General features: G+C 39.7%; 53 protein-coding genes, 3 tRNA genes and 1 pseudogene (2 of these 57 only partly in view). 29 read left to right on the forward strand and 28 right to left on the reverse strand.

Annotation, left to right across the window (positions count from 1 at the left end; genetic code table 11):
• Both LEP1GSC195_RS07195 and LEP1GSC195_RS07200 read right to left on the reverse strand, forming a co-directional pair.
• Positions 1–374, reverse strand: the 5' portion of a protein-coding gene (locus tag LEP1GSC195_RS07195; RefSeq protein ID WP_015680549.1) for a hypothetical protein. Its footprint begins 55 nt before the window's first position; only the first 374 of its 429 coding nucleotides appear in the window; it begins with the start codon at positions 372–374; its stop codon lies beyond the left edge, outside the window.
• A 261-nt stretch (positions 375–635) separates the two neighbouring features.
• On the reverse strand, positions 636–1,829 hold the full coding sequence (locus LEP1GSC195_RS07200) for an aminotransferase-like domain-containing protein (protein WP_015682032.1): 1,194 nt from the start codon (positions 1,827–1,829) through the stop codon (positions 636–638).
• A 73-nt stretch (positions 1,830–1,902) separates the two neighbouring features.
• Between LEP1GSC195_RS07200 and LEP1GSC195_RS07205 the strand changes: the two genes are divergently transcribed.
• Positions 1,903–3,309, forward strand: a complete 1,407-nt coding sequence (locus tag LEP1GSC195_RS07205; protein WP_015681367.1) for an aminotransferase-like domain-containing protein — start codon at positions 1,903–1,905, stop codon at positions 3,307–3,309.
• Between the two features lie 51 nt (positions 3,310–3,360).
• A complete protein-coding gene (locus LEP1GSC195_RS07210; protein ID WP_039937811.1) occupies positions 3,361–3,618 on the forward strand; it encodes a hypothetical protein in 258 nt (85 codons plus the stop codon).
• A 7-nt stretch (positions 3,619–3,625) separates the two neighbouring features.
• On the opposite strand, the gene LEP1GSC195_RS07215 is transcribed toward LEP1GSC195_RS07210, so the two are convergent.
• Positions 3,626–3,698, reverse strand: a tRNA-Phe gene (locus tag LEP1GSC195_RS07215).
• A gap of 70 nt (positions 3,699–3,768) precedes the next feature.
• On the opposite strand from LEP1GSC195_RS07215, the gene LEP1GSC195_RS07220 reads away from it, so the two are divergent.
• The 5 genes from LEP1GSC195_RS07220 to LEP1GSC195_RS07240 all read left to right on the forward strand — a co-directional run bounded on the left by LEP1GSC195_RS07220 (position 3,769) and on the right by LEP1GSC195_RS07240 (position 8,442).
• Positions 3,769–4,707: an alpha/beta fold hydrolase gene (locus tag LEP1GSC195_RS07220; RefSeq protein WP_015682403.1), complete on the forward strand. Its 939-nt coding sequence runs from the start codon at positions 3,769–3,771 to the stop codon at positions 4,705–4,707.
• A gap of 83 nt (positions 4,708–4,790) precedes the next feature.
• Complete coding sequence (gene coaE, locus LEP1GSC195_RS07225; protein WP_040506534.1) at positions 4,791–5,411, forward strand: dephospho-CoA kinase; 621 nt, start codon at positions 4,791–4,793, stop codon at positions 5,409–5,411.
• Positions 5,408–6,193, forward strand: a complete 786-nt coding sequence (locus tag LEP1GSC195_RS07230) for an SPOR domain-containing protein (RefSeq protein ID WP_015680641.1) — start codon at positions 5,408–5,410, stop codon at positions 6,191–6,193. Before coaE ends, LEP1GSC195_RS07230 begins: the two co-directional genes overlap by 4 nt.
• A gap of 88 nt (positions 6,194–6,281) precedes the next feature.
• Positions 6,282–6,992 carry a VanW family protein gene (locus LEP1GSC195_RS07235; RefSeq protein WP_015682291.1) on the forward strand — a complete coding sequence of 237 codons (711 nt, stop codon included), beginning with the start codon at positions 6,282–6,284 and terminating at the stop codon, positions 6,990–6,992.
• Positions 6,949–8,442, forward strand: a complete 1,494-nt coding sequence (locus tag LEP1GSC195_RS07240) for a hypothetical protein (protein WP_015681066.1) — start codon at positions 6,949–6,951, stop codon at positions 8,440–8,442. The genes LEP1GSC195_RS07235 and LEP1GSC195_RS07240 overlap by 44 nt, the downstream gene beginning before the upstream one ends.
• On the opposite strand, the gene LEP1GSC195_RS07245 is transcribed toward LEP1GSC195_RS07240, so the two are convergent.
• Both LEP1GSC195_RS07245 and LEP1GSC195_RS07250 read right to left on the reverse strand, forming a co-directional pair.
• Positions 8,417–9,175: an SH3 domain-containing protein gene (locus LEP1GSC195_RS07245; protein ID WP_015681532.1), complete on the reverse strand. Its 759-nt coding sequence runs from the start codon at positions 9,173–9,175 to the stop codon at positions 8,417–8,419. The genes LEP1GSC195_RS07240 and LEP1GSC195_RS07245 overlap by 26 nt on opposite strands.
• Before the next feature lie 102 nt (positions 9,176–9,277).
• Complete coding sequence (locus LEP1GSC195_RS07250; RefSeq protein WP_040506535.1) at positions 9,278–9,679, reverse strand: YidB family protein; 402 nt, start codon at positions 9,677–9,679, stop codon at positions 9,278–9,280.
• Positions 9,680–9,881: 202 nt separating this feature from the next.
• On the opposite strand from LEP1GSC195_RS07250, the gene LEP1GSC195_RS07255 reads away from it, so the two are divergent.
• The 3 genes from LEP1GSC195_RS07255 to len all read left to right on the forward strand — a co-directional run bounded on the left by LEP1GSC195_RS07255 (position 9,882) and on the right by len (position 14,267).
• Complete coding sequence (locus tag LEP1GSC195_RS07255; protein ID WP_015682018.1) at positions 9,882–10,439, forward strand: dihydrofolate reductase family protein; 558 nt, start codon at positions 9,882–9,884, stop codon at positions 10,437–10,439.
• Positions 10,440–10,668: 229 nt separating this feature from the next.
• A complete protein-coding gene (locus LEP1GSC195_RS07260; protein WP_015681805.1) occupies positions 10,669–12,582 on the forward strand; it encodes an FG-GAP-like repeat-containing protein in 1,914 nt (637 codons plus the stop codon).
• Between the two features lie 1,007 nt (positions 12,583–13,589).
• Positions 13,590–14,267, forward strand: coding sequence for a Len family endostatin-like outer membrane lipoprotein (gene len, locus LEP1GSC195_RS07265; RefSeq protein WP_051122376.1), 678 nt, complete (start codon positions 13,590–13,592; stop codon positions 14,265–14,267).
• Positions 14,268–14,467: 200 nt separating this feature from the next.
• Here len and LEP1GSC195_RS19700 read toward each other — a convergent pair whose 3' ends face one another.
• The 10 genes from LEP1GSC195_RS19700 to LEP1GSC195_RS07320 all read right to left on the reverse strand — a co-directional run bounded on the left by LEP1GSC195_RS19700 (position 14,468) and on the right by LEP1GSC195_RS07320 (position 21,031).
• Positions 14,468–14,677 (reverse strand): hypothetical protein, encoded by a 210-nt coding sequence (locus tag LEP1GSC195_RS19700; protein ID WP_015682356.1) that lies wholly within the window; start codon positions 14,675–14,677, stop codon positions 14,468–14,470.
• 268 nt (positions 14,678–14,945) lie between these two features.
• Positions 14,946–15,686 carry a hypothetical protein gene (locus LEP1GSC195_RS07275; RefSeq protein WP_015682100.1) on the reverse strand — a complete coding sequence of 247 codons (741 nt, stop codon included), beginning with the start codon at positions 15,684–15,686 and terminating at the stop codon, positions 14,946–14,948.
• 282 nt (positions 15,687–15,968) lie between these two features.
• Entirely contained in the window at positions 15,969–16,739 is a 771-nt protein-coding gene (locus LEP1GSC195_RS07280) for a hypothetical protein (protein WP_015681561.1), read from the reverse strand.
• Positions 16,729–17,034 carry a hypothetical protein gene (locus LEP1GSC195_RS07285; RefSeq protein WP_015680642.1) on the reverse strand — a complete coding sequence of 102 codons (306 nt, stop codon included), beginning with the start codon at positions 17,032–17,034 and terminating at the stop codon, positions 16,729–16,731. Before LEP1GSC195_RS07285 ends, LEP1GSC195_RS07280 begins: the two co-directional genes overlap by 11 nt.
• A 151-nt stretch (positions 17,035–17,185) precedes the next feature.
• Positions 17,186–17,689, reverse strand: a complete 504-nt coding sequence (locus LEP1GSC195_RS07290; RefSeq protein ID WP_015682483.1) for a hypothetical protein — start codon at positions 17,687–17,689, stop codon at positions 17,186–17,188.
• A 16-nt stretch (positions 17,690–17,705) separates the two neighbouring features.
• On the reverse strand, positions 17,706–17,984 hold the full coding sequence (locus LEP1GSC195_RS07295) for a hypothetical protein (protein ID WP_015682484.1): 279 nt from the start codon (positions 17,982–17,984) through the stop codon (positions 17,706–17,708).
• Positions 17,981–18,505, reverse strand: coding sequence for a hypothetical protein (locus tag LEP1GSC195_RS07300; RefSeq protein WP_015681788.1), 525 nt, complete (start codon positions 18,503–18,505; stop codon positions 17,981–17,983). Before LEP1GSC195_RS07300 ends, LEP1GSC195_RS07295 begins: the two co-directional genes overlap by 4 nt.
• Before the next feature lie 710 nt (positions 18,506–19,215).
• Entirely contained in the window at positions 19,216–19,854 is a 639-nt protein-coding gene (locus LEP1GSC195_RS07305) for an SH3 domain-containing protein (protein WP_015682587.1), read from the reverse strand.
• Between the two features lie 356 nt (positions 19,855–20,210).
• Entirely contained in the window at positions 20,211–20,513 is a 303-nt protein-coding gene (locus LEP1GSC195_RS07315; protein WP_015680548.1) for a nucleotidyltransferase family protein, read from the reverse strand.
• Between the two features lie 436 nt (positions 20,514–20,949).
• Positions 20,950–21,031, reverse strand: a tRNA-Leu gene (locus tag LEP1GSC195_RS07320).
• Between the two features lie 118 nt (positions 21,032–21,149).
• Between LEP1GSC195_RS07320 and LEP1GSC195_RS07325 the strand changes: the two genes are divergently transcribed.
• From LEP1GSC195_RS07325 to LEP1GSC195_RS07335, 3 genes are all read left to right on the forward strand, one after another.
• Entirely contained in the window at positions 21,150–21,572 is a 423-nt protein-coding gene (locus LEP1GSC195_RS07325; protein ID WP_015682767.1) for a cyclic nucleotide-binding domain-containing protein, read from the forward strand.
• Positions 21,569–22,084, forward strand: coding sequence for a Crp/Fnr family transcriptional regulator (locus tag LEP1GSC195_RS07330; RefSeq protein ID WP_015682062.1), 516 nt, complete (start codon positions 21,569–21,571; stop codon positions 22,082–22,084). The genes LEP1GSC195_RS07325 and LEP1GSC195_RS07330 overlap by 4 nt, the downstream gene beginning before the upstream one ends.
• Before the next feature lie 78 nt (positions 22,085–22,162).
• On the forward strand, positions 22,163–23,257 hold the full coding sequence (locus LEP1GSC195_RS07335) for a PilZ domain-containing protein (protein ID WP_040507002.1): 1,095 nt from the start codon (positions 22,163–22,165) through the stop codon (positions 23,255–23,257).
• On the opposite strand, the gene LEP1GSC195_RS07340 is transcribed toward LEP1GSC195_RS07335, so the two are convergent.
• On the reverse strand, positions 23,240–23,944 hold the full coding sequence (locus LEP1GSC195_RS07340; RefSeq protein ID WP_040506541.1) for an IspD/TarI family cytidylyltransferase: 705 nt from the start codon (positions 23,942–23,944) through the stop codon (positions 23,240–23,242). The two genes, LEP1GSC195_RS07335 and LEP1GSC195_RS07340, sit on opposite strands and share 18 nt — an antisense overlap.
• 4 nt (positions 23,945–23,948) lie before the next feature.
• A complete protein-coding gene (locus LEP1GSC195_RS07345; RefSeq protein ID WP_040506542.1) occupies positions 23,949–25,217 on the reverse strand; it encodes a diaminopimelate decarboxylase in 1,269 nt (422 codons plus the stop codon).
• A 57-nt stretch (positions 25,218–25,274) separates the two neighbouring features.
• Here LEP1GSC195_RS07345 and LEP1GSC195_RS07350 point away from each other — a divergent pair, with 57 nt between their 5' ends.
• The 5 genes and pseudogenes from LEP1GSC195_RS07350 to LEP1GSC195_RS07370 all read left to right on the forward strand — a co-directional run bounded on the left by LEP1GSC195_RS07350 (position 25,275) and on the right by LEP1GSC195_RS07370 (position 31,650).
• Entirely contained in the window at positions 25,275–26,345 is a 1,071-nt protein-coding gene (locus tag LEP1GSC195_RS07350; protein ID WP_015682148.1) for a zinc dependent phospholipase C family protein, read from the forward strand.
• Positions 26,346–26,371: 26 nt separating this feature from the next.
• Positions 26,372–28,923: pseudogene (locus LEP1GSC195_RS07355) on the forward strand (penicillin-binding protein 1A).
• Positions 28,924–28,982: 59 nt separating this feature from the next.
• Entirely contained in the window at positions 28,983–29,387 is a 405-nt protein-coding gene (locus tag LEP1GSC195_RS07360) for a bactofilin family protein (RefSeq protein WP_015682465.1), read from the forward strand.
• Between the two features lie 17 nt (positions 29,388–29,404).
• Positions 29,405–30,529, forward strand: a complete 1,125-nt coding sequence (locus tag LEP1GSC195_RS07365) for a M23 family metallopeptidase (protein ID WP_040506543.1) — start codon at positions 29,405–29,407, stop codon at positions 30,527–30,529.
• A 17-nt stretch (positions 30,530–30,546) separates the two neighbouring features.
• Positions 30,547–31,650 (forward strand): alpha/beta hydrolase, encoded by a 1,104-nt coding sequence (locus LEP1GSC195_RS07370; RefSeq protein WP_015682688.1) that lies wholly within the window; start codon positions 30,547–30,549, stop codon positions 31,648–31,650.
• Here the strand turns inward: LEP1GSC195_RS07370 and LEP1GSC195_RS07375 are convergent, their stop codons facing one another.
• Positions 31,651–33,411, reverse strand: a complete 1,761-nt coding sequence (locus tag LEP1GSC195_RS07375; RefSeq protein WP_015680911.1) for a transglutaminase-like domain-containing protein — start codon at positions 33,409–33,411, stop codon at positions 31,651–31,653.
• A 49-nt stretch (positions 33,412–33,460) separates the two neighbouring features.
• On the opposite strand from LEP1GSC195_RS07375, the gene LEP1GSC195_RS07380 reads away from it, so the two are divergent.
• Positions 33,461–34,234: a helix-turn-helix transcriptional regulator gene (locus LEP1GSC195_RS07380; protein ID WP_015680499.1), complete on the forward strand. Its 774-nt coding sequence runs from the start codon at positions 33,461–33,463 to the stop codon at positions 34,232–34,234.
• Positions 34,235–34,325: 91 nt separating this feature from the next.
• Here LEP1GSC195_RS07380 and LEP1GSC195_RS07385 read toward each other — a convergent pair whose 3' ends face one another.
• From LEP1GSC195_RS07385 to LEP1GSC195_RS07395, 3 genes are all read right to left on the reverse strand, one after another.
• Positions 34,326–34,865, reverse strand: a complete 540-nt coding sequence (locus LEP1GSC195_RS07385; RefSeq protein ID WP_015681118.1) for an Mpo1 family 2-hydroxy fatty acid dioxygenase — start codon at positions 34,863–34,865, stop codon at positions 34,326–34,328.
• Positions 34,866–34,946: 81 nt separating this feature from the next.
• Positions 34,947–36,671: a 4-alpha-glucanotransferase gene (locus LEP1GSC195_RS07390; protein WP_015681937.1), complete on the reverse strand. Its 1,725-nt coding sequence runs from the start codon at positions 36,669–36,671 to the stop codon at positions 34,947–34,949.
• Between the two features lie 5 nt (positions 36,672–36,676).
• On the reverse strand, positions 36,677–37,741 hold the full coding sequence (locus LEP1GSC195_RS07395; RefSeq protein ID WP_002981248.1) for a class I fructose-bisphosphate aldolase: 1,065 nt from the start codon (positions 37,739–37,741) through the stop codon (positions 36,677–36,679).
• A 128-nt stretch (positions 37,742–37,869) separates the two neighbouring features.
• On the opposite strand from LEP1GSC195_RS07395, the gene LEP1GSC195_RS07400 reads away from it, so the two are divergent.
• Genes LEP1GSC195_RS07400 through LEP1GSC195_RS07410 form a run of 3 tightly spaced genes read left to right on the forward strand, consistent with a single transcriptional unit; the run spans position 37,870 to position 40,190 of the window.
• Positions 37,870–38,733, forward strand: coding sequence for a sensor histidine kinase (locus LEP1GSC195_RS07400; RefSeq protein ID WP_015680859.1), 864 nt, complete (start codon positions 37,870–37,872; stop codon positions 38,731–38,733).
• On the forward strand, positions 38,730–39,413 hold the full coding sequence (locus LEP1GSC195_RS07405; protein ID WP_015681370.1) for a response regulator transcription factor: 684 nt from the start codon (positions 38,730–38,732) through the stop codon (positions 39,411–39,413). Before LEP1GSC195_RS07400 ends, LEP1GSC195_RS07405 begins: the two co-directional genes overlap by 4 nt.
• A 45-nt stretch (positions 39,414–39,458) precedes the next feature.
• Positions 39,459–40,190, forward strand: a complete 732-nt coding sequence (locus LEP1GSC195_RS07410; RefSeq protein ID WP_015681362.1) for a hypothetical protein — start codon at positions 39,459–39,461, stop codon at positions 40,188–40,190.
• Here LEP1GSC195_RS07410 and LEP1GSC195_RS07415 read toward each other — a convergent pair.
• Positions 40,187–41,926 (reverse strand): PP2C family protein-serine/threonine phosphatase, encoded by a 1,740-nt coding sequence (locus LEP1GSC195_RS07415; RefSeq protein ID WP_015680971.1) that lies wholly within the window; start codon positions 41,924–41,926, stop codon positions 40,187–40,189. The two genes, LEP1GSC195_RS07410 and LEP1GSC195_RS07415, sit on opposite strands and share 4 nt — an antisense overlap.
• Positions 41,927–42,287: 361 nt before the next feature.
• Between LEP1GSC195_RS07415 and glnA the strand changes: the two genes are divergently transcribed.
• The 3 genes from glnA to LEP1GSC195_RS07430 all read left to right on the forward strand — a co-directional run bounded on the left by glnA (position 42,288) and on the right by LEP1GSC195_RS07430 (position 44,248).
• The gene (gene glnA, locus LEP1GSC195_RS07420; protein ID WP_015681695.1) at positions 42,288–43,748 is read left to right on the forward strand and encodes a type I glutamate--ammonia ligase; all 1,461 of its coding nucleotides are present in this window, start codon (positions 42,288–42,290) and stop codon (positions 43,746–43,748) included.
• A gap of 113 nt (positions 43,749–43,861) precedes the next feature.
• A tRNA-Met gene (locus LEP1GSC195_RS07425) sits at positions 43,862–43,938 on the forward strand.
• Between the two features lie 19 nt (positions 43,939–43,957).
• A complete protein-coding gene (locus tag LEP1GSC195_RS07430) occupies positions 43,958–44,248 on the forward strand; it encodes a Cys-rich protein (protein ID WP_015682463.1) in 291 nt (96 codons plus the stop codon).
• A 90-nt stretch (positions 44,249–44,338) separates the two neighbouring features.
• On the opposite strand, the gene LEP1GSC195_RS07435 is transcribed toward LEP1GSC195_RS07430, so the two are convergent.
• Positions 44,339–47,122 (reverse strand): chromosome segregation SMC family protein, encoded by a 2,784-nt coding sequence (locus LEP1GSC195_RS07435; RefSeq protein ID WP_015682103.1) that lies wholly within the window; start codon positions 47,120–47,122, stop codon positions 44,339–44,341.
• A 78-nt stretch (positions 47,123–47,200) separates the two neighbouring features.
• Between LEP1GSC195_RS07435 and LEP1GSC195_RS07440 the strand changes: the two genes are divergently transcribed.
• The gene (locus LEP1GSC195_RS07440) at positions 47,201–49,132 is read left to right on the forward strand and encodes a motility associated factor glycosyltransferase family protein (protein ID WP_015681629.1); all 1,932 of its coding nucleotides are present in this window, start codon (positions 47,201–47,203) and stop codon (positions 49,130–49,132) included.
• On the opposite strand, the gene LEP1GSC195_RS07445 is transcribed toward LEP1GSC195_RS07440, so the two are convergent.
• From LEP1GSC195_RS07445 to LEP1GSC195_RS07465, 5 genes are read right to left on the reverse strand one after another with little or no spacing between them, the layout of a single operon-like run.
• Positions 49,096–49,725: a hypothetical protein gene (locus LEP1GSC195_RS07445; protein ID WP_015681152.1), complete on the reverse strand. Its 630-nt coding sequence runs from the start codon at positions 49,723–49,725 to the stop codon at positions 49,096–49,098. The two genes, LEP1GSC195_RS07440 and LEP1GSC195_RS07445, sit on opposite strands and share 37 nt — an antisense overlap.
• Positions 49,715–50,335, reverse strand: coding sequence for a glycerol-3-phosphate 1-O-acyltransferase PlsY (gene plsY / locus LEP1GSC195_RS07450; protein ID WP_015680933.1), 621 nt, complete (start codon positions 50,333–50,335; stop codon positions 49,715–49,717). Before plsY ends, LEP1GSC195_RS07445 begins: the two co-directional genes overlap by 11 nt.
• Positions 50,332–51,684: a ribosome biogenesis GTPase Der gene (der, locus tag LEP1GSC195_RS07455; RefSeq protein ID WP_002981196.1), complete on the reverse strand. Its 1,353-nt coding sequence runs from the start codon at positions 51,682–51,684 to the stop codon at positions 50,332–50,334. The genes plsY and der overlap by 4 nt, the downstream gene beginning before the upstream one ends.
• On the reverse strand, positions 51,681–52,169 hold the full coding sequence (smpB, locus tag LEP1GSC195_RS07460) for an SsrA-binding protein SmpB (protein ID WP_002981625.1): 489 nt from the start codon (positions 52,167–52,169) through the stop codon (positions 51,681–51,683). Before smpB ends, der begins: the two co-directional genes overlap by 4 nt.
• 5 nt (positions 52,170–52,174) lie before the next feature.
• Complete coding sequence (locus LEP1GSC195_RS07465) at positions 52,175–55,192, reverse strand: AAA family ATPase (protein WP_015682295.1); 3,018 nt, start codon at positions 55,190–55,192, stop codon at positions 52,175–52,177.
• An 81-nt stretch (positions 55,193–55,273) separates the two neighbouring features.
• On the opposite strand from LEP1GSC195_RS07465, the gene LEP1GSC195_RS07470 reads away from it, so the two are divergent.
• The 3 genes in view from LEP1GSC195_RS07470 to pdxH are tightly spaced (at most 40 nt apart) and all read left to right on the forward strand, a layout consistent with a single transcriptional unit that may run on beyond the window.
• Complete coding sequence (locus LEP1GSC195_RS07470; RefSeq protein ID WP_198012791.1) at positions 55,274–56,371, forward strand: pyridoxal phosphate-dependent aminotransferase; 1,098 nt, start codon at positions 55,274–55,276, stop codon at positions 56,369–56,371.
• Positions 56,372–56,411: 40 nt separating this feature from the next.
• Positions 56,412–57,260 (forward strand): prepilin peptidase, encoded by an 849-nt coding sequence (locus LEP1GSC195_RS07475; protein WP_015681938.1) that lies wholly within the window; start codon positions 56,412–56,414, stop codon positions 57,258–57,260.
• Positions 57,253–57,671: the 5' portion of a pyridoxamine 5'-phosphate oxidase gene (pdxH, locus tag LEP1GSC195_RS07480; protein WP_198012792.1), read on the forward strand. 220 nt of this gene lie beyond the right edge of the window; the window shows 419 of its 639 coding nt (coding positions 1–419); it begins with the start codon at positions 57,253–57,255; the stop codon falls past the right edge of the window. Before LEP1GSC195_RS07475 ends, pdxH begins: the two co-directional genes overlap by 8 nt.

The following is a 57,671-nucleotide window of genomic DNA, read 5'->3' on the forward strand; positions in this document are numbered from 1 at the left end:
TTTTCTGCTTCCTTGGCGACTTTGTTTTCATAATCTTCAGGAGCCAGTGCTTCTAAATCTTTCGCAGACATTTTTTGTTCTAAATCTCTTTGAGCCAGTTCTGTAGAAAGATCTGTCCAGAAGATATCATCGTTGTAAGGTTCGATATAGGATTCGAATACTTCTTGGAAGTATTCTTCCGAAATGGTAAAAAGTCCATTTTCAGAAGTGATCGGTCCTTTTTCAGCGCCGGCAGAAAGTTTTTTAAGAAGAGATTGGATGAATTCGTCCACAGAAGGATCTGTTTCTTCGTGTGGAGAATTACTCACCCATTCGAACACGGCAAGTGCGTTCAAAAGGTGTTTTGTTTCTTGGGGATTAAGATCTAAATTCATGATTACCTACTTTGTTTCCATGGAAGCAAGAATCCTTCGCATAGGCAAATCAAAGAATGACGGTGGACCGGTTTTCCTTATAGTTTTGGTACATCTGATCGACGAGAAGGCGAAAGCCCGGATCTTCTTTCAGAATTTCTAATTTTTCTTCCAGACTCACAATAGAAAACTTAACGCACAAAGCTTTGGTGACTGTAGGCTTCATACCTAATAAGTAAACAAACAAGTAGTATTGTCAAACAAAAAAATACTAAACGTATGTCACGTATTTATGTCTCGATAGACTTTTGCGATTCGTCTCACTCCCTCTTCCATTTCTTCTTTTCCAAGAAAACTAAAGTTCATCCGAAAGTTTGCGGAGAACTTGCTCTCAGGAGAAAATTCACTACCCGGAACCATGGCAACACCATTGGTTAGACAACCCGCCATCAATTCTTTTTGTGAAACTTTGGGATATTCCACCCAGAGAAACATCCCACCTTCTGGAAGAGAAAACTTTGCTTCAGGAATATATTCCTTCAGTAAAGAAACCAAGATTTTTTGTTTCTCTGAATAGAAGGTTTGGATGGAACGAAGGTGTTCCTTCCAGTCGATTCTTTCCAAAAGTTTCGAGACAACCACTTGAGAGAATTGATTGGAATTCAAATCATTTCCTTGTTTGATGGCAGTGAACAAAGAGCGATAAACTTCTGGAACTACGACCCAACCCAATCTAAATCCAGGAGATAGAATTTTCGAAAAACTTCCCAAAACAAACGTTAGATCAATCCTCTTACGAAATGAACTGACTGATGGATATACTTTTCCATCAAAGTCCAAATATCGATAGGCCTCATCTTCAATGAGAATCACTTCTTTTTCATCCAAAATTGAGGCGATCCGTTTTCTCTTTTCCAAAGACCAAGTATAAGTTGATGGATTTTGGTAAGAAGGGTTTGCATAAAAAATATGGATTTTGTTTTGTGATAAGATTTCTTCCAGCAAGTAAAAATTGGGACCGTCTGGTTCCATTGGTACACTAAAAAAATTGGGTTGGTAGGGAGAAAATGCCTGTAATGCGCCGAGATATACTGGGTCTTCCAATAAAACATTAGTATCCGAATCCATAAACATCTTTCCTAAAATGTCCAAGCCTTGTTGGGATCCATGGGTAACTGAAATAGAATCAGGAGATATCCAATAAACATCAGTTAGTTTTTCTGCAATTTGAGTTCGGAGTGCCTGGTATCCGGAAGAATCCCCATACTGGAGGGCAGTAGCAGAATGGTCTTTTACCACAGACTCCATAACGGAACTTAAAATATCTTTCGGAAGTAGATGCGGATTTGGAAGACCTCCTGCAAAGGAAAGCATATCCGAATTTTCTACCGTTAACTTCAAAATTTCACGAATAACAGAAGTCCGAACAAAAGAAGTTCGTTTAGCTGAAAAAATAGTTGGCATTTCCGTTTTCATTATCATAGAATATCAGAAAAACAATCAACTGTCCATATACAGTTGATTCAGTCTATTCATATACAGTTATACTATGACAAAATACAAACAACTTGCCGCAGACTTAAAAAATGAAATCCAGTTGGGATATTATTCAGAAAAAGAAAGAATTCCCTCTCTTCGAGAAATTCAAAATTTAAAATCATGTAGTCTCACCACAGCCAAGGAAGCCTATCGGATATTAGAAGAAGAAGGGTATATTTTTGTTGTACCTCAATCGGGATACTTTGTCCACCCAAACATAAGCTCAGTCATTTCTGGACCTCAAAATGAATTTTATCCCGCAGTGGAGGCAGATGACAGAATCCAACAAATTATGCGGACAGTGATGGATCCAAAACTTATCTCTTTCGGTGCGGCCATTCCTTCTGATTTTTACCTTCCCTTAGGGGGCCTTGTATCCTCTTTTAAAAAAGCTCTTAAACACAAAGAAATATTTTCTTACGGAGACTTACAAGGAAACTCAGAACTTCGTGAATGGATTAGCAAACGCACATCCATCCAAGGATACAGAGTGAACGCGGAACAATTACAAATCACAAACGGATGTACGGAAGCCATCACATTTTCCTTACTTTCGACAACAGAACCAGGTGATACAGTGATGGTTCCCTCACCTATCTATGTTGGGTTATTTCAAATTTTAGAAACACTCAAACTAAAAGTCGTAGAAATTCCATACAGAAAGGATGTAGGCATATCATCCGATGAATATGAAAAACTGATCAAACGCCATAAACCAAAAGTATTTTTATTTTCAGCTAACTTTAATAATCCGAACGGAATTTTGATGAGTGAAACGTCCAAACAAAGTTTAGCAAAAATTTCTCATAAATATGGAATTCATTTAGTAGAAGATGATATTTATGGGGATTTGTATTTTACTGGAGTAAGGCCAAAACCTCTAGTGAGTTATTTTTCAGAAGAACCAACAGGCCCTAAATCTTTTCTATGTTCTTCGTTTTCCAAAACCATTGCCCCAGGACTTCGCATCGGTTGGGTGGCCTCGAAAAATGGAATCCGAGACTTAAGCAAAAGAACAAGAGCTTATAAAATATCCGAAAACAACCCGACACAGTTGGCGGTGATTCAATTTCTAAAACTACAAACCTATGAAAGACATCTCAAATTCCTACGTATAGAATACAAAAAACTCACCGAGGAGTATACAAAACTTCTTTCTTTTTATAGTGAAGGAATTCTGAAAATTCAAAAGCCGGATGGAGGATTTGTTTTATGGATCAAATCACCGTTAGATGGTGATAAATTACTAAATGAATCCAAAAAAATAGGAATGGCCATAGCTCCGGGCTCTCTTTTTGGTCTTTCCAAACATTGGGATAGTTATTTCAGGCTGAATGTATCGGTTGGATTTTCACCGAAAATCAGAGAGAAACTTTTACAGTTCTCCAAGTTGTTCTTAAAAAAAAGGAAAACCTAATTTTTAAGTTTTTGGTTGCAAACAGAGGAACGAGAACCAACGTTTATGAATATGTCAGAAAACACACGCAAGTATCTGGAAACATCTCAAATCATCCCCTCCAAAGGGATGTCTTACACTATGTATGAAATTGAAGGCCAAGATACAATTTTACGGATGCTCACCTTTATTCCAGACAATGATGAAATTCACATCTATCCCAAACCACCGGTAAAAAAACTTTATAAGCCGGAACTTTGTAAAAAGGTAGAAGAGAATGAATTTTTAGGTCTTTGGACTATGGGAGAAGAAAGGAAGGCAGGAAATTAGGCAACCGTGGCCCCGGACAGAATCGAACTGCCGACACGAGGATTTTCAGTCCTCTGCTCTACCGACTGAGCTACAGGGCCTTCGGTTACAACCAAAGTATTTTTTCACATCCCTCTGTCAACGAACCTTTATAAATTTTGTGAGGACACTATGAAGACCCATCTGAAACCGTTCACCGCCGCCATTCTATCAGCACTCCTCTTCGTCCATTGTGCCTCAACACTCCACAAAACAGGGATTAGTCTGGAGAGATACAGGTCCGACTTAGAAACCAAATCCATTTTGGTAGAAAACTTAAACTGGAAGTATACGGAAAAAACCGGTGAAAAAGAAACTCTCGTCGTGGTACATGGATTTGGTGGAGATAAGGACCACTGGACGCGATTTTCAAGATACCTCCCGGAAGGAATCCGAGTCATCGCCCCCGATTTGCCTGGTTTTGGAGAATCAGACAAACCAGAAGGAATTGTCTACACCCAAGAAGCCCAGGCGGATCGGCTCTACCAATTCACTGAAAAATTGGGGCTTACCCAATTTCACTTAGCTGGGAACTCCATGGGTGGTGGAATCGCAGGAATTTTTGCGGCTAAATATCCAGAGAAAGTAAAATCTCTAATTCTCTTTGACAATGCAGGCGTCAAAAGCCCCACACCAAGTGAAATGCAAAAAATCGAGATGTCAGGGAAAGAAAGCCCCCTCTTACTCTCAAGTCCCGAAGACTTTGATAGACTCATCGCATTTACCTTTGTGAAGCCACCCTATCTTCCTGGTTTTTTAAAAACTTATTTTGCAAAAAAATCCTTTGCCAATAGAGACTGGAACGCCTCCATCCTAAAACAAATCCGTAGCGAAGGTTATTTTCTAGAAGCCAAATTAGAAAAAATTAAGTCTCCCACCCTTGTGATTTGGGGAAAAGAAGACAAAGTCATTCATTATACAGTGATGGACGTTTTAAAAAAGAAAATGAAAAGAACACCAGATACAGTCCTTTTGGAAAATATGGGACATGCTCCGATGATTGAAGACCCTCCCTTGTCCGCCAAACTAGTACAAGACTGGATTTTCAACCTACAAACGCCCAAAAAATAATTCAAAAATACTTTAGTATTTTTTTTCTAATTTAGGATAAAAAAATACTTGTACTTTCATGGGTTTTTTATGTTATAAACCCAGTGCGCCTAAAACATAACAACAAAACATTGATAGGAATTACTGGATCCATTGGGTCTGGGAAGTCCACTGTACTTGCTATGTTTGGCGAGTTGGGTGCTAAAACCATAAGCTCCGATACTATTGCTCGCAGTTTCACAGAGCCTAATAGCCCGGTCATAAAAGAATTAGTTTCTATATTCGGCGAAGCCATCATAGATGCAAACGGAGCTCCCTTCAGGGCTAAAATTGCAGAATTAGCCTTCTCCGACAAAGCAAAGCTAAACGCACTAAACGAACTCCTCCACCCATTAGTCCGCAAATCCTTCTTGGAATTTTTAAACTCACAAAACGAAGGAAGTATTATCGCTTGGGAAGTCCCCCTTCTCTTTGAAACAGATGCGCACACTCTATGCGACTTTACAGTCACAGTTTCGGTTAAACCCGAAGTGGCCTGGGAGCGAGTGATGGGACGTGGTGGGATGGATCAGGAAGATTTTAAAAAAAGGAATCTCTCCCAAATGGACTTAGAGAAAAAAAAGTCTCTCTCCGATTTTATCGTAACGAACGATAATCAAAGGGAAGAGTTAAAAGAACAAATCGCTATCATCTATTCAGAAATCAAAAAAAGGATTCAAAAATGAAAGAAAGAGTATTTTACGTAATCAACTTAGATAAACAAAGAATTGGAGTTTTGTCCCTCTTTCTTTTTGCACTTTTCTTTTCGATTTTCTTTCTAGGAGTGTCCGTAGGAAAGGGAAAACAAGAAGAGATGGCCACTCGAGAAAAATTACTGGAACAAACACCCAAATCTCCCGAGTCAACAGACAGTTCTATTCCTTCTCCAACGGCCACAAATGTAGCAGAGGCAGCTGCGGGAACGAATGCCGCTTCTTCTCTCATCCAAGGAACCAAAGTCAAAGACCAAACGAACCTCGGCGGGGAAATTCCAATGGCGGATGTCGGAAACCACCCTTACTTTGTGGAAACCTCTACTGCCAAAGATGAGGAAGAGGAAAAGAAACAACAGATTGTTGACCTAACTAAACGTTCAGAAAAACGAGTTTCTTCGAACAAACAGGAAGAACGATTTAGAAACCTGGCTCCGACTTCAAAACATTCGAAGTCGCAAAAAAACTCTTCACAAATGGGGAGTGCTCCGAAATCAGAAGGGAAACAATTTACCATTCAGTTGGCAGCTTTAACAAGTAGACAATCGGCTGAGACATTTTTATCACAACTGAAAGCAGATAACCATGGTAAGTTGGCAGCAAAATCCTTCATCGTAGTTAAAAATGGTTTCTTTGTGGTGCAAATGGGAAAATCAAAAGATAAATCTTCCCTTACCAAAGTCCTATCCAAAACTTCCATGCCTAAAGAAATAAAATCCAAAGCCATGGTCGTGAGTTACCAACCGCTTTCCTAAAAAAAGATCGTCAAAAAAACCTTGGCCTTCGGCTTTCCTAAATTATTTTAGGAGAGCCTTTTTCTACCTAAAGGAATAACACCTAACTTTGATTCCAATCCTGAAACTAAAAATCAAAGTCGCCAAAAGATGGTTTGGCGCAATCCTCAAAGGAGATTATTTTCGGTTTGGGTTGAAACAGCCAAACAAAATAGATTGGAATTGGCAGGAAGAAACGACAATTAGCCTCCCCATTTTTGACTCTCCTCTGAAAGAAGGAAAACTCCATAACCTTAGTATTGCCATCGAGAAGATTAATGGTAGAGTTTTAGATCCAGGTAAGATCTTTTCTTTTTGGTATGAAATTGGTGACCCCACAATCAAGAAAGGCTACAAAGAAGGAAGAGTCATTCGGAATGGATTGGTTGGATCGGAAATTGCCGGTGGCCTTTGCCAATTGTCAGGAATCATTTATTACCTCTCTTTAGAGCTTGGCCTCCGTATCCGAGAGCGATTCCCCCACTCTCGTGATTTGTATACAGAAGAAACTAGATTTACCCCGCTAGGTACTGATGCCTCTGTTGTTTATCCTACAAAGGATTTACGAATCCAAAATACATTTCCCTTTCCATTACTTTTACATTGGAAACTTACCGATTCAACACTTACATTCTCTATCCGTTCCAAAGAACCACTAAAAAGAAGGAAATTGTATTTCCAACAGACCCCAAAAAAGGGATTTTCGAATGTAAAAGTCTTTTTAGAATCAGAAGAAGATGGCAATTTCCTCTTATGTTCTTCCGATGATTACCTACTTTAAAAAGAAGGGAACCGTCCTCGGAATTTTTCTTTTCATTGTTTGTTTACAATTGGCAGTTCAGTTTAGTTCGAATTTTGCCTACGGTGCAGATGGTTATTATTACGCAGCACAAGTAAATTCCTATGTTACGAAAGGACGTTTTTTTAGTCCGGATTCTTCCCCTGTATTGTACGGGCTTGTTTACTTTTCGAAACTAGGAACGAATATTATCACTACGAATAAAGTTTTTGTTTCCTTACTTGTTGGTGTATTGTTTCTTTCGGGTTATAGACTAGCACTTCTAATTAGCAAAACAATTTCTGCTTCGATTCTATTTGGCCTCCTTCTTGTTTCTTCTTCTTTTTTGCCTCATTTTAGTTTTAACTTTATAAAAAACTTAGGAGGGATAATTTTTTTTATCTTATTTCTTACCGAACTTTGGGTTTTAGAAAAGAATGAAAAGAAAGATAACCTAATAACATACATTCGGTTAGGTTTTACTTTTATATTGGTTTTTTTCAGCCACAAAATTACGGCAGGTATTTCCTTAGTCTTTCTTCTTGTTTGGGTTTGGAATCAACTTCCTATTTCCAAAATCTATCGTCTTTGTATCCTAACTAGCTTACCACTGAGCCTTTTGGGTTTGACTCTTTTTTTTCCAAACCTTTTGCACTGGAATGATGTAAAAACAATTGTATCAGAAGAGTTAGATTTCCAATTCATATCCCCTTTTTATCAATATTCAAAAATCTTCCCTGAATTCGTTTGGGAACAAATTCTATTCTTTGTATCTCCCTTTATCTATCTTTTAACAAGGTCTTCGCTTGATCCAAAATCAAAGTCTTTCTATGACAAATCTTTCGTTTTATTTTTTTTACTTACACTTCCTATCTTCAGTTATACGGCTTTTAGTTTTCCGTTTCGATTGTTTCTACTTGTGTTTATTCCTGGATGTATCCTCCTACTCCCGTCACTCGCAAGAATTCAATCACAAGCTGTAGTTGCCATTTTATGTATTTTCCTTTTTCTCTACCAAGGATTTACTTTGATTCGAGGAAAGGATTTCAATAATCAGGATTATAAACTCTACTCTATTTTACTTCCGCTATTTCAATTCCCAAAAGATAGTTTGATCATTGTCCACCAAGGTTTTGATTATTTTATCTGTTATCACAAAGCGGGAGACGCCTTCCATTTTTTACCGGAAGAAAAACATAAAGATAGACCTATTTATCGGATGGCCTACGGAGTTTCTGCTATGGAATATCAGAAGTATCTTCCCAAAGAAGTAAAAATACAATACTTACCTGGCTTTTATTCGGTATTGGAAGAAAGAAATTGGCAGGAGTTTTTGAAAACACTTCCTGCCGAATCAAAAAAACGTATTTTGGATTGGAAAAATCCTCATACATATAGAACAAATACAATGTTACGAAATGATTCTTTTAAGGACCCGAGTAAGAAGATTTAGTATAAGCATATTCACTAACACATGCTACATCCTTTTCTTTTTTTTCCCGAAGTAATAAAAGTTTATCGTTACAGACATAAAAGTAAAAATCCACTTTTCCCGCAACAGGATAGGTGCTAAGAGAAACTAAATGACTGTCAGAATCGGAATATCCGGTATAGGCATTATTATAGGCAGTCCTTTCTTCTTCGGTTTGTGGGTATTGGATAAAAACGGAAGGCCGAATAAACCGGGACTTTGTGTCCAATACCAAATGGTCGGAGTATACATCAAAGACACCTTCTAGTTTTTCGCTGATTCCAGAATACTGATTGAACTCCCTATAAATAAAACTCTCTCCATCAAACTCGATCGTCTTGGAACATTCCATTCGATCGGGAAGTTTACAGAATACAAAATTTCCTTGGACGGCAGCAATCATGGCATCCCGAGATTCCACTTTAGTAATCGAAAGATAACCACCAAACACCCAACCGGTGATTTCTTTGGATTGGACCCGATACCAATACGCAGAAAGGCCATCGATTTCCGTATCATTTTCTGATCTTTCCAAAACCTTCACTTCATCGCCAAGTTTTAGTTTCCCAACTTTCTCACCATCTAAGGTAGGAGTTTTTCTCGCATTGAGAACAGTGGCGGAAATGAAGGCATTTTTACCCACTTCAACAGTAGGAGTTTTTTTACACTGAAAGAAAATAAGGGAGGTTAGGATGACTAAGAACAGTTTCTTCATGGAAGAAAGATTGGTTTTTGGGAGAAATTTTGGCAAGAAAAAATAAGGGTTATGGAAAAAGAATTGCCACCTAATAAAACATAGGTGGTTTCAAAATAAAACCTATTTTGTAAAGAGAGAGGCCAAGGAAGTAAGTTGCGAAGTGATATCACCACCTGGTTCCTTTCCATCTGGTGAAAGTTTATCAATCACAACAGGCAATAAATTTCCAATAAGGCCCGCAGTCGCTTCTGAATCCAAACCTACTTTTTTTGCTAACTCTTGAATCGAATCATTTCCCAAGACTTTCAAGACATCGGAGGCACCGATATTCACATTTTCTCCCGTTCCCACCCAAGAAGAGGCTGCATCTGCAAATCCTTTATCCTTAAACTTTTGTACGATTCCGGAAACGCCACCATTCTCCTCCACGATCTTTTGGATCCCTGAAACGATTTGTGGATTGTTTTGTACCAACTCTACTGCCTGAGCTGCAACGGCTTTCAAACTTTCGAAAAAACTCATGACAAGGATGATGATGAAAAAAAGGAAAAAGGAAAGATATTTTTTGAATTCTATTTTTTATTTACTTTTTTTCAAATCAAATTTGCCTTAAAAAAACTAAGCCATTTCTCCGGAAAAGGGAAAATCAATATTTCCGTTATGCGAAATTTCTAATGCATTACCAACAGCGAAAATCTCAACAGGAACAAAATGGAGACTCATTATGAAAACACAAGGAACCCTTTCTATTTTTTTATTTCTATCACTCGATGGTTTTTATAAAGGAGAAAACGAAGACATCTCTTGGCATTCTCATGGTGCCGAGGAATCCAAGTTTTCGGAAGAAAATCTAAATTCAGGAAACACCTTACTCTTTGGCAAACGAACTTTCCTGATGATGGAGTCCTTTTGGACAAGTAAAGAAGCCTTCCAATTATTCCCCAAAATCGCCGAACAAATGAAAAATGCTAAAAAACTAGTCCTCTCTCATTCGGAAGTCGAGACAACTTGGAACCATACGGAAACTCTAAAACCAAACTGGATTGAACAGATCATGCAGTTAAAAAAAGAAGGAACGAGTTTGACCATCTTAGGTAGCGGAGAGGTGGTTCGACAATGTTGTGAGTTACAACTGCTTGATGAATACTTGCTAATGATAGATCCCATTGCAATAGGATCCGGACAATCACTCTTCGGGGGATTAAAATCACCAAAACTGTTCCCACTCAAATCCACCAGAACTTTTACTAACGGATCGGTATTGTTAAAATATGGAAATTGATGGAACTTTAGCTTTTGAATTCAACCTTGTTCGAATACCATTCCCAGAACACGACTCATTGTATCTTTTTTAAGCATCCAAACAAAAACATCTTCTTAAATAAAATTTCAAAACATAAAGTTAAAACCAGATCCTACTTTAACCGTTTTTGTATTCGAAATACAATAATTTATTGCATTTCGTTTCCGAATCAACCAACATCAACCCAGTGTTAGTTTCCTAACTTTCTATGTTAAATAAAACATTCATTCAAAATCTGAATCTTAGACTCCTGCCTTTGATACTATCATTGGGCCTTGTGGGTTGTTGGACCAATCCTCTCACCCATCCGCCAATTGAATGTTTGATGAAGTTAAACAACTCCCTTTGTCCCGATAAAAAACTTCTGGAAAAATGGTCACCTTTCCTCTTTTTATCACTTCTTCCGGAATCAACCGTTACTATCTCGAACTTAACCAACCACTCCATAGTAGAAACAGGTTTTGTTGTTGGAACTGTTTCTGCAGGCCAACCCTATGTCAATGTTTGGACCGATGATATCCTCCATACCCAAGTTCCTGTCATAGATGGAACCTGGCGATATGCCTTACCTGCCAAAGCAGTCAGTAACACCTTCTGGACTTATGGAAGCCTCCATACCATAACCGTACATTTGCCATTTGAGAAACCCAAAACCATCCAAGTGCGTAAAGGAACCAATCATGATACTGATGGAGATGGGTATCCCGATTTGATAGTATCGGCAACACCAGCCAATAATGTCCAAGGATATGGTTATGTGTACAGAACGAATTCCATTACCAAACAACTAACGACAACGCCTGATACTACACTGACTGACGGTCAAACTACGGGTACCTATTTCGGAAGTCGGATTGGATCAGGAGACTTTAATGGAGATGGATATGCAGATATATTAGTTGGTGCGCAAGCATATAGTGGTGCAATTGGAAGAGTCTATGAATTTTTAAGCAGAGGCCAATCAGGAATTCCTTCTCAAAATCTAAATGCTGGCGGATCTGCGGATGCAATTCTTGATGGAGTGACAGGTGGTGGAAGATTTGGAACCAATATCATCGGAGCCGATATCAATTACGATGGTTATGACGATGCGGCATTTGCCTCACCCTGGGAAAATGAATTATTTATTTTTTTTAGCCAAGGCATAACTGCAATATCCTCCCAAAACACAAATACCGCGAATTTTGTTTTTAAAAATCCTACTAGAATCACTCCCCCTGTTAACCCCGATGATAATTTCGGATCTTGGGCTTATCCTGGAGATGTCAATGGAGATGGGTTTCAAGACCTGGTTGTCAGTGCGGCCACCTATTCCTCTAACTTGGGAAGGATATATATTTTCGTTTCCAATCAAGGATCCTTACCTGCAAGTCCTCAACAAATGCTCGTAGCTCCACTGGAACCCGCACCTGGTTGTGCAGCAGGAGTTGGGTGTTTTTTTGGTTCCGCATTTGTTTTAGATTATTTTAATGGCGACAATTGTATCGATCTAGCCGTTGGAGGCTACTCATTTAATTCCTACCAAGGAATTGTTCATATATATCATTCCACTTGTGATCCAATAAATCCTTATGGGAGTGTACCGAATGCCACTCTACTTGGTCCCTCGACAGCAAGCTGTAGTATAAACAGGTGCAATTTTGGAGGAACCTTGGCATCGGGAGATACGAATGGAGATGGTCGACCCGATCTTTTAATTGGAGCTACGGGAGCGGGAGCCATTGCCGGGATTGGAGACGTATACTTAGTGTTAAATGATCCAATTACTGGGTTTCGGAATATGAATCTAAGTGCCGGAGAATCTGCCGATAGTCTTTTCTCAGGCGCAAATGCTATCTCCAATTTTTCTATGAGCCTCAAGCTTCAAGACACCAATGCGGATGGACTTCAAGACATTGTCATCTCGGAACCTACTACTACCAATCGAGTCTATACATTCCAAAGTGTGCGTGGTGGTGTGCCTGCAAGCCAGAACCTAAATTTAGGCGGAGTGGCCAGCCAAACCCTCGCACCACCTGCAGGAACTTCTTTGGGAAATTCCTTTGCAGATTTGAGTAGAAAGGCAAAGATATATCTTTGGGCTTTGGTTGAAAAAACAAAAGAGTATTTTGGAATGATTTAATAGAGGATCGGATCTTATTATCTCTTTGTCCTACGCACCATCGTTATGTGCTTGAAAATAGAATACAATCTCCGAATAAAATTAAATGTAGACGTTTGGTGCCAATGGCGACTCGATAGAAAAAAAGAGCCATCTTGGTGCGATTCCAAGATTCAAAAAAGCTATTTCTCCTTTTATACATTACATTTTTATGATGCAGACTCCCTATCAACAATCCCAATACAAGTCTCACCATATCCAAAAAAGAAACCGAGGACAAAATAAAAACCTACACTTCAATCAAAGCGATCAGTTGCCAGTTTGATCCTTTTCGCTCTGGACTCTTTTCAGAATTAGGGAACGATGAGGATCCAAGCCCTGATGCCAATAACGAAACCATATATTATGAAAAAAGAGCAGTAAGTGCCTGTCTACGCAGTATCCTTGCGATTCCGTGTCCTTCTTACTCGATCAACACAACACAAGCCATATCTGAAATGTTGGCGCATATCGCTGTAAACCGATCACAAAATTGCACCTTTAAAGTGGCTCGTTTTTTTGAATTCGAAAAACCTTTTTATGGAAATTTTTAATGTCACAGTACAATCGAATATTATTCTATTCATTTTCTTCCAGCATTTTATGGATTCTAAATGATTCCGTTTTAAAGATTTGGTGTCCCGGATTAGTTACAGGGAAAATTTCCGATGTCATTGGACTTCTATTAACACCCCTAATTCTAACGGGCATTATTTCCTTATTTCGAAACCATTGAGAAAACTTCCGACTGCAATAATACAGTCTGCATTATCGATCTTCAAAGCCTAGGTTCTGGGAAATTTTTCTGGAAAGTTCGTGCCAGATATTTATATAGAAGAGAGTGCCAATTGTATCTAGAAAATTTTTCGGTTCCCCAAGAGGTTCATTATTTCACGAGATGAAAGAACTTCTCCACTTTTTACCGTTATACTGTCATTGAATCAGTTTTTTTCTTGCCAGGTTCCGAAAATTTCCCCATTCTGACTTTTATGAAATTTGGCAAACGTAACCCTTCTTTTCGACATTTCTTAGTATTTCTTGTTTTTCTTAGCGCTTTGTTAGGTGCTTGCAAGAAGTCAAATGATGGAAATGACGATACCATTTTAACTCTTCTTCTGCTTCAGGCAACTGCGGCAACTCCTTGCACCACTAGATGTCATATATATCTATCAGAAAAATACGGTGGCGCACTTGGGATTGGTGGGATCAAAGGACCAGATGCAATTTGCAATGGTGATATTAACCGGGTAAAAGGAAAAACCTATAAAGCTATGATTTCTGTTCCCGGGTCGAGAGAAATCACTGGCAGCGCAACCGGTACACCGACTTACACTGACTGGGTGCTCAAGGCTAATACTTTTTATTCCAATAGCACAGATCCTTCCAATACGACAGGTTCTACGACAAATGCCAACAGAATCTTCCGGGATTCAAATGTGACGATGCAAATGAATTTTCCTCTAGGTACGAATGGAACGACTTTCTGGACTGGGATCACAATTACTGGTGGAAACTTTGCCAATGGAGACAATTGCACCAACTGGTCGACGATCGGCGCTGGGGTCAATGGTCAGGTTGGCGTTGTCGGAGCCAGTGCAACGACACTGGTTGATGCAACTACAAATGTATGTAACGTATCTAATCGTGTTGTTTGTGTAGAACAATAAACAGAAGGTTTCGAGGAAGCTTGAGTGATACCAGCTTCCTCTTTTATGAATAGACAGAAATTCTTTTTCTCTATGAAGAAGAATTTCTAGGTTCCTGAAAAAGTAAGTTGAGATTCCATATCTCAGTTAACATGGTTTAATTTCTAATTTTACTGTTCTTCGTATACTTTAATCTAAAAGTTTAGAAACGATTTACTATATCATTTAATACACCGAATACCGTATACATCACTTCGTTTAGCATTGATCGGAGTGCTCGGATAACCGCGGCCATCATAAGTATAAAGATAATAATACCTTTCTTGACCAGCTGGTGTTGAGGACCAATAGTATGAAAAGTATTTATCCCAAGATTTTGTAATTTTCGATTTATAGGCTAATTTAAGCTCTTCAATGGTAGGAACCCGCATACCGATGCTTTTACATTTATTTTTAGCATATAAAAAATTATGTATTCCCTGATCGGCCGACCATTTTGGTACTGAAACTATCTGGATTGGTTCCTCCTCAGGCGAAACAAGAGGACTTTCCGCAGTTTTCGTTGTTGAACAAGAGAAAATAAAAAGAAATTGTATTAGCGAAATTAAGATGAATGGCTTCATCTCTTTATTGGAACGAAACTGCAAAGAATAGTCAAATTAATTTTTACCATATCGCTTTGGCTAGCTCTAAAGGAATCTACCTTTCATATCCCACAGGATCGATGATTTGTGCTTCCAGTTTGCGGTTGTATTTTTTTTCATATTCCTTCACCCATTTGTCCATTTCGTCTTCAGAAACATTTTTCCAGTTTTGGAGTGTAACTCGTCTAAGCGAAGGAAAATTCATTATACAATTTAATCCATTTATATCTAGATTTGAATTATTTAATTGGATACCCAATAGTTGCGGCAACTGTTTGGAAAAATTACAAAATGATTCTCCGCTAATATTTGCCCGGTCCGGAATTGAAATATATTTCAGTAATTTAAGCTTTGAAATGCATTCTAGTTCAGAATCGGTGAAGAGAATTCCTGATAGTGCAATTGTTAACTGTTTATTTGTAAAAGTGGAAACTAAATTACATAATTCATTTTTATTTATTGTTAAATTAATTAATGCAAGTTCTGTTATACTTGACCGAGAACAAACAAAACTTGCATCCGCAGACAATGATCTTATTTTTGTTCGTTTAAATGCTAGGGAAGTGAGGTTTGGCTGAGAACATATTCTGATTAAATCTCCATCGGAATAATCAGTTTTTTCATTAATATCCACAGACTCTAAATGGGCATTTTTCTTATACCCATATCCATTTATCACATATTTTTTTGACTCCAAATACTTTGCCAAATCCGAATCATTTTCGACAACTTGCGGAATCTTACAATTATATAAGTTCATAGCCAGTATGATTAGAATAACATAAAAATAGTTCATTATCTTACTTACCTTTTTTGATATAGTCGAATGTGTAAGGTGGCTTATCCCAGTATGGATTTCCAGTATCTGGTGATTCTTTCGATAGAAATGAATCTTTTAAATTTTCCGGATCAAACTTTGTTCCATTCGCGCTCGATGCAGGATCAATTACTGTGTAGGTCTTTCCATCTGGATCCCTCTGTAAAGATATTGTATGGCCTTTTCCAGTCCCGTCATCTTTTACTCGTAGAGTAATGGCTTCGGGTCGATTTTCTGCAAGAAAATCACCACGCGAAATAATTAATAAGTGTCTGTTGTAGGATCTGCGATAATACTCTCAATCTTTCTTCCATGCCTAATTTCGTACTGTCGTACGTATTCGATTCTTTCCATATCAGGCACCTTGGACCAATTTTGAAGCGTCACTCTCGTTAACTTTGGAAGAGAAAATATACAATCTAACGCTTTTTTAGAGAATGGAACATTATTTAGTCCGAAAAAAGTAACAGATGTTACTTTCAAAGTTAATTTACAAATGGAATCTTCACTGATTTTTGATTTCCTTGATATGTATATAGATTTTAATCTGGATATTTTCGAAATACAGTCAATAGTATGATCATTTACATTTGTATTACTAAAATAAAACGCAGGGGAGCCATCTTGTATTTTGTCTGCCAACAAACATAATGAGTCTAATTCTAATTCAACATCTACGAAGTCCAACTTCAAATCACTATTTTTCGAACATGATGCAACTTCATTTTGTGTCAGTTTTGGCATCAAGATGTCTTCAAAACGGAAATGTTTAATACTTTTAATAGAACAAAGACTCTCAAAATCTCCTGTTGTATATTGAGTTTTTTTATTGACCTCTATCGATTCAATCTTCCGACCAGACTTCCATTTATAACCATTGATTCTATATCCTTTAGAAGCTAATAGAGTCGCAATAGATGCATCATCTTCAGGTAACCTTAATTTAGGAGATGACGTGCATATATCACAACTCAGTATTATAATGACTAGCGGTAATATACTGAAGGCAACTGAGTTACTTTTATTTAACATAATCGTATGCTTTCGGCAAAAACTCCTTATATGGGTTTGATTCCGACTGTGCATTACCTAATTCAGAGTTTTCAAAATTCTCTGGATCAAACTGTGTACCATTAATTTTTGACTGAGATGTATCAATAACTGTGTAAGTTTTGCCATCAAGATTCCTTTGTAAGGATATTGTATGGCCTTTTCCTGTCCCATCATCTTTTACTCGCAGAGTAATGGCTTCGGGTCGGTTTTCAGCAAGAAAATCACCAATGATTTTGTAACCGGCTTGCCTGTCGTCCTTGCGGCAAGGTTCCATTTTCTGGTAGCCTCACCATTTTTCCATCTGAATATTTCTTTATGACGCTGCTAAAAACCTATCGAAGTCAGGAATAGCTTCGTTTTAGCAGACCCTATATTGTTCGTCGTGATTCGAAGCGAACCAAATTGCTATATACTTCTCGGTCAAATTAATAGCCGTAACATTCTTCTTTGTTACAATTGGTTCGTTTAACTTCCTCTTCCCAGTTCTGCAAGAAACGTTTGCAATGATCTATGGACCTAAGCTCAAAAACATAATAACCGCTGGTCAAAAAGCTGTTTAGCTTGTCCCTATTACTTATAAATCGAAGGGAATGCTGGCCTGTCATACTTGATGAAGATTCCAAATGTAAAAATAGATTTTCATACCCTTTAATCAAAAAGACAGTTTCTTTATAGGGCACCAATTCTAAAGATTTCACAACTTTCCATGTATCAACTTCAATTAGTTCCAAACTAGATGTTTTTACATCTAAACGACCAAACCATATAGCTTTTTTATTAGGGAAATCGTAGTTTTCCAAATGCTTTAACTGAGCATCAAAAAAATAATAGCCGTCAAACTTTATAAAGTCCTGTCCCATATGTTTTGGCTTGGAATTACAACCAAAACATAAAATTAAATAAAAACCAAATAATATACTTTTCTTCAACTTTTTCTCCAATGAATTATTTAGGATACACCAAACGGATGTCTTTTATTTGTCCTTTTTTAATTGCGTCTTCCAAACTATTACCCACTTTCGAACCTTCTTTCATATTGTGATCCTTTAAAATCCACTTACCTTCTGGGTTCTTATAAGCAATTATAAAATGGTTCCCCTCTTTATTTCCATCATAATCTAAATAAACCTGTGCCACTTGCGCACCAGTGGTTTCTAGAATATTCTGAACCTCTGCTTTTCCTGCAGCCGAATATAAATCATGATCTGCGCCCAGTCGAGTCATCGGTTCCAAGTATGGTTTGTTGGCATTAAAAACACGCCCACATCGTCCCCATGAATGTCCTTTTTGATATTTCCAGCCAACACTTGCTCTTTATAGAACTCAGCAAAATTAGTGGGAACGTTCCGTCCTCCAGCAATCATTGCAGCTTCCCAAGCGGAAATTACATTGCAAAGCGCTGATTGAGTGGCGTTTGCAAAGTTTTCTGCATCGGGATAATTATTCTTAATGTGTTCCAAAGATTCTCTCGCAATTTTTCGACCTTCTATATCTGATTCGGGAATATGCGCTATTGCGTCCTCAATGTTCATCGATTTAAAAAATTCAAATGTACTTTTAACTTCCTGAGCTATCGGCCCATTTTTGCCCTGACTTAATTTACCATTTTCGTTCAGTTCATTGACTCTTTTCTCAATCTGTAAACTATTCAGTTCGTTAATTCTATCTGCATTTACTGCTATTTTTTCTTTCAGCTTTTGCTTTTGGATATCTTCTATCTGCTTTTGGTAAATAATATAATTCAAGTTAATTGGTCACTTAGTTCCGAATCAATTTTTAATTTGAATAACGACATATAATTCCTTTTTCTTGATTTTTATCTTCTTCAACTTTGATTCTGTCTGAAAAACTATAATAGACTCGATGGGAGAAAAAATCCTCCGAGCTATCTATTAACCAAAAAGATTCAATTCCAATTTTAAAAAGTGAAGAATTCCTGAAGATCCCAATATCAAAATCAGAAATTAATAAATGCTTTTCATTATGTGATATCTTGGCACACCAGAGCCCTGCCTCCTTGTATGTCCCATTTCCAATATATATAAATTCTGTTTCTTTGAATTTTAAGGAGAAATAGATTATAATTCTATTACTAATGATTCCATAATTATACGGAACAGTTTTGCGGTTTGCTACACAAAACCCGTAACCAACTGGGACTGTATTCTTAAAAATGTATGCTTCGTTGGATTGTAAAATATAGCAAGTGCTATATTTATTCAGATTTTATGGTTTCTTTTGACAATGATATAATTACCGATTTTACTGCCAAAAGTCGGAATGTAACATTTTATCTCTACCGAACATTCTTCATCAGTATTACAATTGTTCTTTGAAAACTCAGTTAAATTACTCATCTCTATTATTTTTTCTTCATAATCTCTTTCTTGGCACAAAATAAGTATAGAAGAAACTAAGAATACGAACCAAATAAACTTTTATTGCTGTTCAAAGGTTATTTCGTATTCGCCTTTTTCCACTCCTCGGCTTTTCTTTTGATTTCATAAATATCAGGTTCGGCGGGAGCTCGAAGGTAGGATCCGTGAATAAAGCCTTCTACTCCCATATTAGTTTTCACTTTGAGCCAGTTTGACGAGATTACAGGATTTGGCAGAATGTCCCTCTTACCAATATCTTCTAGAACTTCAACCTTTTCACCTCTGGGTAGCTTTGCGACAACTGCGCCATTTAAACTTGGAGTTGACCGCACATTTACAACAGAACCCATCGCAATGTATGTGCCAGGAAAACGGTAATGGTATCCGAAGATACAGTGGGTTGTGCATTTTTCTTTTGTGTCGAAAACATTGACAACTTCCATATCTCTATTTACCTCTATCTTTTCTCCGCAATATTGTTTTTTAAAAATATCTAATACATCTTTCACATTGTTCGGTTTATGCAAACAACTAATTTGATAAAGTTGATTGTCTCGAAACTCCAAAGCTAATCCGCCTCGAAATTTCATACCACCAAAATCATAATTGTTTGAATTGTGTACATAGGGCCGTGTATTTACGATCATCATCAATGCTTCATCATTAAACAAAAAATCTAAATAAGCTCGGCTATCATAATTACTTCTTCGTTCCATTTGAATTCCAATGGAATAATTGATATCTTCTCCGGGGAAACGTTCTTTCTACATACCGATTGTATAGTTTTTATGCTCATATGCAATGCCGGTAATTCTAAGTTCCTCTGTTAAGAATCTTTTTTTTAGATCATTTGGGATCGTAATATAGAAGGAACTTAATTTTTGATTCCAAGCCTCTATCAATTCTTCCTTGGAAGGACTGGCAACAATTTCTTTCACATTGCAACAGAATAGAATCATAAAGTAAATTTTTTGCTTAGTCATTGTGTTGAACTGCCCCCACTTCACTCATATGTAGATGATGTCTATGATTCCACATTTGCGAAATAATATCGTCAAGAAGAACAATTGTGTCACGCGGCATAAATAGTTTCGCTTAAAATTTGATCCTTGATTCTCATTTTGATCGATTCTTTAATCACTAAGTCGATCCTTCTATGAAAAGTATCCTCTAGATAAATTTTTAAATCCATATAATTACGAAAGTTTTTTTGATCGGGCATAAATTCCACTAGAATGTCAATGTCACTTTCTGAATTAGATTCGTTTCTTGCGAACGATCCGAACAAACCAATATGAAATACTCCAAACTTTTGGAGAGAATCTATGTTTGTTGTTAGTAGAGAAAGAATTTGGCTTTTAGATAAAGATGACATTCTGGCCCCTTTGTCTAAGATTTAGATAGTGCGATAACTCTTGTCAAGTCAACTAACGAGGATTGTTGATACCAAAAATAAGTGATGAGAAAATGTTACCTTACGACAGAATGGATGGGCGAGAGTAAGAATAGTGATTCACTATTCGGATTTCTTTTGGATATATAGAAACCATAGACGATGAACCCTTTTGGCGATTCGATATAGATTTTATATTGAATTACAATTGCTCCAGGACTTGACCTCTTTCGCTGCAAACACTTCCTTGCGTTTGCTACGCTTCGAGGCACGGCTCCCTTCGTCGCATGCCATCCGGGCATGCTCTATGTTATGATTGCTCCCTATGGGTCGCAACCATAGCAGTCTCAGGGAACTGTTCAAGTTCCTCGGACTAAGATCAATTTGAATGTCGGGATTGTTTTAAGGAAAGTTGTTATGCGGGCGGAGGGACTTGAACCCCCATGCCTCTCGGCGCCAGAACCTAAATCTGGTGCGTCTGCCAATTTCGCCACGCCCGCATTGAGCATGTATAAGCAGGTTTTTGTACTAGGGAAATCTGTCTAGTGAGTTTTTGTGATTCACTTGCCTTTGTTTTGAAATTTTATTCTCATGTCAGATACCAATAGGACAACTCCGATGAACATACTGGAATTTATGCAAAATATCTCTACGCAAGTGTATTTGCGAGGGGATGTGATCTTTCGAGAAGGAGATCCACATGATGGAAGTATGTATTGCATCATGAGTGGGATGTTTGCCGTCACCAAACGGACACCAGATGGAACCCAAGAAGTCATTAAGGGTTTGGGTCCGGGGGAATTTTTTGGAGAACTTTCGCTCCTCACAAGAAGGCCCAGAGCCATGACTCTCAGTGTAGTTTCTGCCAATGCACGAGTGGGAATCCTACGAGACGATCAGTTCGAAAAGTTGGCTCGGATCAATACGCATTTTTTATTCCAACTGACCAAAAGTACGGTCGAAAAACTCCACCGGGCCGAAGCCAGGCTCACCGAACTTGATAAAATGTTAGAAGAAATCAAAAAGGAAGAAGAGAAATGAACGTCGACCATTTACGAAAGTACATCACCGAAGTGCGAATCGACCATTTCGCAGAAGGTAAAAAAGTGTTTTCCGAAGGGGAAGATTGTAACGGGAAAATGTTTTTTGTATTTGCCGGTCAACTCCAAGTCTTCAAACGAAAGGCAAATGGAGAAGACCACTACGTTCGTGATATCAAACCGGGTGAGTTTTTTGGAGAAATGGCATTGGTATTTCCGTCACCGAGAGCTGCCACGGTCGTTGCAACAGCCGAAGACACGAAAGTAGGAATCATTACAAAAGAAATCTTTTTGGCGATGGGAAATGAAAGTCCAGGATTTTTATCAGTCATTCTCCACAGTATCATCGACCGCCTAACTTCTGTAGAAGATATGATTTCCGAAAGACAACAAGAATTACATACACTGATCAACGGAATGCCTTCGCTACAAACAATTCCCGCTACCACAGAATCTGTCACCTCTGATGAGGAGAAAACACAAGATTCTCCAGAACCAGAGGAGAAAAACTAGGATGGAGCTTCCGTTTCTCTATTTCTTTCTTTTTAAAAATAAGTTGACTAAATCCCTAAAATCGAGTTTGATTTGCGGGTGACTTTGCGGTTCTTCAACTATCCCATCCCTGTTCTGCTGGTAACGCTCGGTTTTCTTGCGGTGCCCTTTCTCAATGTCTATATTACAGCGTCCTTATACGATCTCGATTTAGACCATTTTACAATGATTCTTTCCAGAATCCAACCGTTACAATATGTACTCTCTGGACTCAGTGCCATCATTGCCTATGGCCTTGTTACCAAAAAAAAATTTGGATACTACCTCTTCCTTTGTTTTACCTTTCTTATCCTTACTTACAATGTTTGGATGGTTTTGTCTGTCACTCTCGGCAAGAAGATCTTTCTTGCCGGTATCCGCATCCATACCGCAGACATCGTATGGAATATGGTTACCACTACACTTCTCCTTGGGACTGTTTTTTATTTCCTACGCAGAGAGATTGCCGCACCTTACCTAAGTGGAATTCGTCGCGGCTGGAGAACCAAATACAGAGAAACCCACCCCGTTCCTTTCCATTGGACCAATGCCGATGGAGAACGTGAAGGTGATGGGCAAACCATCAATATTTCTCGTAACGGTATCCTTATCCCCATCCCAGCTCATCATTTTTTAAAAGTGGGAGACCCTATCAATCTTCTCTTAAAGTTAGAAAAAGAAAACAGGGATCCTGTTTCTATCTCCGTCCAAGCAAAGATTGTAAGGATCGACAGAGAAAGTGATGGATCAGAAATTGCTGGCGTTCAACTCTTCTTTCCCATCAACCAAAGAGAAGAAAAACAAATCTACGAAGCTTTTCTAGCAAGAGTGTTTGCACCGAGATATCCTGTTTCCAATCCAGTGAACTTCTTTGGAAAAGATAACAAAATTTGCCAAGGTACACTCCTGAATGTTTCCATGGAAGGATTGTACATTGAAACCAGTTCGGTTCTAGAACAGGATCAAATTTGTAATGTAAAGATTCAAACCAGATCGGGAGATATTTCTGTGGGCGGTGTGGTACGTTGGTCCAACCCGCAAGGGAGGTATGGAAAACCCAGTGGGTTTGGAATTCAAATTGATGCGATCGAAAACAGAAATTTATTTCGAATTTGGATTTGGAAACAACGTTTTAAGTTATTCCACAGCCGGTAGTTCTTCCCAAAACAAAGAGTCGGCAAGTTCGGCATCGCCTGGGCTTGTGACTTTGATGTTGTGGTAGTCAGTTTCGACAATCCCCACCCTTCTTTTTCCCATCCAAGTGCATAGGTCTGTCGGATGTTTCTTTAAATCCTTGGGAAGTTCCACGAGCAAAAGTTCTTTAATCATAAATCCAGCAATCGATTGCGGAGTTTTCACAGAATACACTTCTTCTCTTTTTAATGGTTCTTCTGTGTAGTTTTGGTGTAGGCGAACTCGTACCAAACTCTCAGTAGACTTTCCCACAATGGTGGCCCCACCAAAAATTTTCGTTTGTTCCACTAACTGGTAAAGTTCATTTTGTTTGAAGTTGGGCCTTGCCACATCATGGATAAAAATGATATCCTTTTCATCATAGGAAATAGATTCAAGCCCACAAACCGTTGATAGATGGCGACTTTCACCCCCAGGAACAATGCGATCGTTCCCTTCCAAAATATCTTCTAGATCCTTTTCTGTTTCTAAAATCCAATCGGGATGAGAGACAACTGTGATGGATTTGGTAAGTCCAAACTTTCGGAACCGTTTGACCGAATGCCGAAGTAAGGACTCACCTCTAACTTTCAAAAATTGTTTGGGAACCTCAGTCCCCATCCGTGTTCCTGTCCCACCTGCTAGTAGGACAACATATAGATTGTTCATACAATCATTCTACAACGAGGATTTCATTGCGAAAGATCTCTAAGATAGGTTCTTTTTTGCGAATCAGTTTCCCTTCTCCACTTGTGCGAAGGAGCACCTCAGCAGTTTCCGGAAAACTATTGTAGTTCTTTGTGGACATTCCGGCGCAGTACGCACCGACCGCTTCCATCACCACATAGTCACCGATTTCCGCTTCTCCCATCAGACGAGTGATAGGCTCTCCCCCTTCTTTTTGAGTGAAAACATCTCCTGATTCACAACAGTGACCCACAACCACATACTCTACGTTCGATTTTGGAACTCCTCCGTCTTTTTTCACAGTAACAAGAGGATGTCTTGCACCGTATAACGAAGGTCTGGTGTTCGAATCCATTCCTGTATCGAGTTTTAAAAATCGAAATCCTTTCGAGCCAGTATCTATCAAATCATCTACTGTTGTGAGAAGTGCCCCACAAAGTGCTACGAGGTAGGTTCCCGGTTCAATTTCTAAAATGAGTTTTCTTCCGTGTTTGTTAGCAAATTCTTCGAATTGGGGTTTTACAGGAGCACCAATCTTTTGTAAGTCGGTCGATTTTTCATCTTCCATCCGACCCACTTTGTAACCTCCACCGAGGCTCACAATAGTGACTGTTGGAAATGCTTCAGCATATTCTAAAGTATACTTAGCAACTGCCTTCCAAACTTCCGGGTCACTGCCCGAACCAATGTGAGTGTGGACTTTTTCCACGACGATTTTGTATTTTTCGACAATGGCTTTGACTTCAGGCAATTTTTCATGCCAAATCCCAAAGGAAGAAGTGACTCCCCCCACATCCGTTTTTTTGGTATGTCCAGAGCCAAGGCCTGGATTGAAACGAATGGAAACAGACTTTCCAGGGAAAACCTTTCCAAATGCCTCTAACTGGCGAAGAGAACAAGCATTGAACTTCACCCCTTTGCCAATGAGTTCTTCAAAGGCTTTGGGAAACTCTTGGGAAGTGAGCATAATGGATTCTGGTTTGAATCCAAAGTGGAGAGCTCGCACCACTTCATGTTCCGAAGAAGCATCAATGAGGATGCCTTTCTTTTTCATAATCTGAAGGATATTGGAATTGGGATTTGCCTTCATGGCGTAACGGACTTGTAAACCAAACGCATTCGGAAATGCCAAAGCTTCGTCACATTTTTGTTCAATTTCTTTCTCGGAATAGACAAAGACTGGGGTTCCAAATTCTTTTGCCAAAGTTCGCACTTGGTCTTCTTTCAAAAACTTTAGTTTTTCGATTGATGTCATAGGATTTAAGATAAACCTTTCAATAGGTTCCATTCCATAAAGTCAAAAAAGTAGAAAATGGCAGGAAAGATTACACATATTGAAGCTCTCTCCCAAGTGAAAAAACATTTGGAACATGGAAATGCGACCCAACGTCGAATGGCCGCATTACTCTCAAGACCTGATGTTGCTCCCTATGCCAACCTCGGTGCCGTGGCTCCTGATATTTTTTACTTCTATCACGTGTTGCAACCCAAACGTACCAAAAAGGCTGCTTTCTTCGGTGACCTTGCTCACCATGACCGCGTTGCCGAACTCATCCTTAGTTTTCTGGATCAAGTTTATGATACAGAAATGGGGCTTTATCGTGACCGCTTCCTTGCTTTCACCTTAGGTTATATCTGCCACTGCGTAGTAGACATCCAAACCCATCCCTATATCTTTTATATCTCTGGGGATTACTATAACAACGATAAGAAGATCTCTTACCAAGCACAAGTAAACCACATGAAAGTGGAGTTTGGACTCGACACACTTCTCATCAACCACCGCTGGGGAATGAGTGCCAAAGAATATGACTTTCCTCAATACATTGATATCCGCCATAGAACCGTAGGAATTAAAAACAAAATGGATCCGGTGCTTTGGAACTTTTGGTTGCAATCTATCAAGGAAACCTATCCGACAGAGTTTGCTTCCTTCTATTTGGGATCCGAAAAGAAAATCATTCCTGGTGACATCTTAAATGAATCCTATTTAGGGTTTTATCGGTTTACCTCCACCTTGGATTCGAGAAGTGCTTTTATGCGCGGGCTTGTGAGTGTAGTGGATACACTGACCTTTCACAAATACAACGCCGGCGTCCTGATGCTTCCCGCGATGGAAGCCATCAATCCCAAGATTATGAACGATGAAAAGAGGGAATGGTTCTATCCTGCTGACCCCAAAAGAAAGTTCAATGACTCATTTATTGAGCTTTTGAACCAGGCAAGCCAAGCCAGTAAAGAAATTTTAACGAGAGCGTACGAATATAGTTTTTCTCCGGAAAGCAGATCGAAAATTCTGGAATCTCTCGGTGGTTATAATTTAGATACTGGTCTGCGTTACCACGGAATCGACCACATGAAGGAATTTTCTCCCCTCGTTTGATGGGGATTTTAAGTTAAGGGAAACGTATGAAACAAGAACCCATTGGGCTCTTTGAAAAGTATTTTATCATTTGGTTTCGGATTGTCACAGAAAAGATTTGGACCGGAGACAAAAAATTAAGAAACACCACCATTGCCATCTTTGCCTTTGGTGCGTTGAATGTTTTTTACTCACCGGTTCCGTAAAAGACTTCTTTCGACTTGGAGAAGCTGCGGTTTATGACATCCCCTCTACCTTGTATGGACTGAATGACAAAGGGGAATACGAACCCATTGCCGAATATTATAAATTTTCCCGGATCCCTGTTCGTTTAGAACAACTTAAAACTGAAGAGACGGTTCTATCACCAGATAACAGACACAAGGTGATTCAATGCTTTTTATCTACAGAAGATAATTCGTTTTATTCCCACAATGGAATCGATTTAAAGGGGATTGCTCGTGCCTTTGTGGTAAACCTAATGGCGGGCCGAGTAAAAGAAGGTGCCTCTACCATCACCCAACAAGTAGCCCGACTTAAATTTTTATCCATCGAAAGATCCATCGCTAGAAAAGCCCGCGAGGCCTGGCTTGCTTTTTTACTAGAACTAACTTATCCCAAAGATAAAATTTTGGAAGTATATTTGAATGAAATTCCTTTAGGGCATGGAACCATCGGTGTAGGAGCTGCTTCCCGGTTTTATTTTAGAAAGGAAGTCCAAGATATCAGTTGGGGAGAAGCAGCAATCCTTGCCAGTCTTACCACAAGGCCCACACAATTCAGTCCTATCGTGAATCCCGTTTCCAGTATGAATAAGGTGAGAGTCGTCTTTCGCAAGTTAGTCGAGAATGGGAGGATGTCTGTTGCTGATGCAGAAAAAGAATATGCCGCACTCGAAGAATACTATACCAATTTAAATCGTTCTCCAAACGATTCCGCTTTTTCTGACAGGTTAAACCGTTTTCCCTATGTAACCGAATACATTCGAAAAAACCTAATTCGTTCCATTGGATCGGGTCGTTTGTATAATGGTGGGCTTAAAATTTATTCTACCATCCAGATCCGCCACCAAGAAGAAGCAGAAAAAGCCCTACTTCCGGCACTGCAAAGACAAACTTTAGAATCCAACCAAAGAGCCTTCCGAAATATCGATGCCTTCGATGATTTGTATGGCAGTGGGTATTCTCTCATTGCCGATTTATATGATCTTCCGGATTTTAAATTCCATATCTCTCGGACAGAACGTACGTTTTCTTCCGCTTACCAAGAAGACCTTAGAGATGAATTCTTCGCATTGAATTTGTTAACTGGGGATGATTTTCTCGGCGACTTAATCGACAAAAATTATACTTCGCAAACCACAAAAGACCATCTCCTTCCCGTAGAAGGATCTCTCATTGCCATCCGACCAGAGACAGGATACATCACAGCCATGGTAGGAGGATCGGGTTTTCGTTCGGACAACCAACAGATCCGTCCCTTCCAAGCCTTTCGCCAACCAGGTTCTGCTTTCAAACCCATCCTTTATGCAGCGGCCATGGACTATTCTGGTAAAAATCCTGACCCTGAAAAAAATGTTACCCCTGCCACTCTCTTTGCCGACTCACCCCTCCAATACTTAATGGAAGATGGAGATGAATGGGCCCCTGAAAATTATAGTAGTGAATACTCTGGATTTATTTTGTTACGCAAAGCCTTGGAACAATCCAAAAATTCCGTGGCTGTGCGAGTTTTAGAACAAGTGGGACTTTCCAACCTAATGGAAAGTTTACGAGGACTACTACAACTCCCAGGCAGAGACATTCCTTATAACTTTAGTGTCTCTCTTGGATCTTTTGAGCTCACTCCTTATGAATTGACAAGAGCTTATGCGGCCTTGGCATCCGGTGGCAAAACAGTAAACCCAATCTCTGTTTTGTATGTCGAAGACAATGCGGGAAATGTCATCAAAGACTTCCGTAAAGAATTCGATGAGGACGATCGCAAACAAATTATCTCCAAAGAAGCGGCCTTTCTCATCACTTCCATGATGAAAGATGTTGTGGAAGAAGGAACAGGACGCGGGGTTTTGTCTTATGGACTGGGGCGAAAAGCTTATGGAAAAACTGGAACTACAAATAACTTTCGGGATGCATGGTTTGTAGGTTACACCCCTGAGCTTGTGACTTCGGTTTGGTTTGGGTATGATGTGGGAACAATTTCTCTGGGACGAGGGATGACTGGCGGGAAATTAGCAGCTCCCGTTTGGGGAAGGTTTATGGCCCGTGCCCTCGACCGCGAACCCCACATAGAATTTCCTTGGCTTTCTGAGGTAAAAGTCACCAAAAAGACAGTCTGCCGAATGTCTGGCAAACTCCCTAGTAACCAATGCCACGACCTCTTTGAAGAGTATTTTATCCCGCAAACAGCACCAAAAGAGATTTGTAATGACCATGGCTCGTCTTGGAACGTTGTAGAGACAAAGTCGAACCAACCTTCCACTCCCGTGGTCCATACAGAAAAGAAAAAACAGGAAAAAGTAGAAAAACTACCCACTTCCGCAAAACCACCGAAGAGAAAAAAATCGGTCTTTAGCGGAGATGAGGAAATCGACTACTAAAAAGGCTTGTCAAGAAGACCGAAAATTTTGATTCTCACAGAAGGGGAAAAGGAGCAGGAATGGCAATAGGTAAGGATTCCATCAATAGCGTTATCGGACCAGGGTCGATATTTGAAGGTAAGTTTTATATCGCAGGTTCACTTAGAATCGATGGAAAATTCGAAGGTGATATCAAAACTGAGGATGCACTCGTTATCGGTGAAACCGGTAAAGTAAAAACAAACATCAGCGCAAAAGAAGTCATTGTATCAGGTACCCTCATCGGAAACATCAAAGCCGAAAACGAAGTAAAACTCGAAGGTACAGGACGTATGTTAGGTGATATCACTGCTCCTTACTTAGAACTTCAAAAAGGTGTAGTAGCAAAAGGAAATATCACAATCACAGGCGGCCAGAAAAAGGACGTTCGTAAGATCGTGGAAGAATCCTTCGGTGGTATTAAATCTTTAGATACCAAGGATTAACTAGTCCCTATTAACACATGCTACTTCGATCCCCAGAAAAGTCTACGATCGGTAAGCATGTGTTACGCTGGGGAAAAGTAAATGTAATCCAAGTTTCTCCCGGTAAGTATTTTTATAATCTCCAATCACAATCCAGCGTCCTTCATGGAACGATCGACCTCAATCGTAAACGATATCGGATCCTTCCTCTTCTCACCTCTTCTTTTATCTTAGCTTTTTTTATCTCCATCATCGTAGACAAACAAACCTACGAAGAAAGTTTAATGGAAAAAGAGTTCTTAAGTATGTCCACCGAGGTAGAAGAAAACGACGTTAAGGACAAAGAGGCAAAACTTGCCGATGCCAAATACTTACAAGAAACAGAAGATAAAAAAATGGCCATCCTTCGATCTGCTGATTTGGATGCGCTTGCAGAAAACAAAAACAAAAAACTAAAAGTCACACAATACAAAGTCAAAAAAAACGAAACTCTATCTGATATCGCACGTAGGTTCAAAGTTTCTGCAGAATCCATTGCTGGAAGTTCTGGGATTAACCCAGAAGTGTCTATCCTCCCGGGACAAATCTTAAACATTCCCAATAAACAAGGGTTAGTGTATAAGTTAAAAAAAGGCGATACCTTAGCCAAAGTTGCTGACTACTACAAAGTAAAAATCGACGATATTTATTCCGAAAACCAGTTAGAAGATTATGATCTATTCAAATCGGGCCAAAAGGTATTCCTTCCTGGAGCCGTCATCCCAGACACAGGACCTGTTTGGAGAATCCCTGTGGTATCGAAAGTCATTACCTCTGGTTGGGGAACACGCTCTTACCCACAATACAAATTTCACATGGCTCTCGATTTACGTGCCAATTACGAATCAGTTTATGCAGCAAGGAAAGGGAAAGTCACCTATTCCGGCTGGATGGGGGGTTATGGAAACGCTATCATCCTCACGCATGATGATAGTTACCAAACTTTGTATGCCCATAACTCTAAACTCTTTGTGAAAGAAGGTGATTACGTAAGTGCCGGTAAAGTCATCTCTCGTTCCGGCTGCACAGGATATTGTTTTGGCCCTCACCTCCATTTTGAAGTCATTAAAGATGGAAAAAACGTAAACCCTACCAAAATCATCAAAGGATTTTCTTACAAATAATTGGGATTCATTTACCTATGAACAAAAACACTCAAACCATAAAACATTCAACTTTCCTAATATTCTTAAGTTTCCTGATTAGTCTATTTTTTTCCTGTACCGCAAAAATTGGGGAACAAATCAACAAACGAATTGTGGATCCTTTTGATGAAACCAAAATCCTAAATGTTCACTTTGTCACTTCACGCAGAGAAATGACAGTCAAAGATAATTGTGATCCACAAAGTTTCGGATTCATTACCGATATCAATCCTCATTACGGAATCTGTTTGGTGAATATCCCTTCCAAACATATCATTGGTGACATCTCTCTCGATAATGCCCAAGACAAAAACCAATTCTTTCAATTCAAAGGTCGCATCAACACCGATGATAAAGAATTTTTAACTAAAATCAAATCATCCAACTCTGATGAAGTTTTAGTTTTTGTACATGGATTCAATGTTAATTTTGATGAAGCAGTACTTCGTGCAGGACAAATCAAATACGACCTAAAATTCCCTGGGGAAGTTGTGGTTTATTCTTGGCCTGCCGGAGCCGATGCAGGGATCTTATCGCAAGTGATGGTCAAATCCACTTACGACCTAAATTTCACTGAGGCAAAAGTGAATCGTGAACCATTTGCAAAATTTCTATCGGACATTACAAATCTTGGTAAAAAAATACATTTAGTGGTTCACAGTATGGGGCACCAAGTCGTGTTACCATCCATTGCTTCTCTATCCAAACAAGGCAAAAAGAAATTCCTATCCGAGCTCATCCTCAATGCTCCCGACTTTGATAAAAATGAATTTGAACTGATCTTAAGTGACCTAACCAATTCATCAGAACGAATCACTCTATATTGTTCTCCTGGAGACAATGCCCTTGTAGCTTCCCAAAAAGTGAATGGAGTGGCACGGGCCGGAATGTGTTTTAAATTTTCTGGAGTGGATGTCATCAATGTAAATGAAGTAGATGATCCTGTATTTGGTGTCGGTGGACTTGGACACGGATACTATTCGTCTCGTCCCATCCTCACTGACATCTATCAAGTGTTACTTGGTGTTTCTGTTGAAAGAAGACTTTTTATCCGAAAGTCCGGCCCAAAAAATGGAGAAAACTTTGTCCTTAGGAAATAACTAAGGCACAAATAGATCCTCTCCTTGGAGGAGGGCACGGTTTGTTTTTAAGGGGACCAACCCCTCTTCCTTGTCCTCCATCACTTCCCCCTCTAGGGCTTTAGCCACTACCAGTTTGAATTTGATCTTCTTTGCCAAATTTAAACTTTCCTTTGCCAGTTGGACAAGCCTGTCCCCACCGGCAATTTGCGGATGACTAGGATTTGCAAGAGAAGCAAAGACCACATGCCTTGCATAAGTCACACCTGGTTTAGATTTGGGTGGGGCCAATGGTTCCATAGGAATCCAACCAAACCCATCCACCCATACCTCTGCAAACTTATGGTTGAAAGTGATTTCTTTGGAGGATTCGGTAGGTAAATAGTTCCAAACCAAACGAGATGGAATTCCTTTACCACGCAACAAAGCCATGGTGACGTAAGAATGTTCGGTGCAACCTCCATTATTTTTTTCAATCACTTGGGGTGCTGGTTCGAAACTCCCTGATTTATACGGAATCGAAGCCACATAACCTTGGGTTTTGGTCAGTACATCTTTTAGGCTAGAACTCTCTTGGAAAAGAGTATTTCTTTTTTCCAAAACGATGGGAGAATTTATTTTTAAAAACCAATCATCTTGCAGATAACTTTCAAATTCTTTTTTGCTTTGACTTTGATTCAGCGCGATATTTTGTTTTGGATCCAAATTCCATTGGATCTTATACCGAGTGAGTAACGCGTGATATACGGTCATCTTCCCTGTATCCCCCGCTTTCATAACAGGAATGGTAAGAATCAGTATACGGTTTCCCGCTTCATCCACCTGGAGTTTGGTTTCTGCGGGAAAACTTTCTTCTCTTAAGGTTTGGGAAGGGATATTTCCTTTCGGCAAAACAAAATGGAACTTGGTTTCAGGAAGATCGACAAGGGCAGTCCATTGGAATTGGTATTCAATTTGATTTTGGATCGGGGAAAAACGATAGGCCTTAGAACCATCGGCAATTTCTAGAGGGGTTAACAATGGAAAAAACGTATCCTCAAGTCCCTTCCACTCTCCAAAGGTTTTTGTTAAGGGGTCAAAAATTAGAAAATGATCCGCACCAATCGCTGTTAATTTGAATAAGGCTCTGTGGGAGACAGGAAACTTTAATTCACTAACACCCGTTTGCTTTTTTGGAGAATACACTTGGATGGTATTTCCCCAAAAAGAAGAGATAAGAAAAATTTCTGACTCGTTTCGTTTGGTGATTCGCTGCACCGAAGGAAAGGGAAGCGGAGTTTTGGAAATCAATTCTCCCGTGCTTAGGTTGTATGTTTCCAATTGGTTCCCGTCCAATCGGTAGATTTGGTTTTCCAAACAGACAATGTCTTTCCAAGACTTTCCCTTGTCCGGCCAAACTATTTTTCTTTGCACAGCGAATGTCATTGGATGGATCTCCCAAAGGGTATTTGCTGTTTGGAAAAAAAGGTTCCCTCGGCACTCCGTCCAACCGGTGACCTTTCCTCTATCCCAGGGAAGTTTCGTCGATTCCCCTGATCCTAAATTCCAAACAAGGAGGGAAGTTTGTTTTGTGATATCTTTTGTTTGTAAAAATAATCTATCCTCCGAATACAAAATCGATTCAAAAAGTTCCACAGATTCTGATTCAGGAAATCTAGGAGAAAGTTTCCAATTGTATTTCGAACGCACTTCTGTCCAAGAGACCGGTTCTTGTGAGAACGTTTCTGCCAATAAAGAAGGAAGGAAAACTACTAAAAGTAAAATCCAAACTATTTTTTTCATTCGATAATCCTTGCCTTTTTCAGAATGGCTTTTAGAGTTTTTCTAATTTATGGATTCTCAAAGAAAAGGAAGTCTTTTTTATTTTGGCGAACGAATTCTCCTAGGAACGGTTGGCATTGTCACTGAACCCCACTCTCACTATGCCGTTTCTATCTTAGTATCTCTCCGTGGATCCTTTCATTTGTATACCGATGACAATGTTGTGATTGAATCGGAAGGGATCATCATTCCCCCAAATTATTACCACAGATTGGATGGGTCAAACTCAGAAATGGTCATCATCCAATTGGATCCAAAATCGGAAGAATACAAACGGATTGTAATGGACCAGTCGCCAAAAACAATTGATCCAGATACCAGGTTAAAAATTCAGAATATCGCTAATCCATTGTTTGGTGAAACATTGACCTGTGAGTCAGCAAGGTCCCTCTACAACCAAATCCTTTCTCTCCTTGGTTCAGAAACTGTTTCGAAAAAATATGATGAACGAATTGAGATGGCAATCCAAAGAATCAAAGAAAAAATCCCAAACCCTGTGACTCTTGTAGAACTTTCAGACATTTCGGGAATCTCCACCGATCGTTTTATGCACTTATTTAAAGACAATATGGGAATTCCTCTAAGGCAATATCTATTGTGGCAACGCCTACATATAGCCGCAAAACTTTTGCAAGGTGGCGAAAATCTTACAACTGCATCTCATGCCGCTGGTTTTAGTGACCAATCCCATCTGTCTCGAACCTTCAAAAAGATGTTTGGAGTCAAACCCTCTCTATTTTTGGGAAGCCAGTCACTCAGTAAGGTATGTTTTTGTGAAGATTAGAATTGGATTTTAAGATTTGGTCTAAGATAAAAAAAAATGCCAATGGGTGAGAGATATTCCCCACCCACTGAATCATATTTAGAAATTCTTCTTATGCAGCTTTATGAGAGAAGTCTTTCCAAACTCCACGCGCTTTCAGTTCGTTATCCACGGCCGCTTTCAAATCCAATCGATATCCCAACTCAAAGAAAACATCTGCCACCACAAATAGCGGGGCAGACACGAGTGCTTGGAATAGATTGTCAAAAAGTGCAGGCCGACTTTTTTCAAAAATAAAATGTCCGTAGAACTGCGCTCCCCATCCAATCACTTGGCCGAGGCCAAATATCGTCCAAGCAGTGGTTGCCGGCAGTTGCGCCGTGATCCATTCAGAGGTAACAAATAGTCCCCCAAACACAAGAGTCGCTACAAATGCAAACACCACATCCAAAGTATAATAGTAACCAAGCACTGCTAAAGTAAACACAAGGGATGCAGAGACGTGGAAGCCATTGTATTCAAAAAGACTAAAACGGCTGAGAACAACAAACAAAGTGAAGGTGATTGTAGGAACCCCAAGCACATGGATCAATACGTTACGTTTTTCCTGATGGTAAGCGGAATAAAACGCCATTTCTTTTGCAAATCTCAAAGGAGACCTCCGGGTGTAAAGATCCATACTACCAGAAACGGACTCATCAGACTTGAACGAACCTGTCATAGAGCTAAAAAATTAAGAATTTCTTTCGGATTCGAGAACGAGTTTTCGCAGGGTAAAGTTACGCTGAAAATCAGAAGCGAAGTCTTCAATCAACATGGGGAACCTGTAGGTCCAATTGGAGTGGTCAGGAGTTCCAGGCAAGTTGATCCGGTGTTTTTCGGGATGTTTCAACACATCCGAAACGCCGAGAGCCAAATCCTGGAAAAGTTGGATCGAAAAAAGACTACTTGTTTGGAACACAAAGTTAAGTAACCCAATTAATGCTTCCTCTTCTGACTCGGGCCTAGGTTTTCCAATTCGGTCAAAGAAAAATTGCAGTTTGGATTCCTTATCGCCTTCATTTTTCCACCAGTCCATCGCCAAACTCGTATCATGTGTTGATAAAACAGAAATAGCATTTTCTCTATACAATTCTTCAGGAATGAACTCACCAGTTGTGAAGGATCTAGTCCAACGAACTACATCAATTCCAATCATTTGGCGTTCAAACAAAGAATCTCTGATGAAACCAGGAACAGAACCCAAATCTTCAGCACAAGGAATCATCGAAGAAAAAGATTCAAAGATCTCTAAAATTTTTTCTCCAGCCTCTCGCCAATGTTTCTCCTCTTCTTGGATATGAAGTTCTGACAAAGGAAATAGTTTTGCTTTTGTTTCTTCCTCCAAATCTTGGTAGGAAGTCTCTTTCCAAAAATCCCAATAAAAGATATAATGATCTGGGATGAATTCGTGAATGAGACCTAAAGATTCAAATTGTTTAGGATCTAATCCATCTTTAATAAACTCTTCTTTTGCAATTCCAAATTGAGGATGAAACCAGCCATGAAGCGCCGTTGTATCATCCTTAGGAATCGACCAAATCCGATACATTCCAATCACATGATCAATGCGGTAGAGATGGAAAAAATGTTCTAAATAAGACAAACGATCCTTCCACCAAGCATAGTTTGTTTTTTCCAGAGCTTCCCAATTCAAAACGGGGAATCCCCAGGTTTGACCAGTTTTTGAAAAATCATCGGGAGGGGCACCCGCTTGCAGATCCATAATAAAAAACTCAGGATGTTCCCATACATCACAAGAATTTCGAGAAGTAAGGATAGGCATATCCCCCTTCAAATACACGCCAACATCTTCAAAATGCAACTTCACTTCAGATAACTGATCATAAGCGATCTTTTGCAAATATACCCAAAATAGAGCTTCTTCTCTTCTTTTGGAAAAAATATATTCTTTTGCCCCGTTTGGATTTTGGTATTCCTTAGGCCATTCCCACCAACCCTTCCCTTCGAACTCTTCATACAGTAGTCGAAAGGCAGCATAGGAATAACACCATGTATGTTCTTCCAAAAAGTAAGAGGCTTCTTTCATTGCTTCTTTCTGATTTTCCGTATAGTATTTACGAATCGCCTCTAATTTCAAATTACGAATGCGAAGGGGATGATTTTCTAAAAACCGAATCTCTCGTTTGCGAGATCTAATATTGAGGTTTAACTTGTATAAGGATATATAAAGTGGATCAATCGCAAAGGCAGAGATGGCACTATAAGGAGAGTATCCAAATCCAGTATCGTTTAAGGGTAATAATTGAATGATGCTAAAACCTATATCCTTTGCCCAATCGCAAAGAGGATATAGACTGTAAATGTCTCCACATTCAAAAGAATGTTCAGAAACAATAGAGGGCAGAGATACAAGTACCCCTGCCCTTCTCCTGTTTACATTTCGATAGGATCCCAAGTCTTTTAAGCGACTGTGATTTCTTTCGATAGGTATACGTCTTGGATGGCGTTGAGTAGAGCAACTCCTTCCTTCATCGGCTTTTGGAATGCCTTTCTTCCTGAGATCAGACCCATTCCACCTGCACGTTTGTTGATTACTGCTGTTTTTAAAGCGTCCTGTAAATCGTTTTCTCCAGAAGCTCCACCAGAATTGATAAGGCCTGCTCTTCCCATATAACAATTTGCTACTTGGTAACGAGTGAGGTCAATCGGGTGGTCAGAAGTAAGGTCGGAATAGATACGTTTGTCTGTTTTACCATAAGAAGATTCTTGGTTTAAAACATTGTATCCACCGTTGTTTTCAGGTAACTTTTGTTTGATGATGTCCGCTTGGATGGTAACACCTAAGTGGTTTGCTTGTCCTGTTAAGTCAGCAGAAACATGGTAGTCTTTATCTTTTTTGAACGCATTGTTTCTTACATAACACCAAAGGATGGTTGCCATTCCGAGCTCATGTGCCATTTGAAAGATTTTAGAAATTTCTACGATCTCACGACCCGAATCAGCAGAACCAAAATAAATGGTAGCACCCACAGCAACACAACCTTGATCATAAGCTTGTTTTACTGTAGCGAACAAAATTTGTTCACTTTTGTTTGGGTAAGTGAGAAGTTCATTGTGGTTGATCTTCAAAATGAAAGGGATTTTGTGAGCATACTTTCTTGCAACCGATCCAAGAACACCGAGAGTTGTCGCAACACCGTTACAACCACCTTCGATTGCCAATTTGATGATATTTTCGCCATCAAAGTAAATAGGGTTTTTCGCAAATGATGCCCCTGCGGAGTGTTCAATTCCTTGGTCCACCGGAAGAATGGAAACATAACCAGTTCCACCAAGGCGGCCACTTCCGAGAAGGGTTTGGATGCTACGAAGAACAGGTACAGACCTGTCTGTGGGAGCAAAAATTCTATCAACCCAGTCACTGCCGGGTACGTGGATTAGTTCTTTAGCGATTTTTGGCGATTTGAATCCAAGAAGGGATTCCGCGTCATTTCCAAGATGTTTCGAGATTTCGTCGAAGTTCAAAGTTGTTCTCCTAAAAAATAAATTCTCGGGTTCTTCCAATGTGACAACATCTTTTTTTGCTCGTCGTCTATCTGCATGGCCTTAACTTGAATTGAGAGGCAAATTTGAGAGGATCCGCACAATTTCGAATGTTTTTTTCCCTGGCATGGCTTTTCCTCACACTGTCTTTGGGAGTGTGGTGGTGGATTTTGGGTTTCCGTCAGGCAAAAACCATATCGGAAATTTCTATCAGTGCAGAAAGACAGGTGGAACTAGACCGAGTCAATCGAATGTTGCAACTGGAAGGATCCTTCTTTCTCTCCATGTTGACCCTAGGTGGAGTGACTCTTGCTGTTCTATCCTATAGAGATCACAAACGTTCCAAACTCATTTCTGATTTTTTTTCCACAGTTACCCATGAAATGAAAACACCGATCGCCAGCTTACAGCTGCAAATCGAAGTTCTCCTCGAAGATACAAAAGAGCCTGAACTCAAAAGAAAACTAGAAAAGATTTGGAAAGAGAACCAGCGCATTGAATCCCAAATGGGAAATGCATTTTATCTCGCAAGCCTTATGCAAGGAGAATCCTTGTATATGGAACAACTCACCATTTCCGATTTATGTGAATCCTATTCGCATCATGAACCTGATTTGATTTGGAAAGTATCTGTTCCTAAAGAAACCATGGTTTATATTGATAAAAAGGCTTTTTTTGCTATGCTTAAGAACTTAAGTGAAAATGCAAAACGCCACGGAAAGGCAAAAACTATCAAACTCACGATTACAAGAGAAAATAAACAAATTTCCTTTCTTTTGGAGGATGATGGAACTGGATTTGTTGGGAACAAAAAAAATCTTACCCTACCTTTTTTACGGCATTCTAAAACCAGCGGAAGTGGAATTGGTTTGTATATCGTGAAAAAATTAATCGAAAAAATGAAAGGTTCCTTGGAATTTCCGGACAGTTCGTACGGATTTCATGTAAAACTTAACTTAAAAGAGGTTCCATGAAACCAAGAATCTTACTCGTTGAAGATGACGAGGGTCTCGGAGAAACTTTAAAAGAAAGATTAGAGCAGGATCGATACCGAGTCCAGTGGGCAAAAACAGCAGCAGAGGCAGAAACCCTATTCTCGCCAGGCCAATTTGATTTGATCGTTCTCGACTTACGACTACCCGATGGAAACGGATTCCAACTCGCCGAACTCTTTGTATCGAAGGAGAAGGACATCCCTTTTTTATTTCTCACGGCCCAAGCCGGTGCCCAAGAAAGACTTCGCGGATTTGAATTGGGAGCCGCCGAATTTATCCCCAAACCCTTTCATTTAAAAGAGTTTCTCATCCGTTTGGAACGGGTAGTAGCCCAAACCCGTCCCCACTTCGGTCAAAAATGGAAGATGGATGGAAAAGAAATCCACCTGGATTCTTTTCTTGTGAAAAAAGAAGATGATACTTCTGTTCTACTTTCTAAGCGGGATTGTGCCCTTCTGGCTCTCCTACTTTCGGATTCCAGGAAAGTCTTCAGTCGTTCGGAAATCCTAGACTACCTTGTAGGAGAAGAAAGTTTCCCTACAGAAAGAACCATCGATAACGCTATAGTCCGACTTCGGGACGCCCTGGGAGAAGAATCCATCAGAAATGTGCGGGGTGTGGGTTACCAATGGATAGCAGAAGTGATTCCCCTAAAATAGCGATCCATGTTGGGGAATCGGAAACTTTAGCCGATACTTTTAGAGATGAAACAAGGATTTTTACTCTCACTCGTATTCGTTCTATCCTTGTTTTCTCTACCTTTGAGTGCCTGGGAAACAGACATCGATTACAACTACGAATACCAAAAAAACGGACCTTATACCAAGTTTTCCGATTGGGTTCCCTACAAACTCCACAAATGGGAACCAAAGTATTTAGAAGATTTTTACGAGTTGTACAACCTCAAACAACACTACAACGATAATGAAATCAGAAAAAATATCTATTGGCTAAAAATTGCCCTGGGGAAACGTTTCCGTCACCCCAAACACTCATTATGTGAGACAAAAACAGAACAAGAATACTATAAATATCGGAACCTGATGTTTATGCATATCAATATCCAAATCATGCGTTCCTACATGCGACTTGCCTCAAAATTTGATAAACGCCATGTCTATTTTTATAATTTAGATTTTGCTCACGAACTAAAAGAAAGTTTTGGTGTTGCGGAAAGCTTCTACAAAGAAGCCCTTCCTTATTGGGAAAAGGCAAAGGAATATGCGGATAAAGCCAATGAAGTACCGGTGGATCTCGATTTAGGGACCATCGAAACAGAACGTTACGAAATTGTTACCGGAAAACTAGACTTTGGACATATCATTGAAAACCATTTGGAAAGACTCGATGGAAAAAAGAAAATTGTATCTGAGTATTTAGCTAAGTATCCGGAAGCGGACGCCAAGGTTTTGGACCTTGCGGATAGAGAAAATTAGAATTCCATAAACAAAACGGCAATATCATCATGGATGATTCGGTCTTTATCAATAAGACAGTTCGCAATCATTTTTTGAAGTAAGGTATCTGTATTATCAGAAACTGAAATCATTTCGGAAAGTTCCTGTAAAAATATATCAAGACCTATATAACCTCCACCCTCTTCTTCCAATTCATAAATCCCATCCGAATACAAAAGTAACCGATCCCCGGGTTCAAAGGACTTGGAAATGGTTTTTCCTTCCCATGTATCAAGCAGTAAGATAGGATACATTTCATCCTTCACAAGTTTCATAACTCGTTCACTCTGTTTCCAAAATACAACAGGCGGGTGCCCCGCAAAACTAAACTCCACTCTTCTTTCCTTTGGAAAAAGACGGAGCACACAAGCAGAGATATGGTGTTTAAAAATGATTGTTTTTAATTCCAAATGCATGGCAGCTAAAATAGCAGCAGGAGAAGATTCTAATTTGGAATGTTTTTTAAAAGAAACTGCAGCAATCCCTGAGACCAGAGCAGAAGAAATCCCATGGCCGGAAATATCTCCAAAGAATATATCAATACAGTCATCATTTGGTTTTTCATAGAGGATAAGGTCTCCCCCAATTTCATCATAAGGCAAAAATCGTGATTGGATTTTTACATTGGGAATTTCTCCAAAATCTTTAGCGACCCAAGCCTCTTGTGTAAGCTTTGCGAGGGCCAAATCCTCTTTGACATCGGAATAAAACCTCTGTAGAATTTTTTCTTTTTTCATTAATTTGATTTCGTTTTTAGCCCGCACTAACCCCTGCGAAATAAAACCTGCAATCAAACCTAACAACCTTTTGGTTTCTTCCGACCAATTACCAATTCGTTCAAAGGTGGTAATTCCAAGAATCCCAATCACATTCCCCTCGTCACGCAAACCTACAACTAAAATGGAACGAACTTCCGCACGTTTGAATAGGTCCAAATGCCAAGGTTCATCAACCATTAAGGAAGTGTCTGCAATATGAATGACACCGTCAGAAGCAAGAATTCCCAATCGTTCCGGATTCATTTTTGCAATCGGAAGTTTAGTTCCGACTTGGAATAAAGATGGCATTCCATCTAACACCCATTCGTGGGTCACTGACAAAAATTGTTTGTCCGATGAAATTTCCGCAGCAAAAACTCGGTCAGCCCTTGAATATTTCCCCAGTTCCTCCAAGGCAAATTGGATGGCATCGGATACTAATTCTGCTTTGGTATGAACAAAGGTTTTGGAAACTTCAGTGACAATTTGGGAAAATCGTAATAGACCAGAAAGTTTAAATTCAGATTCCCGAATGGAAGAAATTTCGATTTGTTGACCCCAAATGCGCAACAGATGCCCAGCTTCCACTTGCCCGTGGGAATTCATGAGAAAGACACGTTGGTGTCCGTCCGATAACTCCATGAAGTATTCGTAATTTTCTAATTGGTAAGTGTTTTCAATGAATTTTCGGAGTAAAAAAACGCTCTTCAGGGTAACGAGATCTTTCAGATACTTACCGATGATTTCTTGGACAGTCTGGTATCCATAGAACCGAGCCATTGCTAAATTACCGTCCCGAACGATGCTGTGGCCCCAGATGAATTCCACCTGTTCGTCCTGGGAAAGTGAAATCGGCATGGGAATGTCCAACTCGTAACACCAAATGGCATCTTTGGAAAGGTGGATAAAGCTCTCTAAATGTTGGTAACGACCATAATCGGGTTGCCTGGAACTCATCTAGATTCTAACCTCTAAGAATCTACGGTCACTGCCACAAAAAAAACATATTCAATTCCGATTCCGAAAATTTTCCGAATTCTCATCGAAAAATAGTCGATTCCGTTGACCAAATTACCCCTTTTATAGATAGTATTTCGAAATGGCGGATGCTTAAATTGAGCAGTTTTGTATCATATTTAAGCACAAGGATTCAATAATGTGCAATTCGTGCAGATTTTGGGCGTGATTTTAGACTCATATTGCTTAGAAACTCCACGAAACCCTTATATTTAGGTCGAAATGCCTTGGTATAAATCTTGCATCTTATTGGACACCAGATTACAACAATCAGACCGACCTCTGAAAGAAGGAGAATCAAATGCAGTTCGCAACCCCAAAATTTACTTCCGGAAAGGAAGTGGTTGAGTATGCCAAAAAAAATGGAGTCATTTTCTACGACTTCCGCTTCACGGATATCAAAGGAATGTGGCACCACGTTTCCTATTATGTGAATTCCGTTGATGAAGAAACATTTAAAGGGATTCCTTTTGATGGATCTTCCATTGCTCGTTGGCAGCCAATCAATGCTTCCGACATGCAATTACATCCAGAAATTTCTACGGCTTTTTTAGATCCGTTTACTGCTGACAAAACACTCGTTATGTTTTGCGACGTATGGGATATCTACAAAAAACAATACTACGAAAAATGCCCACGTTCCATTGCGAAAAAAGCATTAGCGTTCATGAACAAATCAGGAATTGCAGACACTGCCTATTTTGGTCCAGAAAATGAATTCTTTGTTTTTGACAGTTTGCGTGTTCGTGATGAAATCAACTGCCAATACTACGAATTAGATTCCAATGAAGGGATCTGGAACACTCACTCAGAAATTCCTGGAACGAACAATACAGGAAAAATCAACTTCAACTCTGGGCACCGACCTGGAACTAAAGGTGGATACTTCCCAGTGGCTCCGATCGACTCTCAAGTGGACCTTCGTGCTGAATTTGTAAAAACTTTGGAAGCCATCGGAATGGAAACATTCGTTGTGCATCATGAAGTAGCACAAGCACAAGGGGAAATTGGTGTTAAGTTTGGAACTTTGATTGAAGCTGCTGACAATGTTCAAAAGCTAAAATACATCGTTAAGATGGTGGCTCATAAACACGGAAAAACTGCGACTTTTATGCCAAAACCACTTTTTGGTGATAACGGTAACGGTATGCACGTTCACATCTCTCTTTGGAAAGGTGGAAAAAACCTTTTCGCTGGAGACAAATACCAAGGTCTTTCTGACTTCGCATTCAACTATGTTGGTGGAGTTTTAAAGTATGCTAGAGCTTGTGCTGCATTCACAAATGCATCCACTAACTCTTACAAACGACTCATTCCAGGATTTGAAGCTCCTTCCATTCTAGCATACTCTGCTCAGAACCGATCTGCTTCTTGCCGTATTCCGTTTGTTAGTGGCGAAAAAGCAAAACGTGTGGAGTTCCGATTCCCAGACTCAACAGCTAACCCATATTTGGCGTTTGCTTCCTTACTTATGGCAGGTATGGCTGGAGTATCAGAAAAAATCGATCCAGGTCCTGCACGTGAAGAAGATCTTTTCGAACTTTCTTTAGATGAAATCCGAGAAAAAGGAATTCGTCAAATGCCTCACACACTTCGTGAAGCTATGGAAGAAATGCTCGCTCAAAGAGAAATTTTCAAACAAGGTGATGTGTTTACAGAAAACTTTCTACAAACATACCAACACTACAAGTTTGAAACAGAAATTTGGCCATGGGAAGGTCGCCCTCACCCATACGAATTCCTCACTACTTACTCTTGTTAAGAGAAAAGGCCCCGGCAACCGTCGGGGCTTTTTTTTGTTTACCATTCTTATTCTCTTCAAAAAATGACAAAAGAACTAAAGATTTAGTTCTACCAAACGATCTAAGGTTATAGGGCGAGGTAGCTCAGATGGTTAGAGCACAGGATTCATAACCCTGAGGTCACGGGTTCGACTCCCGTCTTCGCTACCAAAGATCGAGAGGACAAGGTATGAAAAAAACAAACCGTTTGTTTTCAATTATGGCTCTGGTGTTATTTACTGGATCCATCCAAGCAGCTGATTTTCCTAAATGTAAAGAGGCTTGCGATAAGTTTTATAGCTGTACAGTGCAAGTGAACCCAAATGCTTCCGAAGAGCAAAAAAACACACTCCGACGCGGCTGCGAATTCAATTGCAACCGTCCAAAATACTACAATAAAATTGCAGGTTGCCTTTCAAGTGGCGATTCTTGTAAAGCTTTCTCGTCTTGCATTATGAAAGAAATGCAAGGCAACAAATAACAAAACAAGTTTAGTTCTAATAACTAGCAAAGGGTAAGACTGTGATACAGTTCTTACCCTTTGCTTATGCAGAAAACAAAAGAAACCGACTTAGTTGTCGGTTCCGGTTTTTTGTGTGATTTGTTTGGAGAGAGATTTGGCTTCGTCCAATCGAAGAGAGAGGATTTTCGATATCCCTGGTTCTTCGTTGGTGACACCAAAGATAGCATTGGCTCGGGAAATCGTAGACTGCGCGTGAGACACCACAATGAATTGTGTTTTGTCCTTGAACCGATCCAAAATTTGGCAGAACCGAAGTTTGTTGGCTTCATCCAGAGCCGCATCAATCTCATCTAAGAAACAGAACGGACTTGGTTTGACCATATAGATCGCAAAAAGTAGCGCTATTGCTGTGAGTGACTTTTCTCCACCAGATAACAGGCGTAAATTTTGAACATGTTTGCCTGGCGGTTCCGCCATAATTTCCACACCGGAATTGAGAGAGTCTTCTTTTTCCGTCAGCTCAAGTGTGGCCCTTCCCCCATTAAATAATGTAGAGAAAGTTTCTTGGAAATTTTGTTTGATCTTTTCAAACGTTTCTTGAAAAAGTTTTTCGGACTCTTCGTTGATTCGTTTCAAAACTTCTTCGATATCTTTTTTAGAACTTTCGATATCTAACTTTTGTTTGAGATTGTGTTCATAGATTTCTTTGATATTACGATATTCTTCAATCGCCAGAGGGTTGATGGAACCAAGAAGCTGGATTTCAGACTTTGCAGACCGAAGCCTTCTTTCCTCTGCTTTTTGGTCAAGTTCCAGACTTCCTCGCTCTGTTTCCAATTCAGAATCAGTAAGAGAGTAGTCATTGTACAACTCTTCCACAAGAGAATCAATTTGTACTTTCAGTGCAGAACTGGTTCTTTCCTTTTCAGAAAGAAGAGGCAGAAGGTTTTGGAACACTTCTTGGTTTTTAGAAATATTGGACTTAATTCCCGAAATCTCTTCCACAAGAGTTTGTAGGGTTTCTTTTTCCGATTCCAATATACGACTCATGGATAAAAATTCTTGGTAAGACTCTGCAATTTCCTTTTCTAGAACTTCGACTTCCTTTTCCAATCCATCTTTTTTCTCTCGAATGACAGATTCTTGTTCTTTGGCACCCAAAATCCGTTTTTGTATTTCTCCAATTCGTTCATCAAGAACCGCAATTTCTTTTTGTTGGTTTTCCAAACGAGAGTTGGATTCCAGCAGTTTTTTCTCGAGTTCTACAATATGGGTTCTTGTTTCTTCCCAATGACTTCTGTGTAAAATGATATTACTTTGGTTGTCTCGAATTCCTCTGGTTAGGTTTTCGTTTTCTAAAATTAGATCTTCAATCGCTTGGTCAATGGACTCTTTTTTGGAAAGGATTCCATCTTTATCAAAAAGTAAATTTCTAAAATCATCTTCTCGTTTTAAAAACCCGGTTAGCTTTTCTGAATACGAATCCAATTGGATGTCACGAAGCTCAGAAATTCCTTCAGTAATTTGCGAAGATTCTATATGAGAAAGAGCAGTTCTGAGTTTGTTTGCATAAAGATCCAAATCGGAAAGAAGGATTGCCTTGTCTGCATTACGAATCTCTTCCCCTTCCTTAGATTCTCTTTTTTTATTTTCTAACTCTTGAATAAGTTCGAGTATTACCGTTTTTTGTTTGTCCCGAAGAGTGATATGTCGTTTTTCATTTTCTTTGATACGAACTTCTTTTTCCTCGATAGACTTTTCTTCTTCTTTGATCGAAAGCTCCAAAGATACACGTCGAGATTCCAAAGTTTGGATTTCCTCTTGGAGAGTGGTTTGGATTTCCCTTTGGCGTTCGTTTTCGAGTTCAATGGCTCTTTTTTCTACTTCGAGTTTAATTGTAGCTTGGTTTTCTGATTCTAAAGCAGAAAGGATTTCACCAATACGAAGTTCATACTCTAAAATGAAGGTTTTGTTTTTTGCTATTTTCTCTTTCTGAATTTGACTTTTGGAAAGATGATCAAATAATTTTTTATCGATTTCTGCAATCTCTCTTTCCTTGGCTTCTTTGGTGGTTTCCTTTTCAGAAATTAAATTGGTTTCGTTTTGGATGAGGGAAAGAATGGATTTATTTTTTTCGCGGATTTCAAGCAAATCTTCATCTGACTTCTTCATACGGCGTTTAAAATCTCGTAGTTTTAAAAACCTTAAGTTTTTATCGGATTCATCCAAATCCGATTTGAGTTTGAAGTATTGTTCTGCTTTTTCGGATTGTTTTTCTTTGACTTCCAGGTCTTTTACCATGGAATTCATAATGTCTTGAATACGAAGTAAGTTTTGGTTGGTATCATCCAACTTCTTTGTGGCTTCTTTACGATCCAGTTTGAACCGTGAAACCCCAGCGGCTTCTTCAAAGATGGCCCTTCTTTCTTCAGGTTTGGAATTTAGAATTTGGTCCACACGACCTTGTTCTAAAATGCTATAACTAGACTTACCAATTCCTGTATCGAGAAGTGTTTTTTCGATATCCTTTCTTATGGTTCTGATATCATTGAGATAGTATTCGTTTTCCCCGTCTGGATACAAACGGCGAGTGATTTTGACGGATGGATAATCAATGTTAAAAAACCGATCATCATTATCAAAAAGAATCGAAACCTCAGCGAAACCTGCAGCTCGCCTACTCTCTGTTCCGTGGAAGATGACATCGTCCATCTTCTCTCCGCGAAGTCCCTTGGCACTTTTTTCTCCAAAGACCCATTTTACGGAATCGACAATATTTGATTTTCCGGAACCATTCGGTCCGACGACAGCAGTAAACCCAGGATCAAAATTGATCTCTGTTTCATCCGCAAACGTTTTGAATCCAACAATACTCAGGCTCTTTAAATGCATATATGTTTCGCCGTTCGATTTCCCTGTTTCCCGGTTGACACCACTTGGGAGACATAAGAAAAAACCTTAGATAGTATTATGTCCCAAATTATCGATCCCATTTCCAGTGAAATTTTTGAAAGGAAGCCTTACTTACAAAATTATTTCAGAAACTTACGCTCCGGAAATCTTTGGGAACTGGGTTCTGCTAAGAAGGATGGGGAATATTATGTCTCATTAAATGGGGAACCCCTCTCTTCTTCCTTCTCCCCGCTAACACAGGCCATCCGCCTTTTAGATACTTATTCCTTAAAGCCAACAGATATTGTAATTTTGTTTGGGCTTGGAAATCCCCACCTCGTCCAAAAAATAAGCGAAACTTTGGCACCGGGACAAATTCTCATTCTTATCGGAGATGATGAAACACTAATTCCCGTTATCTGGGACAAGGTTTTAAAACCTGTAATGACAGTGCCTGGTCGACACTTATTCTCAGGGGAACTCTTTTTTCCTTTGTTTTTTAACTACTTAGACTCATTACCTATTGAACGAGTGAGTGGGCTGAAAATCATTCGTAACCCCACAGATACAAACAGAAATCCCATTTATCGTGAGTTAGAAGATAAAACCCAAACTGTGTTTTCGGCTAAAATGAGCGACCTACTCACCAAATTTGAATTTGAACGGTTGTGGATTAAAAACTCCATTTGGAATTTAGTCCATGTGGGGAAAAGAAATCCTGTTCGTTATCCTATTTCTTCTCTCAAAGAAAAATTCCGAGGACTTACCGCCGTACTCGTGTCAGCTGGCCCAAGTTTAAGAAAAAACATCCCTTGGTTACAATCTGTCAGAGATAAAGTATTTGTATTCTCTTGCGATACCTCACTGAAAGTTCTCATCAAAGCGGGAATTCAGGCAGATGGGGTTGTGACCCTCGATGCCCAAACCAATTCTTTTTTCCATTTTATGGGAGAAGATCTCACAACGATCCCGCTATTTGCTGATTTAGTCAGCTCCCCCACTCTCCTCAGAGAACCTATGTTCCAAGCCGTAGTTCATTCGGTCACTGCCAAATACCAAGTAGATGCCGAAGGATCGCTCGTCCGAGAAGTTACTGCGGGAGGTGAGCTCGCCGAACAAGTATTTCGCGAGGTGGGAGATATCCAATCGGGGGGATCGGTCGCAACTACTGCTTTTGATATGCTGCGATTTATGGGTTTTACTTCGGTGTATTTTCTCGGGCAAGACTTGGCCTATTCCGGAAGGGAGATCCATTCCACAGGAACTCATCACAACGAAAAATGGCTTACTCTTTTGAACCGAAAAAACAGTTTAGAACGGATCAATGAAGTCATCATTCGCAAAAGAGAAACCCGGTTTGTGCCCAGGGCCAATGGAGATGGTTCTGTTCTTACCGATTATGTTTTAGATTTATACAGACACTGGTTTGAAGAATCTGCAACCAGCGTGAGTGAGATGCAACTCTTCAACGTAAATGAGGATGGGGCTCTCATTGCAGGCATTACCTCCTTAGACCCAGAGAAAGCAAAAAAGATTTTGGATGCAACTCCCCACCATAACTACCCTTGGCGAGACCTACCTATCTGGAATCTTGTTTCTCAAAATGCCAATGGAACAATCATACCAACAGAGAGAAAAAATCCTGTCTCAAATAATAAATCAGAATCCGCAAAACTTAAAAAAGAACCTCAGCCCTACTTACTTCCAAATGGTTCCGAGTCACTATACAAACGAATCCAAAAGGATTTGGAATTTATGGAACAAGGATTGGAACGTTTTGAACGAGAAACGCCGAAAGAGTCCTTCCAAGATTCTGATATTTGGATTTGGATGCGCGAAGAGTCTTATCTAAGACGGATGGTTCGTAAAACTGAAATTTATATTTTGCGTCATAAGGATTTGGAAACGGAGAGAAAAAACCAACTTCTGATTCAATCTATCAAAAAAGAAATTCGTTATCTAAAACGAAGTCTCTATCCTATGATGGATTCGTTTCCAGAAAAGGGATGAAAGACCGAGTTATCTTCAAACTCAGGAAAATAATCAAAAAATAGTTTTTGGGATACCACTCGGTAGGCAAAAGGATTTTTTTCCGCATAACCATCGGTATATGGTAGAGCTGGCAATTGGTGGAAGTTGATTCTTTCTTCGAAGTTGATAAAATCACGGCGTGTGAGTTCTGGCCGTAATTCCAAAGCCGTTTCTTTTAATAGGTTCCAATCCAATTTAAAACTCATCCTTGCCCCTCGAAAGGCAGGAGACCTTTCAAGCAAATTAACAAGGCGTTTCACAGGACAATCCATCTGGTAGTATTTGGTTACATAAACTTTGACAAACCGTGCCGCAAGTCCCATCGGTTCCCAAACCAGTTCCGACTCGGTATTTTCTGATTCTTCTTTTTTGATTTCGCTAAGCACTACATGTAGTTCTGGAATGGATTGTTTACCCGTCATAATGAGAGAAGATTCTTCCATTCCGAATTCCCCATAATACAACCATTTGTAGAAGTCCTGGATCTCTGCTTCCGGATGGTCTTCTACAAATTTGGTGAGAAGAAAAAGTTTCTCTTTTTGAGTGAGTGAAGATTCTCGTTCAGTTTGCATTTTGTGTTGCTCGTAGTTCTTTACCTAACACCAAACGTTTGATGTTTTCTCTATGAGAATAGGAAATGAGAAAAAAAGTAGCAACTAACACAAAGAAGATAATTGGTTGGTATTCAGAATCGGGAATGAATTTTGTCGTTCCAAAATACCATAAGGGCATAGAAAGCGTAGCAAGGATGGACCCAAGAGAGACAAATCCCGAAATCTTATATACAATAAAAAATATCACAACTGCGCAGACCGTGACTATGGGAACAAGAGTCATGTAAACTCCGAGAGCCGTGGCCACACCTTTTCCTCCCTTGAAATGGAGAAAGGGAGTGAATGTATGCCCAAGGATGGCAACAGATCCGAGAAGGATTTCTGTGGTAGTAAGTGAATAAGGAGATTCAATGTAAGAAGCAAGAAAAACCGGGATAGCACCTTTCAATGCATCCAAAAGGAGAGCAATGATCCCATACTTCCAACCGATGACACGACCGACATTGGTAGCACCGATATTTCTGCTACCGTGTTCACGGATATCAATCCCACGAACTTGTTTGGCCAGAAGAAACCCGACCGGAATGCCACCCAAAAGGTAGCTGAATAGAACCATGGCAAGTATCATTCCTTGCTCTCCTTACCCTCGTTTCTGTTCCGAAGTTCGATCTCAACAGCGAGGCCATCCAGCCCGAACTCGGTTACTATACTCTTTCGGTAAAAACTCAATATATTTGACGGAAAGAGTTTCGTATCATTAACAAAGAATAAAATTTTAAAAGGAATCTGGGAGACTTGCGTGGCGTAATACACCTTCGGAGGTCGGTTCGATGCCTTTTGCACCTTATTTTTGCCCCCCCACTTGCTTAACCAGTCATTTAAGGCACGAGTGGTTAGCTTTTTCTGGGACTTTTCATAGAGGGCAACGACCGATTCCAGGAGTTTATGTGTCCTAAGTTTCTCTTTGGCAGAAAGGGAGAGAAGCGGGCGTTCTTTCAAAATCGAAAGTTTTGCTTCCATTCGGTCTTTGAAGTGTTTCCAGGAATTGGATTCTTTTTCGGGAACGAGATCCCATTTATTGACCGCCACAATCATGGGTTTTCCTAGCTCTTGGATTTCCCCAAAAATCTTTTTATCAAATTCACCCAAGCCCTTCATCGCATCGATCAGCAAAACCACAACGTCTGCCTCTCCCAAACTATGTAGAGTCCGTTTATAAGAATAGAATTCTAAACTTTCTCCCGTTTTGGATTTTCTACGAATCCCGGCTGTGTCTATGATTTCCAATTTATGGTTTTGAAAATAGAACTGGTCGGAAACAGAATCCCTGGTGGTTCCTGGCACATCACTCACCACAGCACGTTTGTAACCAAGGAAGGTATTAAGAAGTGATGACTTACCTGAGTTTGGTTTTCCTATGATGGCAATTTTACAATAGGGATCTTCCGGCATTTTGATTTTGTCGGGAAGGAAAAAATTAATCTTTTGGTAAAGAAGATCAAAGTTCCTTCGCCCGAGTGCTGATATCGGAAGAAGTTCGTTTAACCCAAGTTTGTAGAATGGTTCCAAGTCATATTCATCTTGCTCTGTATCTACTTTATTGATGAGAGTTAGAACCATTTTATCTTTCAATACTTCATCTTTTTTTAAAAGTTCGATGAGTTTGTAATCATACTTACGTAAGTCTTTATGATCGATTACATGAAGGATCAGATCTGAATTTCGTAAATGTTCAAAGGCGATCTCAATAATCTCACCAGAAATTTCATCGATATTTTCAATGTCTAAACCAGGTGTGTCAGACAAAGTAAAAGGGATTTTAAATTCCGCCCTTTCGACAGTCTTTTGTAATACGTCCCTTGTCACACCGGCAGTATTTTCTGTAATGGCACTTTGTGCTCGGAGGATGGCATTGAATAGTGTGGACTTACCCACGTTTTGACGGCCAACGATTGTAACCACTGGAAGTCCTTTCATTTGCGTAGGTGTTCCTTCATGGCTCTTTCCATATCGATTTTGGCTTCCTTCTTTTGAATGTCGTCACGTTTGTCGTATAATTTTTTTGGTTTGGCGAGAGCGACGTCTATCTTCACCAAACGATTGTTTTTAAAGAAACAGCGAGTGGCAATGAGTACAAGCCCCTTCTCTTTAATGGATCTATCTATTTTTTGAATCTCTTTTGCCTTAAGGAGAAGTTTGCGAGGACGAATTTCCGGATGGTTTGCATAACCTCCGTCTTTGTAAGGCGGGATTTGAAAGTTCTCCAGAAAAACTTCTCCATTTCTTACTTTAGCAAAACAATCAGTTAGGTTTCCTTTTTTTTCTCTAAGGGCTTTCACCTCAGAACCTGTGAGTACAACACCAGCCTCGAACGAATCTAAGAGTTCGAAATTGAACTTTGCCTTTTTATTGATTAAAGGATCGGTTCCGCGAGGTTTGTCGTCTTTTTTGGTTTTGCCCATAGTGTTTACAATCGAAGGGAATGGTGGATTTGCACCAGTCTTGCAATTTCTGCCCCAATCAGATTCGGCATAGAGTAAAAATTATCGGCCGTAATCTGAAGGGAGTCATGGAACACATGTTCCGCAATGTAGCGAGACCCCAGTCCCACCCCTAAAAATACATAATTTTTGTCCTGGTTTTTCAGTACAGCTTCTTTCATCCGACGAGTATCAAAAGATGCCAGTTCGTCTTCAATATAAGTCTTTGCCCTTTGCCCTCGAAAGTCAGAAAGTAGCACAATGATCTTGGTTTGGGCATCGGGAGAAAAGTAACGTTCGCAATTGGATAGGACTTGGTATTCTGGAATGCTATCCCCATGCCAATTTTTACAGAGAGCACTAAATACTTCTTCTTCTTTTTCGGCCGTGTAATCTTCTTCTGCTGACTTTAGATTATAAATATCCACTGTATCTTTAGAGTTTTTGATATCACAGAAGGTATGAACACTGGTTTTGATATCGTGTTCGTTTAAGATATGTAAGCTGACAAGTAGTGCCGAAAGCATGGCAATCGAATACTCGAAGTTAAAAATCCTTCGGCATTTTGACACAAGGAAGGTCACTTCCACACCTTTTAGTTTTTCATCGTTCTTTTCGATTGTGGTTTTATCGAAGATTTTTGTATCTCCTCTACCACTTTTATAGGAAATGTATTTCCTAGCATCCACTCTCGATCCTTCGTTTTTGTACATTCGATTGATGTCAATTTCGGGATCAAAGAGTTGTTCTAAATTGAGTTCGGCCTCTTCTAGTTCCTTTCCAAATACAGATTTAAATTCTTCGAGACCTACCATAATGGAATAGTCCCAAAGAAGCCTGCGTTTTTTTAAGAATTGTTTGTAGAGTTCTTCAGTTCTATAACCCCAAGCACCACCCCCACCTTGCGGTTCCCCTTGGCCTTGGTTCCCCTGGGTGTCTTGTCCATACCAAGCATCCGGTCCTTCTTTGGTGCTACCTCCTGTTTCGGGAGTGTTGATCTCAATCCCTCGTTTAGTTTCTGCACCAGAATTGAGTTTCTTTGCAACACCTGTTAGGGGGTCACGTTTATGAAGTTCCGGATCCCACCAATTTTTACGATTTAGTCCTGATTCAACGGTAAACGTTTTTTTTTTCTCTTCGATTTCCTCGAAGAGTGTTGAGACCACTTCCACACCAGAAAGGAATCCTTCCAAGATGCGTTCGAGTTCCTTTCGCTCTTTTGGATCGGCAATCTGATTGGTATAATAGATTTTTCCACCACGGATGGCAATATCTTTAACATCTGTTTGGTTGTATCTGTAGATATGATTTTTCCATTTCAAAAGATTTGAAATTCCAAATCGGTAAGGCATAAGATTTGCTGATCCAATCGTGCGTTTTTCCGCCAATTCCTTAGCTTTTAGATGAAAACGAGCTAAACTTCGAGGTAATACTCCTTCCGGAAGGTAAAATTCTAAAATTTCTTCTAGAACTTTCACATCTTCGAGTTCGGGAAAAAGAATGGGAGTGAACCGGTTCCGAAAGGCCCGAGATATACTTGTTACCGATTTAGAAGCTCGAAACGATTTCATTCCAAATACAATGGATTTTTCTGTGAGTTGGATGGGAAGATACTCTCCCGACTCCGGAGGGAGCGTGAGAGACCTTGCATCATCGGTTAACATATTCATCTTTTCGACGAGTTCCGCACCGGCAGATTCAAGTCCTGAGATGAGAATGATATGACCTTTTCGAATAGAGCGTGTTAGGGGGCCGTCCACCCAAGTGACACTTTCAATATTTCCTTCTTCTGTTGGTTTTAGAGCCCCTACCACGTCGGAAGTATGCATTCCTTTGGATAACATTACAGATTCCAATTCAATTCCGGTAAGTTCTGTAAAGAGAGGCAAAAATTCTTGTGGGTCTTGGTCTTCTCGGTATTCAATGAGAATGTTTTCTTTAGCTTGGATGGCCGTGAATACTTGGTCTAAAAAATGTAGGATTGGTTCAGGTGTGGGATAAGTGGAAAGTAGAGAGATGGTTTTTTTCTCATCCCAAGTTTTGATTTCTTTATCGTTCCAAAAAATGGTGGAACTTTGCACATAACCTTTGGTCGGAACCACCTTAATTCCCCCACCAAACTCAGATTCAATGAGTTCTCTTTGTTTGGCTTTATCTTCTTTTTTGCGGAACGGTTCTTCGAATAAATAGAGAGCCTCTCTTGCCGCAACGGCCTTGTCTTTAGCACCGAATAAAACCAAACGATTACAATACTTTTGGAGAGTTCTTAAATTAAAGTGGTATTTTTCTAAATCACCCTTTCCAATTTCTCCAGATTTAATCCGGGCTTCGGATTCCAAACTGATACGAATGATTTGTTTCAAAACATCTTCCCCTAGCATGGGATAGAGTTTTTTTAAGATATAAAACATCTCATCCGGTGAATAAGGATCTACATAGACAACGGCAAAATGTTTGGTGATATCAAAAGGAAGGGGTTTTCTACCTTCAAAACCTTCACTTGGGTTTTGTGTTCCGATAAACCAAAAACCTTTTTTCCCATTCACTCTTTCCCCGCTCCCTTCCAAAAGATCTAAGTAGGTGGATTCATACACCGAAGAAAATCGTTTGATGATGTTTGGCGCGCAAAGGTTCATTTCATCGGCAACAAAACTGAGTCCTTCCGAGAGAGCATTGGTGAGTGGCCCATTCGACCAAGTAAATCCTTTCCCATCTAAGAGAATCCGATAGGATCCAATCAGGTCTTCCGGGAGTGTGTCTTCATTGAAACTGAACCGAAGAGTGGGTTGTTTGCGAAGAGAGTTGATATAATAAATAAGAGCGTTTTTCCCTACACCTGCATCGCCTACGAGGAGGACGGGAATTCCTTCGAGCATGGGGTATAGAATTTTTTGTAAGGTTTGTTTTACCGAGTCGGTTTCGACAAGGCTAGAAGGGAAAACGGGAAATTTTTCTGAGTGCGGGAGAACCGGCACTTTCACATCGGCAATGGTTACAAATTCCATATCCTTCAGATTTCTACTCATTTCCTAGGTGTAAACCAAATTCTATTGACCCGTACCTCCCCCAAAAACCATGATGATTCCATGGATTTCGCAAATAGAATGTATGGGATTGACTCCTCCCCTATCCGCAAGGCCTTTGAACTTGCACGGAGTATCCAAAACCCGATCAATTTGAGTATCGGACAACCTCACTTTCCTTGCCCACCTAACATCATAGAGGTTTTGACAAAAGCGGCACAAGACGGCAAAACTTCTTACACCCTTACCGGTGGGATTCCTGAACTAAAATCTGCCATGGTAGAAAAATACCGGAACCAAAACCAAATCTCTTATGCTCATGAAGACCGGATCCTTGTGACTTCAGGAATTTCTTCGGCACTCTTTCTGCTTTTCAATGCTCTCGTCAATGAAGGTGACGAATGTTTGGTGGTTTCTCCTTACTTTTTAATGTATCCTGCTATGTTAAAATTTTACGGAGGAAAAGTGGTTCCCCTCGATGAAAGTTTTAAACCCGCTGACTTGGAATCATTAAAATCCAGAAAATTCAAACTCATCATTTTTTCGAATCCATCCAACCCTACCGGTAAGGTATTATCTAAAGAACAACTCAGAGCTCTAGCTAATTTAGCAGAAAGCACCGGAGCCTATCTCATCAGCGATGAAATTTACGAACTCTTCGATTATGATAAACAGTTTTTCTCGATTGGTTCTGAATATGAAAAAACCATCACACTTACTGGTTTTTCCAAAACATACAATATGACAGGGCTTAGGCTTGCCACCATCCTCGCGGAAGACAAGGTTATCAAAGCTCTCACCACCTTACAGCAGTATACCGTGGTATGTGCTCCATCCATCACCCAATGGGCCGGAATCGAAGCTTTAAAAACAGATATGAGTGCTTACATCCAGGACTATAAAGAAAAACGGGACTTTGTTTACGAATCTTTAAAGGACTACTACCCCATCCAAAAATCGGGTGGTGCTTTTTATTCCTTCTTCCAAGTTCCTGTTACAGATGAAGAGTTCATCCAAAGGGCCGTAAAAAAAGATCTAATCCTTGTTCCTGGATTTATTTTCTGTGACAAAAAGAATTTTGTTCGGCTTTCTTTTGCTACAGAATGGGACACTTTAAAACGAGGAATGAAGGCCTTACAGGAACTCTCGAAGGAATCTTGAACTCCGCATTGAGATTAAGATTAGGGTAACAAAGAATTTTATGGATGAATCGAATTGGTTATTCTTATGGACCCTCTCGACCTATGGAATTCTATTTTTCTTTGGAGCAAGCCTTGCTAGTTTTTATACTACACTCGGCGAACGCATCCTTCTCTATTGTTATGGCAAAAAAAGAAAGGAAGCCAAGGGATTTAATCGCTGGAAAGTTATCCTTACCAAGCCAAGCCACTGTCCAACTTGCGGGCATTTGGTGACAAAAACCCATCTCTCACCGATTCTGGGTTGGTTTTTAACGAAAGGCAAGTGTTTTCAGTGTAAAACAGACCTTCCCAAACTATATCCACTTACAGAATTTCTCTTTGGCCTCGTTGCTGTATTTGTTTATTTTGTTTCGGAAGACATTGTTGGAACCATCACCCTTCTCTTTCTATTTGGACATCTACTCATTTCTATGATGACTGATGCCCGTGAATTTTCTCTCGATTATGAAAACCTCCCCTTTCTGATTGGATTTGGGTTTCTAGCCAACTATCTTTTGTTTGGTGAAAAAATAAGTCTAGAAACACTTTGGGTTTTTCTAGGGTTTTTATCTTTTTATCTTTTCATCTACTTACTATTTCGAGGAGGCACTGGCCTTGGAGATGTCCTCTTCTCCCCAGTGTTTGCCGCGATTGCAGGAAATCCCTTTTGGATTTTGTATTTCAATTCGTCTTATCTACTCGCAGTGGGATTTAGTTTTTTACTGCGTAAAAAAGGGGAACCATTGAAGGGAAAAAAAGTTCCCATGGGTCTTTACTTTTCCCTTGGATTGTTTTTGACCTTCTTTGCCAAACTTCTTGTCCACTACTACAACTGGGAGGGTTTATCCATCTATGGAACCATTGAATGACCTACAAAATATGCGAAAACATTACACTCGCTCCGTACTTTCGGAAGAAACAGCGGGCGTTAATCCTTTAGAACTTTTTACTCTATGGTTTTCTGAGGCACAAACAGAAGGAGAACAGGAACCCAACGCTATGTCTTTGGCGACTGTAGACAAATCAGGACAACCTTCTGCAAGGATTGTTCTACTGAAAGGCCTCATCCGTGATGAGTTCCAATTCTTTACCAATTACAATTCCGATAAAGGAAATGATATTGCAGATAACAACAAAGTCGCTTTGAATTTCTTTTGGCCGAAACTCGAAAGACAAATCCGAATCGAAGGTTTAGCGAGTCGCATACCTAAGGAAGAATCACAAACTTACTTTCAGGTAAGACCAAGGGAATCTCAAATTGGAGCACTCACATCCAACCA

Origin of the sequence: Leptospira wolbachii serovar Codice str. CDC (genome assembly GCF_000332515.2) — a bacterium.
Taxonomy (GTDB): domain Bacteria; phylum Spirochaetota; class Leptospiria; order Leptospirales; family Leptospiraceae; genus Leptospira_A; species Leptospira_A wolbachii.

What these genes read in the sequence shown, in the direction of transcription:
- LEP1GSC195_RS07470 (WP_198012791.1), top strand. Translation starts at nt 55,274, where the DNA reads ATGGATTTCGCAAATAGAATGTATGGGATTGACTCCTCCCCTATCCGC.
- LEP1GSC195_RS07465 (WP_015682295.1), bottom strand. Translation starts at nt 55,192, where the DNA reads ATGGAATTTGTAACCATTGCCGATGTGAAAGTGCCGGTTCTCCCGCAC.
- glnA (WP_015681695.1), top strand. Translation starts at nt 42,288, where the DNA reads ATGCAGTTCGCAACCCCAAAATTTACTTCCGGAAAGGAAGTGGTTGAG.
- der (WP_002981196.1), bottom strand. Translation starts at nt 51,684, where the DNA reads ATGAAAGGACTTCCAGTGGTTACAATCGTTGGCCGTCAAAACGTGGGT.
- LEP1GSC195_RS07410 (WP_015681362.1), top strand. Translation starts at nt 39,459, where the DNA reads ATGAAACAAGGATTTTTACTCTCACTCGTATTCGTTCTATCCTTGTTT.
- LEP1GSC195_RS07375 (WP_015680911.1), bottom strand. Translation starts at nt 33,411, where the DNA reads ATGAAAAAAATAGTTTGGATTTTACTTTTAGTAGTTTTCCTTCCTTCT.
- LEP1GSC195_RS07230 (WP_015680641.1), top strand. Translation starts at nt 5,408, where the DNA reads ATGAAAGAAAGAGTATTTTACGTAATCAACTTAGATAAACAAAGAATT.
- LEP1GSC195_RS07430 (WP_015682463.1), top strand. Translation starts at nt 43,958, where the DNA reads ATGAAAAAAACAAACCGTTTGTTTTCAATTATGGCTCTGGTGTTATTT.
- LEP1GSC195_RS07365 (WP_040506543.1), top strand. Translation starts at nt 29,405, where the DNA reads ATGCTACTTCGATCCCCAGAAAAGTCTACGATCGGTAAGCATGTGTTA.
- LEP1GSC195_RS07205 (WP_015681367.1), top strand. Translation starts at nt 1,903, where the DNA reads ATGACAAAATACAAACAACTTGCCGCAGACTTAAAAAATGAAATCCAG.
- LEP1GSC195_RS07315 (WP_015680548.1), bottom strand. Translation starts at nt 20,513, where the DNA reads ATGTCATCTTTATCTAAAAGCCAAATTCTTTCTCTACTAACAACAAAC.
- LEP1GSC195_RS07285 (WP_015680642.1), bottom strand. Translation starts at nt 17,034, where the DNA reads ATGGAACCTTGCCGCAAGGACGACAGGCAAGCCGGTTACAAAATCATT.
- plsY (WP_015680933.1), bottom strand. Translation starts at nt 50,335, where the DNA reads ATGATACTTGCCATGGTTCTATTCAGCTACCTTTTGGGTGGCATTCCG.
- LEP1GSC195_RS07400 (WP_015680859.1), top strand. Translation starts at nt 37,870, where the DNA reads ATGTTTTTTTCCCTGGCATGGCTTTTCCTCACACTGTCTTTGGGAGTG.
- LEP1GSC195_RS07245 (WP_015681532.1), bottom strand. Translation starts at nt 9,175, where the DNA reads ATGAAGAAACTGTTCTTAGTCATCCTAACCTCCCTTATTTTCTTTCAG.
- LEP1GSC195_RS07475 (WP_015681938.1), top strand. Translation starts at nt 56,412, where the DNA reads ATGGATGAATCGAATTGGTTATTCTTATGGACCCTCTCGACCTATGGA.
- LEP1GSC195_RS07250 (WP_040506535.1), bottom strand. Translation starts at nt 9,679, where the DNA reads ATGAGTTTTTTCGAAAGTTTGAAAGCCGTTGCAGCTCAGGCAGTAGAG.
- LEP1GSC195_RS07405 (WP_015681370.1), top strand. Translation starts at nt 38,730, where the DNA reads ATGAAACCAAGAATCTTACTCGTTGAAGATGACGAGGGTCTCGGAGAA.
- LEP1GSC195_RS07305 (WP_015682587.1), bottom strand. Translation starts at nt 19,854, where the DNA reads ATGGAACGAAGAAGTAATTATGATAGCCGAGCTTATTTAGATTTTTTG.
- LEP1GSC195_RS07415 (WP_015680971.1), bottom strand. Translation starts at nt 41,926, where the DNA reads ATGAGTTCCAGGCAACCCGATTATGGTCGTTACCAACATTTAGAGAGC.
- LEP1GSC195_RS07295 (WP_015682484.1), bottom strand. Translation starts at nt 17,984, where the DNA reads ATGACTCGACTGGGCGCAGATCATGATTTATATTCGGCTGCAGGAAAA.
- LEP1GSC195_RS07345 (WP_040506542.1), bottom strand. Translation starts at nt 25,217, where the DNA reads ATGACATCAATCGAAAAACTAAAGTTTTTGAAAGAAGACCAAGTGCGA.
- LEP1GSC195_RS07435 (WP_015682103.1), bottom strand. Translation starts at nt 47,122, where the DNA reads ATGCATTTAAAGAGCCTGAGTATTGTTGGATTCAAAACGTTTGCGGAT.
- LEP1GSC195_RS07380 (WP_015680499.1), top strand. Translation starts at nt 33,461, where the DNA reads ATGGATTCTCAAAGAAAAGGAAGTCTTTTTTATTTTGGCGAACGAATT.
- LEP1GSC195_RS07275 (WP_015682100.1), bottom strand. Translation starts at nt 15,686, where the DNA reads ATGAACTATTTTTATGTTATTCTAATCATACTGGCTATGAACTTATAT.
- LEP1GSC195_RS07330 (WP_015682062.1), top strand. Translation starts at nt 21,569, where the DNA reads ATGAACGTCGACCATTTACGAAAGTACATCACCGAAGTGCGAATCGAC.
- smpB (WP_002981625.1), bottom strand. Translation starts at nt 52,169, where the DNA reads ATGGGCAAAACCAAAAAAGACGACAAACCTCGCGGAACCGATCCTTTA.
- LEP1GSC195_RS07240 (WP_015681066.1), top strand. Translation starts at nt 6,949, where the DNA reads ATGGCAATTTCCTCTTATGTTCTTCCGATGATTACCTACTTTAAAAAG.
- LEP1GSC195_RS07325 (WP_015682767.1), top strand. Translation starts at nt 21,150, where the DNA reads ATGAACATACTGGAATTTATGCAAAATATCTCTACGCAAGTGTATTTG.
- len (WP_051122376.1), top strand. Translation starts at nt 13,590, where the DNA reads ATGAAATTTGGCAAACGTAACCCTTCTTTTCGACATTTCTTAGTATTT.
- LEP1GSC195_RS07210 (WP_039937811.1), top strand. Translation starts at nt 3,361, where the DNA reads ATGTCAGAAAACACACGCAAGTATCTGGAAACATCTCAAATCATCCCC.
- LEP1GSC195_RS07200 (WP_015682032.1), bottom strand. Translation starts at nt 1,829, where the DNA reads ATGAAAACGGAAATGCCAACTATTTTTTCAGCTAAACGAACTTCTTTT.
- LEP1GSC195_RS07360 (WP_015682465.1), top strand. Translation starts at nt 28,983, where the DNA reads ATGGCAATAGGTAAGGATTCCATCAATAGCGTTATCGGACCAGGGTCG.
- LEP1GSC195_RS07340 (WP_040506541.1), bottom strand. Translation starts at nt 23,944, where the DNA reads ATGAACAATCTATATGTTGTCCTACTAGCAGGTGGGACAGGAACACGG.
- LEP1GSC195_RS07370 (WP_015682688.1), top strand. Translation starts at nt 30,547, where the DNA reads ATGAACAAAAACACTCAAACCATAAAACATTCAACTTTCCTAATATTC.
- LEP1GSC195_RS19700 (WP_015682356.1), bottom strand. Translation starts at nt 14,677, where the DNA reads ATGCGGGTTCCTACCATTGAAGAGCTTAAATTAGCCTATAAATCGAAA.
- LEP1GSC195_RS07260 (WP_015681805.1), top strand. Translation starts at nt 10,669, where the DNA reads ATGTTAAATAAAACATTCATTCAAAATCTGAATCTTAGACTCCTGCCT.
- LEP1GSC195_RS07350 (WP_015682148.1), top strand. Translation starts at nt 25,275, where the DNA reads ATGGCAGGAAAGATTACACATATTGAAGCTCTCTCCCAAGTGAAAAAA.
- LEP1GSC195_RS07440 (WP_015681629.1), top strand. Translation starts at nt 47,201, where the DNA reads ATGTCCCAAATTATCGATCCCATTTCCAGTGAAATTTTTGAAAGGAAG.
- LEP1GSC195_RS07255 (WP_015682018.1), top strand. Translation starts at nt 9,882, where the DNA reads ATGAAAACACAAGGAACCCTTTCTATTTTTTTATTTCTATCACTCGAT.
- LEP1GSC195_RS07445 (WP_015681152.1), bottom strand. Translation starts at nt 49,725, where the DNA reads ATGCAAACTGAACGAGAATCTTCACTCACTCAAAAAGAGAAACTTTTT.
- LEP1GSC195_RS07280 (WP_015681561.1), bottom strand. Translation starts at nt 16,739, where the DNA reads ATGTTAAATAAAAGTAACTCAGTTGCCTTCAGTATATTACCGCTAGTC.
- LEP1GSC195_RS07220 (WP_015682403.1), top strand. Translation starts at nt 3,769, where the DNA reads ATGAAGACCCATCTGAAACCGTTCACCGCCGCCATTCTATCAGCACTC.